This window comes from Paramesorhizobium leguminum (assembly GCF_003217235.1).
GTDB classification, from domain to species: domain Bacteria; phylum Pseudomonadota; class Alphaproteobacteria; order Rhizobiales; family Rhizobiaceae; genus Paramesorhizobium; species Paramesorhizobium leguminum.
In genome coordinates, this window is record NZ_QJTF01000011.1 from 55,244 (window position 1) to 112,914 (window position 57,671).

Sequence of the window (57,671 nt, forward strand, 5' to 3'; positions counted from 1 at the left end):
GATACTCGTCCATCCACCCGCACGATATCAAGCTTGACCATGCTTACCGCGTCGATAAGCCTATCCAGCTTGCCGTCGATCTTATCAAACTTCGTCTCAAGTGCGGCTACGCGAGCTTCCATGCCATCTCCAGAAGGCGGCTCCCCACCTCGTCTCTTCTGGTAAGTATAGGTGATGCCGGCCGAACTGTCGATTGGTTTGCGATTATCCTTAGCCACCATTGCCCCCCGGCTTTCCCCATAATGCCGGGCACTATCGCACTACTTCCTCACGACTGTAAATGCGAAGCATCCGGCATCTCGATAATGCCGAGCGACAGAGCTGTGGCCACCGCCGAAGTGCGGTTGGAGCAGCCGAGCTTTATCTTGGCGTTTTGCAGATAGGTCACCACCGTCCAGCGGGCGATGTGGAGGATTTCCGCGATTTCACCATCCGTCTTGCCGGCAGCCGCCCAGCGCAGGCAATCGATCTCGCGCCGGGTAAGAAGGTTCGCAGCTGCCGCCCCGCCTTCCCTGCTACCATAGAGCGAGTTATGAATCTGGCTCGATGCGCCCAGAAGCTTTGGGCGCAATTTCTCGATGAACTTGTCCTTGTCGGCATCCCCGATATCGAAGGTAAAGAGCGTAGAGCCGGGAAACCCATGCGCGTTTGCCGCCCCGACCGCGATGAAGAGATTACCCAACCCATGCTTTTGCCCATCCTGAATGAAGGCCTGCACGTCCGGATTGCTCTGGGCATCCTCCTCGAGATTGCGAAGCTTTCCGGCGGCATCGCTGCGTAGGAGCGGCGAGTCGTCCTGCATCATGGGATCGACGCTGAAGTAATTCTTGGCCGAATAGCGCAATATCCAGCTGGTGGGATAGGTCATGACGACCGACAGGTCCGACGGATTGCTCTTGACGGTCTCGTCCAGCCTGGTGCGCGAAACATGCGCGATATGCTGGCAGCCAAGATCATCGCGAACACGGCAAAATAGTTCCAATGCGCCATTCTTGGAAGAAGAACCAAAAAAGCTCTTCTTGAAATTTGGAAAATGCACAAGATCAAGGCTCATTGTATATCCTTAGCCGCCAGCCCACAGGAAATGAATGGTCGTCTTCGCAAGCCGTCCATAAACGGCATCACGCCTTTAAGCGAGTCGAATATTCGACTTGGCTACAAGACGTGAAACTGGCACAAAAAGGAACTGGTATCCCAAACGGATTCAACAACTTCCGCAAACTTATGCACAAAATAGACGGAATTTGTCACGTGCCTGACGCCCAGCAACTATTCCTGGTTGCATAGGCTCTAAAATCCTCATTTTGCTTGAGATTTTTAATTTTCGCGCCGTCTCGGCGCATAGCCGGCGAAAAAGAGATCGACCGCTGAGATGACGGTTCTCCGTATCTGTTCGGCATCGGGCTCTTCGGCCATCGCTCCGAACAATCGCTCCCGATAGATGCCGGCCAGAAACATGCCGCCCAGTTGATGGCCCGCAAGCTCGGTATCTTCTATGTCGAGGTGTCCGTCGGCGACCTGCTTGTCCAGAAATTTCTTGAGCAGAGCCTTTCCGCGCTTCGGCCCCTGTTCATAAAAACGCGCGCCGATTTCCGGCATCCGGTCGGCGACGCCAATCACGATCCGCTGGGCGCGAATGACCGGTTCCGATGTAATCAGCGTACCAAGCGAAATGCCGAACTTGATAAGAGCCTCGCGCCCGGAAAGTCCCTTTTCGATGTCGGCCATGAGATCGGCGAACATCGCCGCGCGATATTCGTCGCATAGCGCCTCGAACAACTCTTCCTTGCCGGTGAAATAGACATAGATCGTGCCTTTGGAGACCCCCGCCTCGCGCGTTATGTCATTGATGCTGGCGGCATCGAAGCCCATGCGGAGGAAAACACGGCGCGCGCCATCCAATATCTGGCTGCGCTTGGCCGGATCCTGCCCCGCGCCAAGCCTTGGCTGACGCGAAAACCCTGCTTCGCCGCGCTCCTCGCATTTGTCCGCGAGGATTTCTCCAGCTTTGCCTTCGCCAGTCATTTTCTTGAACACTCTTCAACGCTCGTTACATTTTTTCGAACCAAACGGTTCGATTGCCCTTGATATGGCGCTTGTCCTGATCTAAGTCAACCGTCGAACCGATCGGTTCGTTCGCCGACGAGATTTTGTAGAAAGTCATCTTTCCCATGTCTACATCCGTATCCGCTTCCAAGCCCGCTGAAAGCGGCGTCAATGAAACCGGTAAGGTCCGCCCCTTTCCTGTGATGAGGCAGGATGTAGAAGGCCCCGCTCCGCTTGATCCTCGCGCCGAACAACCGGCGCCGCATTCGCCTGCCGCAAGCCCCAAGATCGGGGCCGGCGATGGCAAGGCTGCCGAGGGCAGGAAGAAAAAAGGCATCGGCCGGCGGGTCGTGCTCCCGGTTCTGCTTGCCGGCGGCATCGTCGGCGCGGGCTGGTACGGCTATGATTACTGGACGAACGGCCGCTTTCTGGTGACGACCGATGACGCCTATGTTCAGGGCGACATCGCCGACATTTCGCCGAAGGTAACAGGCTATATCGAAAAGGTGCCCGTCGCCGCGAACCAGTTCGTCAAGGCGGGCGATGTCATCTTCCAGCTCGATGACGGCGATTACCGCATCGCGCTTGAAGAGGCCGAAGCCAAAATCGCCACGCAAGCGCAGACGCTTTCCCGCATCATCGCCCAGATCAAGGCGGCCCAGGCCTCGCTGCAGCAGGCGCAGGCGACGAAACTCGCCACCAGCGCGATTGCGACCAATGCCAAGGCGACGATGGAGCGGTCCCAGCAATTGCACAACACGCGCTTTGTATCCCAGTCCGATCTGGACAGCGCCACATCCGCCCTCAATCAGGCGGACGCCAATGTGGCGGGAGCGGACGCGCAGATTGCAGCGGCCGAGGCCAATGTCGGCGTGCTCCAGGCACAATACAAGGAAGCCGAAAGCGGCATGAAGTCGCTCGAGCTCGCGCGCGACAAGGCGGAACGCGATCTTTCCTTCGCCACCATCCGCGCCCCCTTCGACGGCGCGATCGGCAATCTCTCCGGCAAGCTTGGCGACCTTGTCAGCGCCGGCCAGAGGATCGCGGCGCTCGTGCCGGTCGATCATCTCTATATCGACGCAAATTTCAAGGAAACGCAGCTAGCCGAAATCAAGCCCGGCGAGAAGGTTGAAATCTCCGTCGATGCGCTCGATGGCGAAACCTTCGAAGGCACTGTGGCTTCCGTCGCGCCTGCCTCTGGCGCGGTCTTCTCGCTGCTGCCGCCGGAAAACGCCACGGGCAATTTCACCAAGGTCGTCCAGCGCGTTCCAGTCCGCATCTCCATCCCACAGGATGCACTTGCCACCGGCAAGTTCCGCGCAGGGCTCAGCGCCATCGTCAGCATCGATACACGCACGGCGCCGGCGGAAAACACCGTCGCGGCGGTGGTGAAGTAAGAGCGCCCTCCTTCCCCCATGCGGGGATTGAGGAGCGTTCGGCCGTAGGGCCGAGGAAAAGCCAACGATTTGGCTTTTCCAGCGACGAACCCCGCGGAGCGGGCGGATGGGGGTGGCGACGTTTGCGCTACGATCTTCAGCAGAGGCGCAAACGTCACCACCCCCACCCGACCCTTCGGGCCACCCTCCCCGCAAGGGGGAGGGAAAGAATCGCCGCAACGCTACGCGTTAGCTAAGAAAGTAAAATCCATGGCCGCCACCACAGCCGACATGCCGGCATCGCTGTCTCCCGCCGACGACCGCATCGATCCGAAAAAGGCCATCGCCTTCCTTGCGATGGTCTTCGGCATGTTCATGGCTATCCTGGATATCCAGATCGTCTCGGCCTCGCTGGCGGAAATTCAGGCGGGGTTGAGCGCCAGTTCGGATGAGATATCCTGGGTGCAGACCTCGTACCTGATCGCGGAAGTCATCATGATCCCGCTTTCCGGCTTCCTTGGACGCCTGCTCTCGACGCGCGTGCTGTTCACCGTCGCGGCAGCTGGTTTCACCCTCGCCAGCATTCTGTGCGCAACCGCCACCAATATCGACCAGATGATCATCTACCGCGCCATACAGGGCTTCATCGGCGGCGGCATGATCCCCAGCGTGTTTGCAGCGGCATTCACGATCTTCCCGCCATCGAAGCGCGCCATCGTCTCGCCGATGATCGGCCTTGTCGCCACCCTTGCCCCCACCATCGGCCCAACGGTCGGCGGCTATCTGAGCGACGCCTTCTCCTGGCACTGGCTGTTCCTCGTCAATGTCTTTCCCGGCATACTGGTGAGCCTCGCGGCATGGAACCTCATCGATTTCGACGAGGGCGACAGCTCGCTTTTGAGCAAGTTCGACTGGTGGGGCCTCGCCGGCATGGCTGCTTTTCTGGGGTCGCTCGAATATGTCCTTGAAGAAGGGCCGCGCAACGACTGGCTTCAGGATGAGGCTATCTTCATTCTCAGCATCGTTCTTGTCATCGGCGCGGTCGTCTTTTTCTACCGCGCATTCACGGCGGAAGAGCCGATTGCCGATCTGCGCGCTTTCACTAATGTCAACTTCGCCTTCGGCTCGCTGTTCTCTTTCGTCATGGGCATCGGCCTCTATGGGCTGACCTATCTCTATCCGCTCTATCTCGGCCAGATCCGCGGCTATGACGCGCTGATGATAGGCGAAACGCTGTTTATCAGCGGCCTTGCCATGTTCATGACCGCGCCGATCGCAGGCTTCCTGTCGAACAAGATGGACCCGCGCCTGATGATGATGCTCGGCTTCCTCGGCTTCGCTGCCGGCACATGGACCATGACGGGCCTGACCGCGGATTGGGATTTCCATGAACTGCTGCTGCCGCAAATCCTGCGCGGCTGTTCGCTGATGCTCTGCATGGTGCCGATCAACAATATCGCGCTCGGCACCCTGCCGCCCGCGCGCATGAAAAATGCCTCCGGCCTCTTCAACCTGACGCGAAATCTGGGCGGCGCCGTCGGTCTTGCCGTCATCAACACAATCCTGACCGATCGCGCCGACATGCACTATGAGCGCTTGGCGGAGCACATCAATTGGGGCAACCGCGCCGCGACGGATATGCTCGCCAATCTGACGGCAAAATTCAACGCCAGCGGCCTTGATGGCAGCACGGTCGCCCTCTCCCGGCTCGCCGGCATGGCCCGCCAGCAGGCGACGCTGATGTCCTTCATCGATGTCTTCTTCCTTCTGACCATGCTGTTCGCCTCGCTGGCACTCCTCGCCATTCTTGTGCGCAAGCCCGGCAAGGCGGCAGGCGGCGGTGGGGGCCATTAAGGCGCAATGAGGAATAAACTCAGGATCACATTTTCTTATCCCAAAAAGTCGGGAGACGATTTTTGTAAGAAAATTTACATTCATACGCCTCCCGCGAATATTCTCCCCCGTCATGGAAATGTAGTATTTCTGCAATATTGAATCGCTCCCCCCGCTGATTTCCCAAAAGGATCAATTGCTAAGCCCCATAAAAAATGTTTCACTTCTCGCCGTACGACGTTGAAGATCCTGCGGCGGCTGTCATCCAAATGTCATTCGAGGGGACTATCGGGATGGCGCGGATGCTGGATCAAGCCAAAGGCGTTCGCCGTTCCAACCAGGGGAGTTTTTACATGCTTGGGTATTCAGCACGCTTGCTGTGTCTTTCGACCGCTCTCGCCATTCTCGGCACATCCGTCGCCGCCGCGGAGCCTTCCGCCGAACTTATCGCCGCCGCCAAGGCAGAGGGTCAGCTGACGACCATCGCGCTGCCCCACAGCTGGTGCGGATATGGCGACCTGCTCGCCGGCTTCACGAAGAAATACGGCATCACGATCAACGAGCTGAACCCGGATGCAGGTTCGGGCGACGAAATCGAGGCCATCAAGGCCAATAAGGACAACAAGGGCCCGCAGGCGCCTGATGTCATCGATGTCGGCTTCTCCTTCGGTCCATCCGCCAAGAAAGACGGCCTGATCCAGCCCTACAAGGTTTCGACCTGGGATTCGATCCCTGATAGCGCCAAGGATGCCGATGGCGCCTGGTACGGCGATTATTATGGCGTTCTCTCGTTCGAAGTGAACAAGGACATCATCAAGGACGCGCCGCAAGACTGGTCCGACCTGCTCAAGGACGAGTACAAGAATTCGGTCGCGCTCGCCGGTGATCCGCGCGCGTCCAACCAGGCGATCCTCGGCGTTTATGCCGCCGGTCTTTCCACCGGCGCCGCTGCCGGCGCGAAGGCGGGCGAAGCCGGTCTCGACTTTTTCAAGCAGCTGAATGCCAAGGGAAATTTCGTGCCCGTCATCGGCAAGGCCGCGTCCGTGGCCCAAGGCTCGACGCCCATCCTCGTGCGCTGGGATTATAACGGCCTCGCCGATCGCGACACGCTCAATGGCAACCCCAATGTGGAAGTCGTCGTGCCGAAGTCCGGCGTCGTCGCCGGCGTCTATGTCCAGGCGATCAGCGCCTATGCGCCGCATCCCAACGCCGCCAAGCTCTGGATGGAATATCTCTATTCCGACGAAGGCCAGCTCGGCTATCTGAAGGGCTATTGCCACCCGATCCGCTTCAACGATCTCGCCAAGAACGGCAAGATCCCAGCCGATCTGCTGGCCAAGCTGCCGCCCGCGGCTGCCTATGAGAAGGCCGTCTTCCCGACGCTTGCCGACCAGGAAGCGGGCAAGGCCGCGATTACCAAGTCCTGGGATAGCGTCGTCGGCGCGAACGTCCAGTAAATAGCTTTTTCGCCGGGCGGCCATATTGTCGCCCGGCGAAAAGCATAGGGGCGGGCCGCTATGAGCAATATTCCGGACACGACAACGACCGTAAAGCCATCGCTTGCGCGGCGCCTGCCGCTCGAATGGCTAGGCGTCGCACCGTTTTTCCTTTTCGCCATCCTGTTTCTCATCTGGCCGACGCTGTTTCTCATTGTCGGCGCGTTCAAGGATCAGGCCGGTAATTTCACCTTCCAGAACATTGCCGATCTCTTCCAGCCGACGATCCTGAGCGCGTACTGGATTTCGATCCGCATCAGCCTTGCCTCGGCTCTCGGCGGCGCGATCATCGGTTTCTTCCTCGCTTGGGCGATCGTACTTGGCGGCCTGCCCGCATGGCTGCGCCCGACGGTGCTGACCTTTTCCGGGGTCGCGTCCAACTTCGCCGGCGTCCCCCTCGCCTTCGCCTTTCTCGCCACGCTTGGCCGCACCGGCCTCGTCACGGTTTTGCTCAACGAGTGGTTCGGCTTCAACCTCTATTCGACCGGCTTCAATCTCCTGAGCTTCTCCGGCCTGACGCTCACCTACATGTTCTTCCAGATACCGTTGATGGTGTTGATCCTGACCCCTGCCCTCGACGGCTTGAAGAAGGAATGGCGCGAAGCCTCCTCCATCCTGGGCGCGACGACGGTGCAATACTGGCGCATGGTGGTCTTTCCCATTTTGTGGCCAAGCCTGCTCGGCACCAGCCTGCTCCTCTTCGCAAACGCCTTCGGCGCCATCGCCACCGCCTATGCGCTGACGGGCTCATCGCTCAACATCGTGCCCATCCTGCTTTATGCGCAGATCCGCGGCGACGTGCTGCATAATGAGAACCTCGGCTATGCGCTGGCGCTCGGCATGATCCTCATCACCGGCGCGTCCAATGTGCTCTACATCTGGCTGCGGATGCGCGCCGAAAGGTGGCAGAAATGAAGGCGCAACGCATCGGCGCATGGGTCGCCTTCGCCATCGGCGCGATCTATTTCCTCGTGCCGCTGATCGGCACGTTCGAATTCTCGCTGCGCATGCGGCGCGGCGAATATTCCTTCGACGCCTACCGCGTCGTCTTCTCCGACCCGGCCTTCCAGGCGACCTTCGCCTATTCTACCGTCATGGGCCTGCTGACTATCGTCTTCGGCACCCTCCTCGTGGTGCCGACCGCCTACTGGATCAGGCTGCGCCTGCCGCAACTCCGCCCCATCGTCGAGTTCATTACGCTCATGCCGCTGGTGATCCCGGCCATCGTCATCGTCTTCGGCTATCTGCGGATCTACAATTCCTCGTCCATCCTACCGTTCACCGACTCGCGCCGGATGACGGACCTGCTGCTGATGTTCGGCTACGTGACGCTGTCGCTGCCCTATATGTACCGCGCCGTCGATACCGCCATGCGCTCCATCGACGTACGCACCCTGACGGAGGCCGCCGAAAGCCTCGGCGCCGGCTGGCCGACGATCCTGTTCAAAGTCATCTTCCCGAATGTCATGTCGGGTGTGCTCTCCGGCGCGTTCATCACATTCGCCATCGTCATCGGCGAATTCACGCTCGCCTCGCTCCTCAACCGGCCTGCCTTCGGCCCCTATCTCCAGCTCGTCGGCGCCAACCGCGCCTATGAGCCGTCCGCCCTCGCGGTCATCTCCTTCGCCGTGACATGGCTCAGCATCGCGCTGATCCAGCTCGTGTCGCGTTTCAGTAAATTCAAAGCGCCTGGAGCATGATCCCGAAAAGTTGCAGACTTTTCGGATAAGATGATGCGGCGTGTCACTCAGAGCTTAAGATCGGTTCCCATGAGTTTCCTCGATATCTCCCATTTGCAGAAGAGCTTCGGAACCAACACGGTGGTCAAGGACTTCACCTTGGGCATCGAGAAGGGCGAGTTCGTCTCCTTTCTGGGCCCCAGCGGCTGCGGCAAGACCACGGTCTTACGCATGGTGGCGGGCTTCGAGACGCCCACATCCGGCACCATCCGCATCGGCGGCAAGGATGTCATCAATCTGAAGCCGAACCAGCGCAATATCGGCATGGTGTTCCAGGCCTATGCGCTGTTCCCCAACATGACGGTGGCGCAGAACGTCGCCTTCGGCCTTCGCATCGCCGGCAAGCCCAAGGCGGAGATCGACGCGACGGTCAAGGAAATGCTGAGCCTCATCCATTTGAGCAATCTCGGCGACCGCTATCCCTACCAGCTCTCCGGCGGCCAGCAGCAGCGCGTCGCGCTCGCCCGCGCGCTCGCCACCAAGCCGCAGGTGCTGCTCCTCGACGAGCCGCTCTCCGCGCTCGACGCGAAGATCCGCGTGTCGCTACGCGATGAGATACGCTCGATCCAGCAAAAGCTCGGCATCACCACCATCTTCGTGACGCACGATCAGGAAGAGGCGCTGTCCATCTCCGACCGCGTCGTCGTCATGCATGAGGGCCGCGCCGATCAGGTCGGCACGCCCTTCGACATCTACAACCGCCCGGCCTCCCGCTTCGTCGCCTCCTTCGTCGGCACGCTCAATGTGCTGGAAGGCAAGGTCGATGATGCGGCAAAGGGCGTCGTCGATCTCGACGGTATTAGGATAACCCTGGCGGAACCCATCACCGGCCATAAGAACGGCGATACGCTGGCGCTGGCGCTGCGTCCCGAAGCCGTGACCATCGGCCAGCAGAACGGCCACGACACGGCAATCGAGGGCACGATCCACGACGTGCATTTCCTGGGTTCCGTTATCCGCACCCGCGTCTCGCTGGGCAAGAACAAGGTCTCTCTGGACATGTTCAACAACCCCGCCTCCCCCCCGCCCGCCCGCGGCGATAAGGTGAAAATCGGTTTTGCAGCACGGGATTTGCTGGTGCTGGGGGAGTAAGCGAGTGCGCGGCCCTTGCGCAACCACCAAAGACGTAATACGTATAAGGTATTATAGCGAGGTAACGAACCATGCACCGTAAAATGACGATTACTCTGGACGAAGCCGTGTATGAGGGTCTCTACCGGACTGTCGGCAAACGCCGAATGAGCCAATTCATTGAGGATTTACTGCGCCCGCATGTGCTGGATACGGCGCTTGATGAAGGCTACCGGGCCATGGCCGCCGACGAAGAACGCGAGGCTGAAGCACTGGAATGGTCCAACGCCCTGATCGGTGATGTTTCCGATGCGGCGCGGTGACATCTGGTGGGTAAATTTTGATCCATCTGTTGGCAGCGAGATTCGCAAGCTACGCCCGGCAATTATCATCAGCAACGACTCTGCGAACCGACATCTGGCCCGTGTGGTCGTCGTGCCCCTGACGAGCAACGCAGGGCGAGTTTATCCGGGAGAAGCCATAGTATCGGTCGGCGGAAAGCGCAGCAAAGCCATGGCCGACCAGATCACGACGGCAGACAAAGCGCGCCTCAAAAACCAACTGGGAACACTTTCGAAAACTGATCTTGCGACCGTGGAGGATGCGATCAAGGTCCATTTGGCCCTTCCTCTTTAATGCATCCTCGATTAGCGCCGCATCGCCGCCCCAAGGGCGGCGATGCAAGCATCTAAAGTCTCACGCCTGAAAATCCACGTCCGACCATGGCCCGTGGAAATCCCCTTCCCGATCCAGCCGCTGGAAGCCGTGTGCGCCGAAGAAATCGCGCTGCGCCTGGATGAGGTTGGCGGTGCCGCGCGCCTGGCGGTAGCTGTCGAAATAGCTGAGCGCGGCGCCGAGCGCCGGGGTGGGCAATCCGGCAAGCGCGGCGGTGGAAACCACATTGCGCAACGGCTTCGATGCTTTGGTCATCCGCTCGACAAAGGCCGGGGCCAGCAGCAGATTATCCGGGTTCCCCTGCTCGAACGCATCGGCGATCACGTCGAGGAACTGCGAGCGGATGATGCAGCCGGCGCGCCAGATGCGGGCGATGGTTGCCAGCGGCAAATTCCAGTCATGCTCCCTGGAAGCGCCCGCCATCACGGCGAAGCCCTGCGCATAGGCCGCGATCTTGCCGGCGTAGAGCCCCTGCTCCAGATCGTCGATGAACCGCGCGCGATCCTGCGGCGAAAGCGCGGCTTCGCCCGGATAAGCCTTCGCCGCCGTCTCCCGCTGCTTTTTCAGCGCCGAAAGCGAACGCGCCGCGACGGCGGCCTCGATTGCCGTATCGGGAACGCCCAGCATCTGCGCCTCGATCGCCGCCCAGCGGCCCGTTCCCTTCTGCCCGGCTGAATCGAGAATGATGTCCACCACAGCCTTGCCCGTATCGGGATCGACGGCATTGAGCACCTTGGCGGTGATTTCGATCAGATAGGAATTAAGTGGACCATCGTTCCATTTGGCGAAGACGCCGGCGATGGCGGGCGCGGAGAGGCCCAGGCCATCGCGCAAGATGCCATAGATCTCGGCGATCATCTGCATGTCGGCATATTCGATGCCATTGTGAATGGTCTTGACGAAATGCCCCGCGCCGTCGGGCCCCAGAAGCGCGACGCAAGGCTGACCGTCATATTTGGCCGCGATGGCGTTCAGGATCGGCGCGATGCGGTCATAGGCTTCCTGCGTGCCGCCGACCATGATCGAAGGCCCGTGCCGCGCCCCTTCCTCACCGCCGGAAACGCCCATGCCCATGAAGGTGGGATCGTTCGGTCCCATGGTGGCGAGCCGGCGCACCGTATCGTGGAAATTGGCGTTGCCGGCATCGATGACGATGTCTTCATGCGTCAGGAACGGCAACAGCGCCTTGGTCTCGTTATCCACCGGCTCGCCGGCCTTGATCATGAGGATGATCGGCCGCGGCGCGCGGATGTTGTTGGCGAGCTCCTCCAGCGTATCGCAGGGAATGAGCCGATCCTTCAACTCCCCCGCATCCTCATAGAACTCATGGGTCCTGTCAGGCGTGCGATTATAAACGGCGACGCGATAGCCTTTTTCGGCGATGTTGAGCGCGAGATTGGAGCCCATGACCCCGAGGCCGACCAGTCCGATATCCGCTTTTTCCATGGGATGTTCCTTGTCTGGGAGATTTGCGGCACGGGCGTGCCGGAATCAGAATGCGTTGATTGCCGTAATCTAGCTATTTTGTCATCGCTGACAAAGCCCGGCATGATCCCTAGCACAGCCCAATCAATTCATTTTGACAAAACCCGCCGATAGGTATCTGATTTTCGCGCAACAGAAGAACGATATCGACCATCCGGGAGAATTTTCAAGGAGCGTTTTATACCGCCGGAGCGGCGGACGCATGCACTGAAAGTCAACAAGTCAAAAATTGACAGGGGAACCAAAATGGCAAGTGCAGACAAGAAAATCATTGGAACCGTCGCGTATGAAACGCGCGACAAGAGTTATTTCGAAAACCGGCAGCTCATACGCCACGCCAATGCATGGCATCTTTGGGCGCTCGGCGTCGGCGCGGTGATATCTGGCCATTTTTCCGGCTGGAATGGCGGCCTGCTCCAGGGCGGATGGGGCGGCATGTTCATCGCCACCGTCATCATCGCCATCATGTATCTGGGGCTGACCTTCGCCATCGCGGAAATGTCCCCCGCCCTGCCCCATACGGGCGCCGCCTATTCCTTCGCCCGCACATCCATGGGCCCGTGGGGCGGCTTCCTCACCGGGCTGGCGGAAAATGTCGAATATGTGCTGACGCCCGCCGTCATCGTCTTCTTCATCGGCTCCTATCTCACCGGCATTTTCGGCACCGCGCCGGAATTCCAGCCGGTGTGGTGGGTCGTCGCCTATATCGTCTTCCTCGGGCTCAATATCTGGGGCGTGGCGCTCTCCTTCCGCGTGACGCTTGTAGTCACGATCCTGGCGCTGCTCTGCCTCGTCGTGTTCTGGATATCGGCCCTCGGCCACATGGATTTCTCGCGCTGGGCGCTCAATATTGGCCCCGGCGGCGTTGAACTGCCTGATGGCAATGGACCGTTCCTGCCCAATGGCATCGGCGGCGCGCTCGCAGCCCTGCCCTTCGCCGTCTGGCTGTTCCTCGCCATCGAGCAATTGCCGTTGGCGGCGGAAGAGTCCATCGACCCGAAACGCGACATGCCGCGCGGCATCATCCTCGGCATGTTGACGCTGATCGTGTCAGCCTTCGCCATTGTAACGCTCAATCCGTCGGTAGTCGGCATCGGCTCCTTCGCGCTCGGTTCGTCAGGCGAGCCGCTGCTCGACGGCTTCAAGGCGATCTATGGCTCGGGGCTGGCCAAGGGGCTGGCGCTTGTCGCGGTGCTGGGCCTCATCGCCTCGTTCCACACCATCATCTTTGCGCAAGGCAGGCAGATCTATTCGCTGAGCCGCGCCGGCTATTTTCCGACCTTCCTGTCGGTCACGCACGGCACACGCAAGACCCCGCATGTCGCCATGATCGGCGGCGCGCTGCTCGGCCTCGCCGTTATCCTCGCCCTCTGGTTCCTGCTTGGGGCGGAACGCGGCGGCGCAGCCATCGGCTTCACGCTACTCAACATGGCGGTGTTCGGCGCGATGCTGAGCTATATCATGCAGGCGGTGTCATTCATCCTGTTGCGCAGGAACCAGCCCAACATGGAGCGCCCGTTCCGCAATCCGTTCGGCATACCGAGTGCAGTGCTCACCATAACAATCGCGCTCGTCACGCTCTACTTCCAGCTGAATGACCCCGTCTACCGCCAGGGCATTCTCGGCGTCGCCATCTGGTTCGCGGTGTTCATCGCCTATTTCGCGCTGGTCGGGCGGCATAAGCTGATCCTGTCGCCGGAGGAGGAATTTGCGTTGGAACATGCGGAAGGCGCCAAGGCTGCGGCGGCAAGTGCGATGGCCGCGCCGTAAGCACAACGCCCTCCTTCCCCCCTGCGGGGAAGGTGCCCGCGTTAGCGGGCGGATGGGGGTGGTAAAGGCAGCGTGCTGTGATTGCTCGTTGGAGCGCAACCGTCACCACCCCCACCCGTCCCTACGGGCCACCCTCCCCGCAAGGGGGAGGGAGACACGGCCCTAAACATTCCCATCCGGCGGAGCCAATCATGTCTGGAAATCTCACCTTCACTGATCTCAAACAACAAATCGCCGACGGCGCCATCGATACCGTTCTCGCCTGCTTCGTCGACATGCAGGGCCGGCTGATCGGCAAGCGGTTCCATGGCAGCTATTTCGTCGAATCCGCCCATGATGAAACCCATGGCTGCGATTATCTGCTCGCCAACGATATCGATATGGAACCGGTGCCCGGCTACAAGGCGGCAAGCTGGAAGAAAGGCTATGGCGATTTCGTCATCAAGCCGGATCTTTCCACCATCCGCCGCATTCCATGGCTCGAAAAGACTGCGCTGGTGCTGTCGGATGTTCTCGATCATCACCACCATGAGGACCTGCCGCATTCGCCGCGCGGCATCTTGAAGCGCCAGCTGGCGCGGCTGAAGGAGCGCGGCTACCTCGCCTATTTCGCCTCCGAGCTCGAATTCTATCTCTTCGACGAGACCTATGAGAGCGCCCGCGCCAAGCATTGGAAGAACATGGCGACCGCCTCGCCCTACATCCAGGATTACGTGATCCAGATGACGAGCAAGGAAGACGCGGTCATGCGCGCCATCCGCAACGGTCTTTTCGGCGCCGGGATTCCGGTCGAAAACTCCAAGGGGGAATGGGGACCGGGCCAGGAGGAGATCAACGTCCGCTATGCAGAGGCGCTCGAGATGGCCGACCGCCATGTGGTGATGAAGAATGGCTGCAAGGAGATCGCCACGCAGATGGGCAAGGCCATCACCTTCATGGCGAAATATGATTATTCGCACGCCGGAAGCTCCAGCCACGTCCACAATTCGCTATGGAGCGCCGATGGCAAGACGTCGCTCTTCCATGATCCAGAAGCCGAATACGGCATGTCGGCCCTCATGCGCTCCTGGGTGGCGGGACAGTTGAAATATGCTGGCGACATCACCCTGCTGCTCGCGCCCTACATCAACTCCTACAAGCGCTTCCAGGCCGGCACCTTCGCGCCAACCAAGATCGTCTGGAGCCGGGACAACCGGACGGCAGGCTTCCGCCTTTGCGGCGAGAACTCGAAGGCGATCCGCATCGAATGCCGCATAGGCGGCGCGGACCTGAACCCCTACCTCGCCTTCGCCGGCCTTATTGCCGCCGGGCTTGCCGGTATCGATGAGAAGCTCGAACTGGAGAAGCCCTTCGAAGGCGACGCCTATGGAGCGGAGCTTCTCGAAATTCCCAAGACGCTGCGCGAAGCAACCGATATGTTCGCAGGATCGAAGTTGCTGAAATCGGCCTTGGGCGAAGAGGTGATCGAACACTATGTCCACACCGCCCGCTGGGAACAGTTTGAATACGACCGCCGGGTGACAGATTGGGAACTGCATCGGGGGTTTGAGCGGTATTGAGTAATGAGGCTTTGAAGGAAGCGCGAGACATACCCCCCTCTGCCCTGCCGGGCATCTCCCCCTCAGGTGGGGAGATTGGCCTTCATGGATGTTTGCACCAATCGCAGATGTTGCAGAAGGAATGCTGAGAGGAATGTCAGCTAATCTCCCCCCTTGAGGGGGAGATGCCCGGCAGGGCAGAGGGGGGTGAAGTGCCCCACCAGCGTTCAATCTAAATAAAAACAAAATACCCTAAAAGGAAAAAACAAAATGACCGAAACGGTGAAGATCGTCTCACCCATCGATGGTTCCATCTATGCGGAACGCCCGGTCGCCAGCGACAAGGCCCTCGACGCTGCAATCGAAACCGCGCGCGCCGCGCAAGTCCAGTGGGCCGAAACGCCGATTGCCGAGCGCGGCCGCTATTGCCTCGCCGCCCTCGAAGCGCTTCTCGCCATGAATGACGAGATCGTGCCGGAACTTGCCTGGCAGATGGGCCGCCCGGTGCGCTATGGCGGAGAGATGGGCGGCGTCGCGGAGCGCACGCGCTATATGGTCGATATCGCCGAAGAGGCGCTCAAATCCGTCGTCGCCAATGACAGGCCCGGCTTCCGCCGCTATGTCAGGCACGTGCCGCTCGGCATCGTCATGGTCATCGCACCGTGGAACTATCCTTATCTCACCGCCGTCAATACCATCATGCCCGCATTGATCGCCGGCAATACGGTGCTGTTGAAACATGCCGCCCAGACGCTTTTGGCGGGCGAGCGCTTCCAGCAGGCCTTCGACAAGGCGGGCCTGCCGAAGGGCGTATTCCAGAACATCGTGCTCAGCCACGCCCAGACGGAGAAACTGCTCGCCTCCGGCCGTATCGACCATGTGAATTTCACCGGCTCGGTCGGCGGCGGCAAGGCCATCGAAAAAGCCGCGGCGGGCACCTTCATGACGCTGGGGCTGGAACTTGGCGGCAAGGACCCCGCCTATGTGCTGCCCGACGTCAACCTCGACCACGCCATCGCCAATCTCGTCGACGGCGCATTCTTCAACACCGGCCAATGCTGCTGCGGCATCGAGCGCATCTATGTGCATGAAAATGTCTATGACAAATTCGTCGATGGCTTCATCGACCTGACGAAGCAATATATCGTCGGCAACCCGCTCGATCAGGCCACCACCATGGGTCCCATGGCGCAGAGCCGCTTCGCCGACCTGATCCGCGAGCAGAAGGCGGAAGCGCTGCGCAAGGGCGCCAAGGCCCATATCGGCATGGAATTGGCGGAGGACAGGCCCGGCTCGCCCTATCTGGCGCCGGAAGTGCTGACCAATGTCGATCACCAGATGAGCGTCATGCGCGAGGAAAGCTTCGGCCCCATCGTCGGCATCATGAAGGTTCGCAACGACGAGGAAGCGCTGGCGCTGATGAACGACAGCCCCTACGGCCTCACCGCCTCGCTATGGACCGCCGATACCGACCATGCCGCCGCGCTTGGCGACCGTATAGAGACCGGCACGGTGTTCATGAATCGCTGCGACTATCTCGACCCCGCGCTGGTCTGGACCGGCGTCAAGGATACCGGCAAGGGCGCCGCCCTGTCGGCCATCGGGTTCGCCAATTTAACGCGGCCAAAATCCTATCATCTGCGTGAAACGATCTGAAAGACACACCCGGCATGACCCAATTCTTCTCCAAATGGAACTATCCCACAACAGTGCTTTTCGGCGAAGGGCGCATCCAGGAATTGCCCCATGTGCTCGCCAGCGCGGGCATCGCCAACCCGCTGTTCGTCACCGATCCCGGCCTTGCCCGGCTGCCGATTGTCGCCGGAGCGCTCAAAATTCTCGACGATGCCGGCCTTTCCTACGGCGTATTCTCCGACGTGAAGCCCAATCCGGTGGAATCCAATCTCGATGCCGGAGTAGAAGTCTTCCGCAAAGGCGGCCATGACGGCGTCATCGCCTTTGGCGGCGGATCGGCGCTGGATCTGGGCAAGCTCATCGCTTTCATGAGCGGACAGACCCGCCCGGTCTGGGATTTCGAGGATGTCGATGATTGGTGGACGCGGGCGGGCGCCAGCGCCATCGCGCCGATCATCGCTGTGCCGACAACGGCGGGCACCGGATCGGAAGTGGGCCGCGCGGGCGTCATCACCAACGAGGCGACGCATACGAAGAAGGTCATCTTCCATCCGAAGATGCTGCCGGTCACGGTGATCGCCGATCCCGAACTCTCCATGGGGATGCCGCCCTTCATCACCGCTGGAACCGGCATGGACGCCCTCGCCCATTGCCTGGAGGCCTATTGCGCGCCGGGCTACCATCCCATGGCCGACGGCATCGCGGTGGAGGGTATCCGCCTCGTCTTCGAAAACCTGCCCAAAGCCTATGAAAACGGGAGCGACCTGACGGCCCGCGCGAACATGATGAGCGCCGCCGCCATGGGCGCCGCCGCGTTCCAGAAAGGGCTCGGCGCGATTCACTCGCTGTCGCACCCCATCGGCGCGCTTTACGACACGCATCACGGCATGACCAATGCGGTGTTCATGCCCTATGTGCTAGCCTTCAACCGCGAAATTATCGAGGAGCGCATCGCCCGCCTGTCGCGCTATCTGGGCATCGAGGGCGGATTTGATGGCTTTGCGGGCGCCGTTCTGGACTTGCGCCGGGAACTGAACGTCCCGCACACGCTGTCGGAATTTATTGAGGGCCTGGAAATGGACGATGAGCGGAAGGCCCTGATCGCCGACATGGCTGTGGCCGATCCGACGGCTGGTGGCAATCCGGTGAAGCTGACGAAGGAGAATGTGCTGGAGTTGCTGGAGGCGTCGATGGAGGGGAGGGTTTGAGCCATCGCCGGCAACGCTGGCGCGGTGATACCCCCCTCTGGCTTGCCAGCCATCTCCCCCTCAAGGGGGGAGATTATGCCTTCATCAATGTTCGGTGCCAATCGCAGACGTAGAAGAGTATGAGCCGTGAGTAATGCCAGCCAATCTCCCCCCTTGAGGGGGAGATGCCCGGGAGGGCAGAGGGGGGTATCACCGCACCAGCGTTGCCGGCACTATGCCGTCATCCGCAGCGCCTGCCGTTCACTCGTCACACGCCGCCCCGACGCAGCCAGAATCCCCCGCACCCCATCAAGGTGACCGCTTTTCAGCTCCAGCGCCAGAAACCGCCGCCGTTCCACCGGCCCCGGCATGGCAAGCGCCGCGACCTTGTCGCCGGAAAACCCGAAACGCGCATAATACTCAGGATCGCCAACCAGCAAAATCGCGCCGGCCCCAAGCCGCGCGGCCTCCGCGATGGCGTGACGCATCAGCGCAGAGCCGATTCCCTGCCCTTCGGCGGATGCATCGACCGCCAGCGGCCCGAGCAGCAGCGCCGGAACGCCGGCGCCCGATGCGCCACGTCCCGCGCGGATATCCCACAGCCGCACCGTGCCGATGAGCGTGCCATCTTCGCTGCGCGCCACGAAGGCAAGCCCGGCGGACGGAACCCGCCCGCGCCGCAGCTTCTCCGACGATTTGCGATGACGCCCCTCGCCCATGGCGCGGTCGAGCAACGCCTCGCGCGCGGGAGCGTCGTGCGCCGCCTCGTGGAGAATGGTGAAGGTCCGGTTCCAGCTTTCCTGGATCTCAGAAACTGTCGCGTTCATTGTCGTGAACCAATCTTCGATTGGATGATACGGATCATGTTTGATGGATATCGCCAAGCGCCCTCGTCCTTCGAGGCTCCGCTTCGCTCCGCACCTCAGGATGAGGGCTACTGAGGCCCGCCCGCTCCTTCACCCTCATGGTGAGGTGCGAGCGTAGCGAGCCTCGAACCACGAGGGTGAAGGAGCGGATAGCTCAGATCACATAAGATCGGAGCGGCTCGAAGCCGTTGAACGCGACCGACGCGTAGGTGGTGGTGTAAGCGCCGGTTCCCTCGATCAGCAGCTCGTCGCCGATGGTCAGCGAAACGGGCAGCGGATAAGGCGTCTTCTCATACATCACATCGGCGGAGTCGCAGGTCGGCCCGGCAAGAACGCAAGGCTCGGTGCGCTCACCATCGTGCGGCGTGACGATCTGGTAGCGGATCGCCTCGTCCATGGTTTCGGCGAGGCCGCCGAACTTGCCGATGTCGAGATAGACCCAGCGCACATTGTCGTTGTCCGCCTTCTTCGAGATCAGCACCACTTCCGTCTTGATCACGCCGGCATTGCCGACCATGCCGCGGCCCGGCTCGATGATCGTCTCCGGGATGCGGTTGCCGAAATGCTTGCGCAGCGCGTCGAAGATGGCCTGGCCATAGGCCTTCGCCGCCGGCACATCCTTCAGATAGCGCGTCGGGAAACCGCCGCCCATATTGACCATCTTCAGCATGATGCCTTCTTCAGCCAGCGCCGCGAAGACGCCCTTGGCATCGCCGAGCGCGCGATCCCATGCGGAAAGGTCCGTCTGCTGCGAGCCGACATGGAAGGATACGCCATAGGCGTTGAGGCCCAGCGTTTTGGCCCGGCGCAGCACGTCCACGGCCATGGCGGGCACGCAGCCGAACTTGCGCGACAGCGGCCATTCGGCCCCTGCCCCGTCGGTCAGCACGCGGCAGAACACGCGGGCGCCGGGCGCGGCGCGGGCAACCTTCTCCACTTCCTCGACGCTATCGACGGCGAAGAGACGGATACCAAGCTCGAAGGCGCGCGCAACGTCGCGCTCCTTCTTGATGGTGTTGCCATAGGAGATGCGATCAGCCGGAGCACCGGCATCCAGCGCCATCTCGATCTCGGTGACCGAGGCGGTATCGAAGGACGAGCCGAGCGAGGCCAGGAGACGCAGGATCTCCGGCGCGGGATTGGCCTTCACCGCGTAGAAGATGCGCGAATCCGGCAGCGCCTTTTCGAAGGCGGCAAAATTTTCGCGCACGACATCGAGGTCCACCACGAGGCAGGGACCGTTCGGACGGCGGGTATTGAGGAAATCGATAATGCGCTGCGTTGCCATGACGTTCTCCAGTCCGGCGGCCAAGGCCGCCTTCGCGAAAGGCTGCGGCTTGCCGGCTGCCCGCCGGGATAGTGCCGCATAGGGACAAAGTGCATGACGCAGCCCGCTGCATAGCCAGCCTTTGGAGATGCTGGAAACGCGCGAACGCTCATACGGCGATGGAGCAACGCTGAAACGCGCGTTGTTCCGCTTTGTCTGCCTTGGCTTGGAATTGGGAGAACCGCATCCGCACTGCCGGCAATGAAGGTGTGCCTCTTCAGTAATTTCGGCATTTGGACAGCCGAAAGACACCAGAAAGGCCCGCACCGTCGTTGCTTCAAGGTGTCCTCGATCCGGCGGTTGGCCGTCAGACCGGACTGGAGGGTTTAGCTCCAGGTACCTTACCGTCTATCCTCACCATTCGAGGAGACAGCGGACACCCACAGGCACGTGCGACTTTGGGCAAGCGCGATATAAGGTGAAACTTGTGTCCATTCAATGACAAATCGGCCCTGCATCGAAATATTTTTTCGGGCCGCCCTCCCGTAAATAGCGGTCGAAAAAGCTTAACCAGCCAGCCCAGCCGCTTCTCTTGCTAGCGCGGTGATCTTTTCCCATTCGCCGGCCTCGACCAGTTCCTTCGGCGCGACCCACGATCCGCCGATGCAAACGACATTGGGCAGCGACAGATAGGTCTTCGCATTGGCGAGGCTGATACCCCCGGTGGGGCAGAAAACAGTTCCGGCGAGCGGCGAGGAAAGTGCCTTGAGAAACGCGGCGCCGCCGGCCTGCTCGGCGGGGAAGAATTTGAGAAGCTTGTAGCCGTCTTCACGCGCAGCCATGATCTCGCTGGGCGTGACGCTACCCGGCAGAAGCGGCACATCGCTGTTCTCCGCCGCATCGCGGATTTGCTTTGTCGCGCCGGGGCTGACGATGAAGCGCGAGCCGGCTTTTGCCGCCTCTTCATACTGCCGCGCATTGAGAATGGTCCCGGCGCCGACGATCGCCTCCGGCACATCACTCGCCACCGCGCGGATAGCGTCGAGCGCGGCGGCGGTGCGTAGCGTGATTTCGATTGCCGGCAGGCCACCCGCCGCCAGTGCGCGAGCCAGCGGCACCGCGTCCGTCACCTTGTCGATAAGCAGAACCGGAATGACCGGCTGGCCCTTCATGATCGGAAGCAGGAGGTCGGTTTTCTGGGCCATGGGGCATATCTCCAATTTTGTGCGTATGGACGGATTTAGAGTGGCGCCCGCGTTTTGTCTATCAGGCGATGAGCAATTGCGCTGCGGGGACCCTGTCCAGGCAAAAGCCGGTCACGCCATTTCTCCCAGGCCGCGGCCATTTTCCTGTCATAAGCGTATTTGCGATAGAGCGGGCCATTATAGCGGTAGGCGAATGTATCCCAGTCATGCGCATTAAGCGGCTCCACCAGGCCGGATTTCTCGATGAAGCGCAGCATCAGGCGGACCTGCCCCGCGACAGAGCCGCGCGCCTCGGTGACGAGCGCCTCGACGCTTTCAAAGCCAAGCCATTCCCAGTGCGCGCCCATCACCTGACCGAGGCCCCAGGAGACCGATCCGAGCGCCGCATCGCGGTCGATTTCAATGGCTCGCGCAAGCAATCGCCAGCGCGCGGCTTGCGTCACCGGATTTTTGACGGCGCCGGCCTTTGCCGCGGCTAACCCTTGCCGCCGGGCTTCCGCAAGCTTCTTGCCCCTGAGGCGCAGATTAAAATAATGGCCTTCGAAGCGAATCAACGGTTCATCCCTGCTTTCAATCCGCGCCGTGGCGCGTCCTCCGCTTTCCACCTCCGCCACCGCCAGAAGCGCGGCGGGCTCGACACCCGCTTGCGCGGCTGCGATCATGATTTCTTCGATAGTCACTCTCTTAAACATCGCGTCCCCCAAAATTCCACAAAAAGCATCATCAAAATAATTGTCGCCCGGACACGCATCTGTTGGACAAATCTTGCAATTTTTCCCTATTGGGATTAGTTCGATCAGCCATGACCAATCCCTCTTTTACCGTCGCCGCTCTTTACCGTTTCGCGCGCCTTCCGCAGTATGTGACGCTGCGCGAGCCGCTGGCGCAGCTCTGCTGCAGTCATGGCATCAAGGGAACGCTGCTTCTTGCAGCCGAAGGCATAAACGGGACGGTGGCGGGTAGCGCCGAGGCGATCGCCAAGCTGATCGCGCGGATTGAAGCGGAGCCGGAACTGGCGGGATTGGAACTCAAATATTCCTACGCCGGCGCGATGCCGTTTCACCGGATGAAAGTGAGGATCAAGCAGGAGATCGTCACCATGGGCGTGCCTGAGATCGATCCCCTGGAAAGCGCCGGCACCTATGTTGCGCCTGCGGAGTGGAACAGCCTCATCGCCAACCCGGATACGGTGGTGATCGATACGCGCAACGATTACGAAGTGGCGATCGGCACGTTTCGCGGCGCGGTCGATCCACATACAAAGACGTTCCGCGAGTTTCCGGAATGGGTCCAGCAGAATCGCGAAAAGCTGGAAGGCAAGAAGATCGCCATGTTCTGCACCGGCGGCATTCGTTGTGAAAAGGCTACAGCTTACGTCAAGGGTTTGGGTTTCGACGAGGTTTATCACCTGAAAGGCGGCATTCTCAAATATCTGGAGGACGTGCCGCCGGAGGATAGCCGCTGGGACGGCGAGTGCTTTGTCTTCGATGAGCGGGTTTCGGTCGGTCACGGCTTGAAGGAAGGCGAGACGGAACTTTGCCGCGCCTGCCGCCAGCCGATCACGCGTGAGGAGCGGCTGTCGCAGTTTTATCAGGAAGGCATCTCGTGCTCGCATTGCTATGATGAACGGACCGATGAGGACCGGGCACGCTATGCGGAGCGCCAGCGGCAGGTGCTGCTCGCCCAACAGCGCGGCCAGGGGCGGCACATCGGGCATTGAGCCAAATGAAAAGGCGCCTGCTCCCTCTGTTATTCGCATTCAGTCTCGGCATGAGCGTGGGTGCACAGGCGGCGGAAAAGGTGCTTGTCTTCGCCGCCGCCAGCATGAAGGATGTGGTCGAGGAAGCAGCCAGGCAGTTCAAGGCCAAAAACGGCGTAGAGATAACTGTTTCATTCGCCGCCTCTTCGGTGCTCGCCAAGCAGATCGAGGCGGGCGCGCCCGCATCCATCTTCATTTCCGCCGACAATGACTGGATGGACTATCTGCAACAGCGCAAGCTGATATCCGCGCCGTCGCGCCGGATCATCGCCGGTAATGCGCTCGTCATCGCCGCGGCTGCGGGCAATGGGGGCAGCGGGCTGGGCCTTCTCGAGGCCGGGCGATTCGCCATGGGCGATCCTTCCAACGTGCCGGCGGGGAAATATGGCAAGGCGGCGCTGGAAAAACTTGGCGTTTGGGAAAATGTCGAAAAAAATGCGGTCTTTACGGAAAACGTTCGAGTGGCGTTGCAATATGTCAATCGCGGCGAGGTGAATGCGGCAATCGTTTATGCCTCAGATCTCGCCGCCGCGCCGGACCTGGCTGAGGCCTATCGCTTTCCTGCATCCAGCCACAACGCGATTGTTTATCCAGCGGCACTGGTGAGCGACGGGACGGCTGAGGGACGAGCCTTTCTCGAGTTTTTATCGAGCGACAAGGGGCAGACGATCATGAAGGCCAAGGGGTTTGTGGCGGCGGCGGAAATGGCCAAGTGATGGTTTTCAAACGCTGGCGGGACAGTAGTACCCCCCTCTGTCCTGCCGGACATCTCCCCCTCAAGGGGGGAGATTGGCTGACACGGGCCTCTGCGCCCATTCTGCAGTGTTTGCGATTGGTGCCGGACATCGATGAAAGCGTAATCTCCCCCCTTGAGGGGGAGATGTCCGGCAGGACAGAGGGGGGTATCTGGCGATTCCATCAGTCTCGCTCATGCTGACCCCGGCCGACTGGACTATCATCCTTTTGTCGCTCAAGGTCGCGCTCGTCGCGGTCGTTTTCGCCCTGCCGCCAGCTTTTGCCATCGCCTGGATGCTGGCGCGGCACTCCTTTCCCGGCAAGAGCCTGTTGCAGGCCGTCGTTACCATGCCGCTGGTGCTGCCGCCGGTGGTTACGGGCTATCTGCTTCTCCTCTGGTTCGGCGCGCGCGGTCCGCTCGGAGGTCCGCTCCACGAATGGCTGGGCGTCAGCTTCGCCTTTCGCTGGACGGGCGCGGCGCTTGCCGCCGGTATCATGGCCTTTCCGCTTCTAGTCCGCCCGATACGCCTTTCGATCGAACATCTCGACCGCGATCATGAAGAAGTGGCGTGGACCCTCGGCGCCAGCCGCGTTGCGGCATTCCTGAGAGTGACTTTGCCTCAACTCATGCCCGGCATCATCGCCGGTATCGTGCTGGGCTTCGCCAAGGCGCTGGGCGAGTTCGGCGCGACGATCACCTTCGTCTCCAATATTCCGGGCGAGACGCAGACGCTCTCGCTCGCCATCTATTCGCTCTTGCAAACGCCATCGGGCGATAGCGCGGCACTGAAACTTATCCTCGTTTCCGCCTTTATCTCGGTCGTTGCCGTCATTCTTTCCGAGTGGCTGCAACACCGGCTTTACACCAAATGGCCAAGATGATCTCTTGAAGATCGGAGGAAGCTATGACCGATTTGAAAAACTGGACGGCGCGACCGCTGCCTGAACGAAAAGCTCTCGAAGGGACCTATGTCCGCCTAGAACCGCTCGATGCGACAAGGCATGGCGATGGGCTCTTCGCGGCCTCTTCGGTGCCGGATGCGGATCAGCGCTTCACGTGGCTGGGCAACCTTTATCCTCCCAAGAGCCGATCCGAGTACCAGCGTTGGCTGGAGGAAGCGGCAGCTAGCCAAGATCCGTTTTTCTTCACGCTCATCGACCGGGCGGGCGGCGCCGTCGGTGGCTATCAGGCTCTCATGCGCCCCGACCCGGCGAATGGGGTCATCGAGATCGGCTATATCTACTGGGGTCCGCTCATCGCGCGAACGCGCCTTGCCACGGAAGCATTCTACCTCTTCGCCCGTTACATATTCGATGAGCTCGGCTATCGTCGCTATGAATGGAAGTGCCATAACGAAAACGAGCCGTCGAAACGGGCGGCGCAGCGCTTCGGCTTCCAGTTCGAGGGCATTTTCCGCCAGCACATGGTCGCCAAGGGCAAGAACCGCGATACGGCGTGGTTCTCGATCCTTGACACCGAATGGCCGGCGCTTCGCCGGGCTTATGAGGCATGGCTGGCACCGGATAATTTCGATGCCGACGGCAAGCAGAAGAAGCGGCTGGAGGAGTTGCGCTAGGCAATGGCAAAGCCCCCGCATGATCATCGCAGCCACGGCAGGGATAACGGGCACGATCATGCCGACTACGGCAAACTCGACAAGCGACGGGTGCTCGCTGCCGCCATTCTGACGGCGGGCTTCATGGTGGTGGAGGCTATGGGAGGCATTTTCGCCGGGTCGCTGGCGCTTCTCGCCGATGCCGGGCACATGCTGACGGATGCCGTCGCGCTGCTGCTTGCCTGGTATGCCTTCCATCTGGAAGGACGCCCCGCGACGAGCGGCTTGAGCTATGGCTTCGCCCGGGTGAAAACGCTGGTCGCCTATACCAACGGCCTCGCCATATTCGTTGTGGGCGGCTGGATCGTTTACGAAGCTTTCGAGCGGTTCGAGCGGCCCTCCACCGTATTGGGCGGCCCGATGCTCGCGGTCGGCGTCGCCGGGCTGGCGGTCAATATCGCCGCCTATCTCATCCTGCATGGCGGTGATCGCGAGAACCTCAATATGCGCGGCGCTATCCTGCATGTGATGGGAGATCTGCTCGGATCGCTCGCGGCGATCGTTGCGGCTGCCGTAATCCTTCTCACCGGCTGGTATCCGATCGATCCGATCCTTTCAGCGTTCGTGGCAATCATGCTTTTCGCGAGCGCTTGGCGGCTGACGCACGATGCGGGACGGCTGCTGCTCGAAGGCACGCCCGGTCATCTTAATCCCGACGATATCGCCAACGATCTCGAAAACACCATGCCCGGCGTGGAGAATGTCCACCATCTGCATGTCTGGTCGCTTGATGGCAAAACCAATCTGGCGACGCTGCATGTGGAAATTGCCGGGAAGGCGGATGCAATGGGAATCGTCCGCGCGGTCAAGCAAAGGCTTGCTTCGGCGCATGGAATCGCTCATGCGACCGTGGAAGTCGATGCCGAGCCGGGCGCCGCCGGGCATGCGGATCATCATCATGATGGGGCGATCAAGCCCGTAAGCCGCCGATCACGCGCGAAGGGACAAGGCAGTGCAGGACCCGAAAACACGTAACGCGGCGATTGCCGCCGCGATCATCGTTCTGGGGTTCGGTGCTCTCTGGTTGCTGATGCCGCGCATCATGCTATGGATCGGCGCTGAATCGCCGGCATGGGCCGGTGTGTTCGCCGTGCTGTTCGTGCTCGCCTTCTTTGGCGTATTCTGGCTACGCGCCCGCTATCAGCAACGCAGGGACCAGTCGTCAAACCGATAAAGCAGCGGTGAAAAGCAATAAGCCGGTCAGGACGATGAAAAGGGCGGCGGCGATTTCAATGATGGCCTGAAGCCTCTGCGACATGGCGCGACTGCCCGCAAGCTTGAGCGCGGCGTTCTTTGCCGTCACCGCGAGGGTTGCGAGCACCGCGACGGTGATGAAGGTGCCTAGCGCCATCGCGAAGACCGAGAGCATCCCGCCCACGACGAGGCCGTTCAAAAGCGCGAAAGTCAGGACGATCAGCGCGCCGGAGCACGGGCGAAGGCCCACGGCAAAAATGGCGGACCACGCCGTTTTCCAGTCGAAATCGCCGGAAAGTTTTGACGGATCGGCTATGTGAATGTTGCCGCAGACGTCGCAGGCATCACCCGTTCCGACAAAGCCATGATCGAAGGTTGCGCGCCCGGCTTGCGAAGAATCGTAGTTGAGCCGGACAGGACGGCCCGGCATCGTGCGGACAGCTTGCGAAACCGATCCCTCCCAAGCTGAACCCGCGGGCTTCGCCGCCGCGAAAGCAAGATTCGCCGTCGCAAATTCCGGCTCGCCCTTCACCGCTTGTCGCGTAAAAAGTAGCGGCAGCTTGCGTCGCAACAGCCACAGGCCGAAGAGAATGATGAGCGCGTAACTCGCCAGTTCCATAGTGCGCGCCGTGTCATCCATCGAGATGCTTGTACCCCGCAGTACCAGCCAGGCGAGACCGACCACAAGGATTGCGGAGATCGCCTGCAGGATGGAAGAAATGAAGGATAGGAAAATGCCGCGCTTCAGCGTCGTCTCATTGGCGATCATATAAGAGGAAATAACGGCCTTGCCATGGCCAGGGCCGGCGGCATGGAAGACACCATAGACGAACGAAAGTCCGACAAGGAGAGCTGCCTGCCAAGGGTCTTCGCGCATCGCCTTGAGGGCGCCGGTCATGGCGAGGTAAAAGTTGCGCTGCTCCGTCGCCAGCCACTGAATGATGTGGGCAAACGGGCCGGTGGGTTTCATGCCCACCTCATTGGCGCCGATGCCGAGCGAGGATTGCGCCAGAGCATGGCCGGCGAACATCAGGCCAGTGGCGATGCTTGCGATAAATATGCCCCTCCTCATGATCCAATCACCCGTTGTCACACGTAATTTCCAACCGGGTCGCAAATATCTTCGACATGTCGGTGCCGGTCGGATCGGTGAAGAAAGCTTCGGTCAGCGTCGCCTGATTGGCGGCGATTGCCTCATCGGGATCGGGGCGCACGACCTTGGGCGAGCAGTTCTTTGGTGTGCCGGTGATGCGCATGTCGGCGTCATTGGCATAGTCGATAGCAGTGTAAAAAGTTGGATCATAGACACCGAAGCTCACCTTATGATCGAGCTTCAGCGGCTTTTCCGGTCTGGATTCGAAAATGATCAGAAGCTGGTTATTGGGAAAATCGGCGACGAGATGCGCCGGCTTCACCATCGGCACCTCTTTGCCATCGGAAAGGACGGTCTGGAAATATTTATACTCGGCGATCGAATCATTGATCGTCTTGCTCAGCGCATCCATCTCGCTTTGGTCGAGCTTCAGATCGCCGTTCTTGTCGAACTCCATCAGCACGGTTGAGGAAAACACATCGTCGAAGCGCCAGACATGGGCGAGTTTCTCCACCGTTCCGTCCGGCGCAACGGCAACCTCAAGACTCGCTTCGGCGAAGACATGCGGATGGGCATCCGCCGCCGACGGCAATGAAGCCGCTGCGGCGGCAAACGCCATCGCGGCCATTTGCCCTGATCGGCGTTTGGTCAAAAGGCCCCAGTCTCGCGGCATGAATCACCCCTCTTGGTCGCACCCAGACGAATCGATGAACCGGGCAAAACTAGGACCGGTTACGAATACTCACAAATTTTCGCGATCCATATTTTCCCGCTCCTTGAACCATTTTGCGAGATAATCCACGAAGATGCGTACCTTGGTTGGAAGGTGCCTGCGATGGGGATAGACGGCATAGATGCCGCCGTCCTTGACGGTGAACTCATCCAGTCCCGTCACAAGCCTGCCGCTGGCCAGTTCCGCTTCGGCTACGAAGCGCGGAAGAATGCAAAAGCCCAGCCCCTTCACTGCCGCGGCCATGGTCACCAGCGGGCTGTTGACTTCGATCGGGCCGCTGACGGGAACGGTGAGCAACGAGCCGTCCGTATTGCGGAAATGCCAGTTGCCGCGGGAGCGATTGTTGGTATCGACGATGCAGGGGCGTTCATGCAGGCCTTCCGGCCTTTCAGGCATCCCGAACTTTGCGATAAGTTCGGGCGAGGCGCACAATATGAGGTGAAGCGCGGTCAGACGCCTGGCGATGAGCGAAGAATCCTGAAGCCAGGTGATGCGGATCGCCACGTCGAACCCCTCCTCCACCAGATCGACGAATCGGTCGTCAAGCCGGATATCGAGGACGATTTCGGGGTGTTCGGCGCAGAAATCGATGAGAGATTGGCCGATCGGTGCATCGGCGAAGGTGCGTGGAGCGGAAAGCTTGATGCGCCCGCGCGCGTCACCGCTGGTCTCGCTCATCGAATCTTTCAGGCTATCGATATCGCGAATGATCTCCGAGGCGCGCTGATAATAGACGTGCCCCGCCTCGGTCATGGAAAATTGCCGAGTCGTGCGATTGAGCAGCAGAACACCCAGTTCGTCCTCCAGCTCGCGCACATATTTGGAAAGAAGCGCCTTGGAGCGGCCGATCTTGCGCGCCGCCGCGGAAAACCCCTCCGCTTCCACCACATCAATGAAGGCCCGCATCCGGGTAAGGGTGTCCAATGCCCCTAATTCGTCTTTGAAAACTTGGCGATGGACAGGAATGTCACAGCTTTTCCCGAAAACCTGTTGGCATTGTCCGAAGGCAGGCTCGGCTGGAAGCCGGCGGTGTAGACCGTTGTCGGCGCCGTGCGAAGGGCATCGTTGCGCAGCGCCATGCCCTTGACCGGCACAGCCCGCGAAACCGGCGTGCTGGAGGTTGCCATGCGCGGCATCGGCACGCCCGCGGGCTTGACGATCGCTTCCGGCTCCCTGCCCTGACCGGAATGCGGCTTGGAGCCTTTCGCCGTGGTTCGTACGCCCGTATTCACAGCACTGATCGCTTGCCCGCGAGCGGGCGCCTCACGCTGCGCTGTACGCGTCGAAGCTGGATTCGCGGGTGTCACGGAGGCGACAGGCTGAGCAGCCTCCTCTTCCAGTTCGTCCGGCTCATCAGGCACCGCGATCATTTCCAGCGCCTCATGCTTCGCAGGCCTTGGTTCCGGCGCGGCAAATGCCATTTGCTGGGGTCGCGCCGGTGCGCTTTGCGGTAGCGGGAATGCAGGCATGTCCGTATGCGCCGCCACCATCTGCGCAATCTCATCACGCTTTGAAGTATCCGGCACACCGGCGGTCGTTTCATTGGCGACGGCGACGGGAGCGCTCTCTGGCATAGGCTCGGGCCGGGGCGCAGGAACAACGGCGGCAGCGAGCATCATCGCCGGATCGTCATGCCTTGGCTTTTTCATCGGCACCGGCACAAAACCGTTCAACAAGGGATTTGTTTCAGCGGCAGCGGCAACTTGGCTAGCTTCGGCCTCGGCGGCCAACGCCGCGCTAGGTACATAGCCGACGCTGCCCGGAGGGGGCGGCACGAGTGTATTTGGCGGCGGCGGAGCGACCATGGCAAGCGCCGTCTGCGGCTTGCTTCCGGGCACGGGCACGGCGAAGGCGAGCGCCGCTTGCTCCTCGGGCGTCGCATCCGCAACGCTGGCGGCAGGGCGCGGTGCGTCGAGCGGACGGGGAAGGTCGCGCGGCGGCAGCGCTGCCAGGACGGTCTGCTGCGGCTGAGGTTCTGGCGAGGGGAGCGGCGCAGGGGCGCGGGCCGGAGCAACCGGCGCGGGCGCCTCTTCTTCCTCGGCGACCGGAGCCCGCGGCGTTGCGCGCGACGGCCTGGCAGCGGAAGCCACCGCGATCTCTCCGCCGGATTCGCTTGTATCTTCTTCTTCGTCCGCCCCTCCGCCGAAGAGCATGCCGAACAGGCTCTTGCTCTTGCGCGGCGCGCTTGCAACCATGATCGAACCGCCATTGGCCTTGCGGGCCTCATAGGCGGCGAGTGCCTGTTCGTAACCAGGCAATGGCCTGCCGTCGGTCGGCATATGCAGCGTTTTACCGTCCGGGAAGAGCGCCAGCAATTCGCGGCGGCTCATGCGCGGCCAACTGCGGACATTGCCGACATCCATATGCACGAAGGGCGAGCCCGAAGTCGGATAATAGCCGACACCGCCGGACTGATAGCGCATGCCCAGAGCGCGCAATTTCTTGAGCGGCACGTCGGGAATATAGAAATCCATCGCCTTGCCGAGCATGTGCTGGCTCTTCTTGGCAACCCCGCGTGAACGCGAGCGCAACAGCGAGTTGGTTGCGGGCGAGCGATAGGCCGAAACGACATGAATATATTCGCGAGAGCCGCTGGCCTTGTAGACCTGCCAGACAAGATCGAACAGGCGGGGATCCATCTTGGTCGGCTCGTTGCGGCGCCAGTCGCGCAGGAACCGGTTGAGCTGGTTCAGCCCACCCGACAGATAGCGCCCGTTCTTCTTGAAGGTGATCTCCGCCCGCTCCTTGGTGTGGACGAAGTAAACCTTCAGCGTCCGCGTCTCCGCTGATGCCAGAGAAGGCATGAGAAAAACGGAAAGGAAGGCGATCCAAAGCAAACGGCGCGCAAGCACCGTCGCGAAAATCCCCCTGAGCGCTGAAATATGGTCCGTCAATTGCGTAGCCTTGCCATTCTAGCAGTCCCCGAAGGCTGACTATCGGAATAATGGTTAATGGACATTTATTGAAGACCGAATACGTTTATAGAATGGCAAAAAAGGCACAGCAGAGCATGTCATTTATGTTATGGTGAATGGCTTATTAACAAACTATCAAATCTGCTAATTTCCTGATTTCTAATCAATAAGTTTCGCCATCAGTCTCCGCCTCTCCGCCTGCGTCGATGCCGTAGTCCTTCAGCTTGCGATAAAGCGTCGAGCGGCCGATTCCGAGCCGTCGCGCCACCTCGCTCATCTGGCCGCCGTAATGGGTGATGGCGAGGCGAATCATCGCCTCCTCGATTTCGGCAAGCGGTCGCGCATGCCCCTGTCCGTCAATGCCTTGCAATTGCCCGAACCGATCCGACATCAGCGGACTTTCGATGGCCTCCTCATGTGCGAGGCCGGAGCGATGCGCCTGCGCACCGCTTATCCGCGCATGGCCATTAACCTGAGCCTGAATTTGCGGAAAATCATCCACCGTCAGTTCCATGCCTTCGCACAACACCACGGCGCGGAACACCGCGTTCTCCAATTGCCTGATATTGCCCGGCCAGTCATACGCTCCGAGCAGCGCAAGCGCGGAAGGTGCGATGCCCCTGATTTGCGTACGCCCCTCTTCGGCGGCGAACCGCGTCAGAAAATGGCGCGCCAGCATGACAACATCCTCGCGCCTGTTACGCAAGGCTGGCAGGGAAATCGGGAACACATGCAGCCTGTAAAACAGATCTTCACGGAATTGCCCGGCCTTTACCAGGTCAAGCAAGCTGCGGCTGGTGGCCGATATAAGCCGAACGTCGGTCTTGACCGGTTCCCCCCCAATCGGATTGACCTCGTCTTTCTGCACGGCGCGCAGAAGCTTTATCTGCATTTCCGGTGGCAGATTGCCGACCGCGTCCAGAAACAATGTTCCACCATCCGCCTCCACAAATTTGCCGATGTCTTTCTCCTTGTCGCTGGTGAAGGAGCCCTCCTCATTGCCGAAAAGAATAGTTTCCACCTGGTCGTCGGGGATAGCCCCGCAATTGACGGTGATGAACGGCTTCCCGCACCGCTCGCCGGAACCATGGATCGCCCGCGCCAGCATCTCCTTGCCGGCGCCGGATTCCCCCTCGATGAGAACTGGAAGGTTCGACGCTGCCGCCTTCTGCGCGAGCCTGATAACGCGCTCCATCCCCTCGCTGCGCGCCACCAGATCACGTAACGTCAGACGCCCTTCCGCCCAATGCCGGATGCGCTTGATCTCGCCCTCCAGCGCCCCAAGCTTCAATGCATTGGTGACCGCCACTTGCAGACGCTCCGGCGAAACCGGCTTGACCACGAAATCGGATGCGCCGAGCCGCATCGCCGTGGTCACCGTGTCGAGCCCGCTCTGCCCTGTCTCCACGATGACGGGAACGAACAACCCCGCCTCGCGCATCCGCCGCAGGATGGTAAAACCATCCATATCGGGCATGACGAGATCAAGAATGACGAGCGAGATTTCCTTGCGATTGCGCAACAGCGACAGCGCCGCCTGCCCGCCATCCGCCAGAATTGTCCTGTAGCCCATCCGCATGATAGCTACTTCCAGCAGGCGGCGCTGGCCTGGATCGTCGTCAACGATGAGAATGGGACCGGCCATGGAATATGTTTTCATCTGAGATAAAACTAAGCTGGATCAACATGGCTTAGGAATCTAAATAAAAGTACGTCAGTCAAAGATCGCATTTGAGTAAAATGCAATCGCGTTCGCTGATCGCGGGTAGAACCATATGGGGAGCAATTATAATATGAAACATGGATTTAAGGAACCTCTCATGAATAGCTCCCCCGAAATAGCCCGCCAATCCGCCCGGGAAGGCGCAAACAGCCCACGGTCTGAACAGCAAAATTTGGGCATCCTGCCGGAGTGGAATCTGGCCGACCTCTATCCGGCAATCGATTCACCCGAGCTTGCGGCAGACATGGCCAAGGCTGCCCGCGACGCCGTCGCCTTTGAGGGGCGCTGGAAAGGCAAGCTCGCGGAGGAAGCCGCGAAGCCCAATGGCGGCGAGTTTGCCCACGCCATCATCGCCTATGAGGCGCTGGAAGAGCTGATGGGCCGCATCTATTCCTATGCCGGCCTCGTCTATGCCGGCGATACGTCCGATCCCAAGCACGCCAAGCTTTATGGCGATGTGCAGGGAAAGATGACGGATGCCAGTACCCATCTGATCTTTTTCGGCCTCGAACTGAACCATATCGACGACGCCGTGATCGAAGCGGCGATGAACGCCAATCCAGCCATCGGCCATTATCGCCCATGGCTCACCGATTTGCGCAAGGACAAGCCCTATCAACTGGAAGACCGCATCGAGCAGCTTTTCCACGAGAAGTCCGTGACCGGGTATGGCGCCTGGAATCGCCTGTTCGACGAAACGATGACCGCGCTGCGCTTCACCGTAGATGGCGAAGAAATGCCCATCGAGCCGACGCTCAATCTCCTGCAGGATGCCGACGGCGCGGTGCGCAAGAAGGCCTCGCAAGCGCTCGCCGAAACCTTCAAGGCGAACTTGCGCACCTTCACGCTCATCACCAACACGCTGGCCAAGGACAAGGAAATCTCCGACCGCTGGCGCGGCTTTAACGATATCGCCGATTCCCGCCATCTGGCGAACCGCGTCGAGCCCGAGGTGGTCGATGCACTGGTGAAATCCGTACGGGACGCCTATCCGCGCCTGTCGCACCGCTATTATGCGATGAAGGCCAAATGGCTGGGCCTCCCCGTCCTCGAGAATTGGGACCGCAACGCGCCGTTGCCCGAGACGCCGCAGACGGTGATCCCGTGGAGCGAGGCGAAGGACACGGTGCTTTCAGCCTATGCCGGCTTCGCCCCTGAAATGGCGGATATCGCGGGCGATTTCTTCGACCGCAACTGGATCGACGCACCGACCCGTCCCGGCAAGGCCCCGGGCGCATTCGCCCATCCGACCGTCCCCTCCGCGCATCCTTACGTGCTGCTCAACTACATGGGCAAGCCGCGCGATGTGATGACACTAGCGCATGAGCTTGGCCACGGCGTCCATCAGGTGCTGGCGGGTCGCCAGGGCGCGCTGATGGCTTCGACGCCGCTGACGCTGGCCGAAACCGCTTCGGTCTTCGGCGAGATGCTGACCTTCCGTTCCCTGCTCGATGCTACCCGCGACAAGCGCGAGCGCAAGGCGATGCTGGCGCAGAAGGCCGAGGACATGATCAACACGGTCGTGCGCCAGATCGCCTTCTACGAGTTCGAGCGGCGCATCCACACCGAACGGCGCGGCGGCGAGCTTACGGCCGAGCGCATCGGCGAAATCTGGCTCGACGTGCAGAAGGAAAGTCTCGGCTCAGCCGTCCGGCTAAACCCCGGCTACGAGAACTTCTGGACCTATATCCCGCACTTCATTCACTCGCCGTTCTATGTCTACGCCTATGCCTTCGGCGATTGCCTGGTGAACTCGCTCTACGCGGTCTACCAAAACAGCGAAAAAGGCTTTCAGGACAAGTATTTCGAGATGCTGAAAGCAGGCGGCACCAAGCATCACAAGGAGTTGCTGGCGCCGTTTGGGCTCGATGCCACGGATCCCGGCTTCTGGAAAAAGGGGCTTTCGGTGATCGAGGGGATTATCGATGAGTTGGAAGCGATGGAAGGGTGATCTTTTAACCGGAGGCGCTTGTGCCTGAACCCACCCCCCTCTGCCCTACCGGGCATCTCCCCCTCAAGGGGGGAGATCACGCCTTCATAGACGCGCGGCCTCAATCATCTACGTTGCAGAACGAGCGGCGAGGCTCATCTCAGCCAATCTCCCCCCTTGAGGGGGAGATGCCCGGCAGGGCAGAGGGGGGTAACTCCAGAAGCCACACCGTCCAACGCAATACCCCCCACATCCTCTTCCGCGACGACAAGGCTGAGCGCGAACTCCTCTTCGCCGAGCCATCCGAAATCATCCTCGCAGAAAACCCCGCCGATTTCGAACCCGCCTTCGCCGCCCTCCAGAATGCCCACGATCAGGGAAAATGGCTCGCCGGCTATCTCTCCTACGAAGCCGGCTATCTGCTGGAGCCCAAGCTCAAACCTCGCCTCCCCGCAAACCGCCGCGCGCCGCTTCTCTGTTTCGGCGTTTTCGACGGCCCGTCTGACCTCTCGCTGCCTCCGCTAGGACCTCAAAGTGAGCCTTTCCTCACCCACCCTCGCGCCACCTGGAGCTTCGAGCACTATCAAAAACGCTTCACCCGCCTCCACCGCCACCTGCGCGAGGGCGATTGCTACCAGGGCAACCTGACCTTCCCCGTCCACGCACGCTGGTCGGGCGACCCGATGGCCGCCTTCGATGTGCTGACGACACGTCAGCCCGTGCGCTATGGCGCGTTCTCCAACCTCGGCGGCCCCATCATCCTGTCGCGCTCGCCGGAACTGTTCTTCGATGTGAATGCGGAAGGCTGGATCGAGACCCACCCCATGAAGGGCACCACACCGCGCGGGAAAACGCCGGAAGAGGACGACCGGCTCAGGAATTTCCTGATCAACGATCCGAAAAGCCAGGCGGAAAACCGCATGATCGTCGATCTCCTGCGCAACGACATTTCGCTTATCAGCGACCCCGCAACCCTCCATGTGCCGGAGCTCTTCAAGGTCGAGCGCTACCCGACCGTGCACCAGATGGTCTCCAGAGTGCGCGCCCGCCTCAATCGCGGCCTCACCCTTCGCGAGATTTTCGCGGCCCTCTTCCCCTGCGGCTCGGTGACGGGCGCGCCAAAGATCCGCGCCATGGAAATACTGTCCGAGCTTGAAGATCAGCCGCGCGAGGTATATTGCGGTGCGATCGGCTGGATTGCGCCGCAGGGCCGGATGCGTTTCAACGTCGCCATCAGGACTGTTTCGCTCTATCCTGATGGCCAGGCCACTTTCAACATCGGCGGCGGTATCGTTTTCGATTCCACCGCGGAGGCGGAGTACGAGGAATGTCTTCTGAAAGCCCGGTTCGCAACGGGAATGGCCTCGATTACGAGCTGATCGAAACGTTGCGATGGGAGCCGCTTTGCGGCTTTCTGCGGATAAACCGCCATCTGGCGCGGCTGGAACTTTCAGCCCGCCAATTGGGTTTCCCCTTTGACGAGACCTCGATCCGCGCCAAGCTCGATGGGCTGGCGCGAGGTGATCAGGCCCTTCGTGTCCGCCTCGCCCTTGATCCCGATGGCAGCATCGGCGTGACTGCGCAACCCTTCACCCCGCTTTCGTCCGATACCGTCTGGCGCGTCGCCATCGCCCGCACCCGCCTCGACAAGAACGACCCGCTCCTTCACCACAAGACGACGCGACGGCAGATCTATGACGCCGCCCGGGCGGAATTCTCCCGCGACGATATCGACGAAGTGATCCTGCTCAACAATGAGGGCCGCGTCTGCGAGGGAACGATCACATCGGTCTTCGCGGATCATGGCGCCACCTGCTGCGCCACCCCTGCGCTCGATTGCGGCCTCCTGCCCGGCATCCTGCGCGAGGAACTGATTTCAGGCGGCATCGTCCATGAAGCAGAGCTGACGGAAGACGATCTCCGCAAGGCGAAGAACATCCTCGTCGGCAATTCCTTGCGCGGGCTGATCAGGGCAAAGCTCTTGTGACGCTCCCGGTCGTCATCCTCGCCCTTGTGGCGAGGATCTGCCGACGCCACCGGCACAAGATCGAGCGACGCGCCGGCATAGCTTTAAAATTGCACAGGCAATAGATCCTCGCCACAAGGGCGAGGATGACGAAAGCACGGAAATACACCGGGAGAAATACCCCGTCATACTTTATTGTGACGGGAAACTATGATTTAGCCGGAGTCGAACCCCTTAAAAGGAACATTCTGCACGAAACATCGAACCCAGATTGGAGATACTGGAAATGGCGGAAAAGAAATGGCCGATTTACGGCGAAATCACCGGCCCTGTTGTTATGATCGGCTTCGGGTCGATCGGGCGCGGTACCCTGCCGCTGATCGAACGCCATTTCAAATTCGACAAGTCGCGCATGGTCATCATCGACCCAAGCGACGAGAACAAGAAGATCGCAGACGAAAAAGGCATCCGCTTCATCCAGGAAGCGGTCACGCCTGACAATTACAAATCCCTCCTCGCGCCATTGCTTAACGCGGGCGGTGGTCAGGGTTTCTGCGTCAACCTCTCGGTCGATACATCTTCCGTCGATCTCATGAAGCTCTGCCGCGAGCAGGGCGCGCTTTATATCGATACCGTCGTGGAGCCATGGCTTGGCTTCTATTTCGATGAAACCGCCGACAACGCCGCGCGCACCAATTATGCGCTGCGCGAGACCGCGCGCACCGAGAAGAAGAAGAACCCCGGCGGCACGACCGCCGTCTCCTGCTGCGGCGCCAACCCCGGCATGGTTTCCTGGTTCGTCAAGCAGGCGCTTGTCGATCTCGCCACCGAACTGAAGCTCGACTTCACCGAACCCGCGCCCGACGATCGCGAGGGCTGGGCGAAGCTCATGAAGAAAGCCGGCGTCAAGGGCATCCACATCGCCGAGCGCGACACGCAGCGCGCCAAGACGCCGAAACCGCTCAATGTCTTCTGGAACACCTGGTCCGTGGAGGGTTTCATTTCGGAAGGCCTGCAGCCGGCTGAACTTGGCTGGGGCACGCATGAGAAATGGATGCCGAAGAACGCCCACGAGCAGAAGAAGGGCAACAAGGCCGCCATCTTCCTGGAGCAGCCCGGCGCCAACACCCGCGTGCGCACCTGGTGCCCAACGCCCGGCCCGCAATATGGCTTCCTCGTCACCCACAACGAGGCGATCTCGATTGCCGATTACTTCACCGTGCGCGACAAGAAGGACGACGTCACCTACCGTCCCACCTGCCATTACGCCTATCACCCCTCGAACGATGCCATGCTCTCGCTCGACGAGATGTTCGGCGCCGCTGGAAAACCGCAGCCGGTCCAGCATGTGCTCGAAGAGAACGAGCTGCTCGACGGCATCGATGAGCTTGGCGTGCTCCTCTACGGCCACGACCGCAACGCCTATTGGTACGGCTCGCAGCTTTCGCTGGAGGAAGCCCGCAACCTCGCGCCATACCAGAACGCGACCGGCCTGCAGGTGAGCTCCGCCGTGCTGGCGGGCATGGTCTGGGCATTGGAGAACCCGAACGCCGGCATCGTCGAGACGGACGAGATGGACTACCGCCGCTGCCTCGAAGTGCAACTGCCATATCTCGGGCCGGTGAAGGGATACTACACCGACTGGACGCCGCTTGAAGGCCGCCCCGGCTTTTTCAAGGAAGATTTGGATACCAGCGATCCTTGGCAGTTCCGGAATATTCTGGTGCGATGAGGGTAGGCGCCCTCCTTCCCCCCTGCGGGGAGTGAGGAGCGATCGGCTGTAGGCCGAGGAAAAGCCAACGATTTGGCTTTTCCAGCGACGAACGCGCGAAGCCATAGCGGAGCGCTGCCCGCGGAGCGGGCGGATGGGGATGGCGACGGCTATGCTCAATACTGGACTCCCCACCCGGCCCTTCGGGCCACCCTCCCCGCAAGGGGGGAGGGAAGCCAGGGCCCCAACCTGTGCCCAAAAAGCCACACCCCTTTCCCCTCCCCCTCACCGGACTTGTTTTGTTCAAGATTTGGGTACATCAGAAGATAAAGCCCAATTTGAACGGAAGAGCCAGATTATGAAACGCTTACGCGCAGCGGCAGCCCTTGCCTTGATTTCCGTAACGCTCGCGGCCTGTCAGTCCGCCGGCCCCATCGGCAATGCACCCACCGTCATCGGCACCGGCGGCATCGAGGGCAATTGGGTCGATCCCAACGGCATCACCTCCAGCTTCAATTCCGGCGTGTTCGTTACGCGGACGACCGACACGAACGAGAAGCTTGCCGAGGGCAGCTATCGCTACGAGACACCGCAGCTCGTCTCCATCGATATGCGTTCGCTCGTCCGCGGCACCACCTCGCGCGTCAATTGCGCCGTGGTTTCGCCTTCCCAGCTCAACTGCACCTCCTCCGCCGGATCGCAGTTCACGCTGACGCGCAAGGCTGCCGGCTAGGCTCCTTGTCTTGTCGCCATTCGAAGTCCTCGGGTTAAACTCAAGGACTTCGAGAAACTGTTTCAAGCTCGTTCTGACAAATTATTAATTTTTCTTTAAAGACTAGCTGCAGAAGTTACTTTCTGGCTTGCATCCTGCCCAGCAAAATATAAGCATTTAAAAACTCGGTGGGGGCCGAGTTCTTAGCGGGCGTGTCCAATGGAGCAAGTAGTAATGTCTATATCCTGCATCCGCGTATTATTCTGTACTTCGGTTCTTGCGATGTCGGCCGATGCCGCCCTCGCGGACTACACGCTCAACATACTGCACAACAACGACTGGCACAGCCGGATCGAATCCATCAACAAACATGACTCCACCTGCTCCTCCGCGGAGGAACAGAAGAACGAGTGCTTTGGCGGCGCTGCCCGGCTGAAAGCAGCTATCGATGCCCGTAGAAAGGCGCTTGACGGCAAGAACGTTCTGGCTCTCAACGCGGGCGACAATTTCCAGGGATCGCTCTTCTACAATACCTATAAGGGCGCTGCAGAAGCCGAGTTCATGAACCTCATGAAATTCGACGCCATGACCATCGGCAATCATGAATTCGACGATGGCGAGGACGGACTTGGAGCATTCATCGGCAAGGTTGATTTCCCGATTGTCAGCGCCAATGTGCGGCCCGATATAAAATCGGCACTGAACGGCAAGATCAAGCCCTACCTCATCAAGGAAGTCGGCGGGCAGAAGATCGCCATCGTCGGCGCCGTGGCGAATGATACGGCGGAACTCGCTTCACCCGGTCAAAAAGTTACGATTGCGGAGGATGTGGCAACTATTGCCGCCGCTGTCGAGGAAGTGACGAAGCAGGGCGTCAACAAGGTGATCGCGCTCACCCATGTCGGATATCCGCGCGACATGGCGGCAATAGCCAAGATCCCCAATGTGGACGTCGTCGTCGGCGGTCATTCCCACACTTTTTTGTCGAACAGCGACCCGAAAGCGGAAGGTCCTTACCCAACGCTCGTCGATAACCCCGGCGGCTATCATGTGCCCGTCGTCCAGGCCAAGTCATACGGCAAGTATCTGGGCGAATTCACCGTCACCTTCGATGACACGGGCAAGCCCCTGTCGGCCAAGGGCGACCCGATCCTTCTCGATTCTTCAATCAAGGCAGACGAGGTGGTGCTGGCCCGCGTCAAGGAACTGGCCAAGCCTATCGAGGAATTGAAAAACAAGGTCATCGCCAGCTCCGTCGGTCCGATTGAAGGATCGCGCGAAATCTGCCGGGTCGCCGAATGCACGATGGGCAATCTCGTTGCCGATGCCATGCTCGACCGGGTGAAGGGTCAGGGCACCACCATCGCCATCATGAATGGCGGCGGCTTGCGCGCATCCATCGATGCGGGCGACGTGACCATGGGCGAAGTGCTGACCGTGCTGCCCTTCCAGAACACACTTTCCACCTTCCAGTTAAAAGGCGCGGATGTGAAGGCTGCGCTTGAACACGGCGTCAGCCAGGTCGACGAAGGCGGGGGCCGCTTCCCGCAAGTGGCTGGGCTGAAATACAGTTTCGACAAATCGAAACCGGCGGGTCAGCGTATCAATTCCGTTGAAGTCGGCAGCGGCAACGCCTGGAAGCCGCTCGACCCGGCAGCCACCTATGGCGTCGTCGCCAACAACTTCACCCGTGGCGGCGGCGACGGCTACAAGGTTTTCGCGACCAACGCGATCAATGCCTATGATTACGGCCCGAGCCTCGAACAGGTCGTCATCGATTATCTGGCGAAGAACCAGCCATACAAGCCCTATACCGATGGCCGCATCAAGGCCGTCGCCATGCCGGCCGTAACGAAGGCGCCCGAGGCACAGGCGCTAGATCCCGCAGTGACTGGCACAGCCAAGCCGGCGGAGCCGGCGCAAGCGGCCAAACCGGCGGCTCCCGTCAAGCCTGCCGAAACCGCCAAGACCGCTGAAGTAGCCAAGCCTGCTGCGCCTATGCAGGCGACCAAGCCAGTTGCGCAAGCCAAACCGGCAAAGCCTGTGCAAGCGGCCAAACCTGCTACGCCTGCCAAGCCTGACGAAAAAGCCAAAACTGCGGAGGTAGCCAAACCCGCAAAGCCTATGCAGACGACCAAGCCAGTTGCACAAGCCAAACCGGCAAAGCCTGTGCAGGCGGCCAAACCTGCTGCGCCTGCCAAGCCTGACGAAAAAGCCAAAACGGCAGAGGTAGCCAAGACTGCCAAGGTAGCCAAGCCCGCAAAGCCTATGCAGGCGACCAAAGCAGTTGCGCCTGCCAAATCGGTAAAGCCTATGCAAGCGACCAAACCTGCTGCGGCCAAGCCCGTAAAGCCTATGCAGCCTGCCAAGTCAATTGCAACGACCAAGCCGACGACGCCTATCAAGCCGGTAAAGCCTATGCAGGCAGCCAAGCCCACGGCTCCAGCCAAACCGGCAAAGGCGGCCAAGCCAGTCGCTCCTGTCAAGATGACCCAAAAGACCAAGCCTGCCGTGGCGGAAGTCCATATCATCAAGGCGGGTGATACTTACTGGGATCTTGCGGCGCGCTTCTACGGCAACCCGACCGAATGGCGTAAACTACGCGCCGCCAACAAGTACCATCCCCGCCGTCTGCCTATCGGCGGGACAATAACCGTACCGGCCAGAACCGTTCCGGCCAAATAAACACGAAGCGCGCGGACACCCTATGGTGTCTGCGCGCTTTCGCTCAATTGTAATCTTAACCCGAGGACTCTACGTCTTGGCCGCTTTGGTGGTATGGCAACCATAAGCACGCGGACCAAGGAGAAGCGATATGAGCGAAGCGGGGCAGACAGCGGTTACAAAGGAAACGATGTCGAAGGTCGGCGTGCTCCTGGTCAATCTCGGCACCCCTGACGGCACCGATTACACCTCCATGCGCCGTTATCTCAAGGAGTTTCTCTCCGACAAGCGCGTCATCGAATGGCCGCGTGCCATCTGGTATCCGATCCTGCATGGCATCGTTCTCAATACGCGCCCGAAAAAATCCGGCAAACTGTACGACCGGATCTGGAACCGCGATAAAAACGAGTCGCCGCTGCGCACCTTCACCCGCGCCCAAGGCGAAAGACTGGCTAAAGCACTCGCCGATTATCCTAACGTCGTCGTAGGCTGGGCCATGCGCTACGGCCAGCCCTCCATCGAAACCGTGCTGACGCGCCTCACCGAACAAGGCTGCCGGCGCATCGTCATGTTCCCGCTCTATCCGCAATATTCCGCGACGACGACGGCGACCGTAAACGACAAGTTCTTCGAAGCGCTGATGAACACGCGCTTCATGCCCGCCGTGCGCACTGTCCCATCGTACGAAGACGAACCCGCTTATATCGAAGCCCTCGCCCGCTCCATCGAAAACCATCTGGCAAAGCTCGACTTCGAGCCGGAGGTTGTAATCGCCTCCTATCATGGCATTCCACAGAGCTATGCCGAACGCGGCGACCCCTACCCCGCCCATTGCATGACCACATCGCGCCTGTTGCGCGAGCGGCTCGGCTGGGGGGAAAAGAAGCTCCTCACCTGCTTCCAGTCCCGCTTCGGTCCGGAAGAATGGCTCCAGCCCTATACCGACAAGACCATCGAGCAGCTTGCCAGGGATGGCGTGAAATCCATCGCCGTCTTCAATCCCGGCTTCGTCTCCGATTGCCTGGAAACACTGGACGAGATCGGCAACGAGGCAGCCCATAGCTTCCGCGAACACGGCGGCGTCAATTTCAGCCACATCCCCTGTCTCAACGATTCCGATGAAGGGATGGCGGTGATCGAAACGCTGGTCCGCCGCGAACTGCAAGGCTGGGTTGAAGGAAAGGGAATAAGGGAGTAGGGCAATAGGGGAGTAGGTTTTTCGGCATATTCCCCTACTCCCTTAAGGTGCTCCGATGACCGGTTTCGATATTACGCTGCTTATTCTGGCCGCACTGGTTCTGGCGACGCTGTTCGCCGGCATCAAGACCGTGCCGCAGGGCTTCAACTACACCGTCGAGCGGTTTGGCCGCTATACGCGCACGCTCAATCCCGGCCTGAGCCTGATCGTTCCGTTTTTCGATCGCATAGGCGCGCGCCTCAACATGATGGAGCAGGTGCTGGATGTGCCGACGCAGGCGGTCATCACCCGCGACAACGCCATCGTTGGCGTGGACGGCGTGGCCTTCTATCAGGTCCTGAACGCCGCACAGGCCGCGTATCAGGTCGCACAGCTGCAATATGCGATCCTCAACCTGACCGTCACCAACATCCGCACGGTCATGGGCTCCATGGATCTCGATGAGCTGCTGTCGAACCGTGACGCCATCAACGAGCGCCTGCTGCGCGTTGTCGATGAAGCCGCCCATCCGTGGGGCATCAAGATGATCCGCGTGGAGATCAAGGACATCAACCCGCCGGAAGACATCGTCGCCTCGATGGCCCGTCAGATGAAAGCCGAGCGCGACAAGCGCGCGCAGGTGCTGGAAGCCGAGGGCGACCGTAACGCACAGATCTTGCGCGCCGAAGGCCAGAAACAGTCGCAAATTCTGGAAGCCGAAGGCAAGCTGGAGGCGGCCAAGCGCGAGGCGGAAGCCCGCGAGCGGCTTGCGGAAGCGGAAGCCAAGGCGACGACGATGGTTTCCGAAGCAGTCGCCAACGGCAATGTGCAGGCGCTCAACTATTTCGTGGCACAGAAATACACCGAAGCCCTCAGCAATATCGCCAGCGCCAAGAACCAGAAGATCGTGCTGATGCCGCTGGAGGCAAGCGCGCTGATCGGCTCGCTTGGCGGCATCGGCGCGATTGCCAAAGAGGTCTTCGGCGGAAGCGCGCCGGTGGAGCCGGAGCCGCAATCGCCCGGCCCCTCACGCCCGCGCAGCGTTCCGCCTGCGGGCCGCGGTTAAAAAGCGAAGGGCGCCATGATTATCGATTTGCTGTCCGGTCTTGGCATTTGGAACTGGCTGGTTTTCGGGCTGGCGCTTCTCATTCTGGAAATTCTGGCGCCCGGAATGTTTTTCATCTGGTTCGGGCTTGCCGCGCTGGTGACCGGCGCGCTGGCGTTTCTCTTGTCCCACATGGCTGGCTTCGGCTGGCAAGCCCAGACTGTCGTTTTTCTGGTCCTGTCCGTCATCTTCGTGCTGATGGGCCGCCACTTCCTTGGCTCGCCAAGCGACGACGCGGACGAATCCTTGCTCAATCGTCGCGGCGATCAGCTCATCGGCCAGCGCGCCACGCTGACCGAGCCGATTATCAACGGCCGCGGACGCCTCCGCTTCAACGATACGCTGTGGCGCGTCAAAGGCCCCGACCTTCCCGCCGGAACGGAAGTCCGGATCGTCGGTTTCGATCCGGTTTCGCTGGAGATCGAGGTTAGGGCAGTAGGGCAGTAGGGCAGTAGGGCAGTAGGGCAGTAGGGCAGTAGGGCAGTAGGGCAGTAGGGCAGTAGGGCAGTAGGGAAAAGATTATTGCGCTGGCAGGCGATGGCAATAGCCAAACATATTGCCTTACTGCCCTACTGCCTTATTGCCCTCCCCCTTAGGCTACCCCGATCCGCAACAAATCATGGAAATGCACCAGCCCCACCGGGCGGTTATCCTCCGTGACCATCAGCACGCTGATATTGTACTGGTTGAGCAGGCTCATCGCCGCGCCGACCAGCATCTGCGGCGCCACCACTTTCGGCCCGCGCGTCATGATGTCGTCGACCTTCAACTCGCCGAGATTGCGGTGAAGATTGCGCGCCAGATCGCCGTCGGTGACGATCCCGACGAGCCGCCCGTCTTCATCCAGCACACCGACGCAGCCAAAGCGTTTGTGAGAGTGAACCTGCATCGCCTCGGGCATCGATGTTCCCGAGGGCACCAGTGGCAGTTCGTCGCCGCGGTGCATGATATCGCGCACATGTGTGAGGCTCGCGCCCAGCGAGCCGCCTGGGTGGAACGTCCTGAAATCGCCGGGGGTAAAGCCGCGCGCTTCGAGCAGCGCAACGGCGAGTGCATCGCCCACGGCAAGCTGCATGAGCGTCGATGTGGTGGGCGCAAGGCCATGGGGGCAGGCCTCATCCGCCTTGGGCAGAAGCAGCACGATATCCGCCTCGCGCCCCAGCGTGGAATTCTCCCGCGAGGTCAGCGCAATCAGCGGAATGCGGAAACGCCGGGAATAGCTGACGATGCCTTTCAGCTCCGCCGTTTCGCCCGACCATGAAATGGCGAGGATAATGTCATCGCCGCTGACCATGCCGAGATCGCCATGATTGGCCTCCGCCGAATGCACGAAAAAGGCTGGAGTGCCCGTGGAAGCGAACGTGGCGGCGATCTTGGAACCGATATGGCCGCTCTTGCCCACTCCCGTCACGATAAGACGCCCGGTGCGCAGCGCGATCCGTTCGACTGCTTGCGCGAATGGTCCGGCAAGGCCGTTTTGCAGCGCCGCTTCCAGCGCGATCAAGCCTGCCTTTTCGGTTCCGATCGTGCGCAAGGCGGACTCAATTGCCGCTTGGCGCTCAACGTTTTTATCTTTGACGTCCTGCATGGAGGCAAGCGTTAGCGCTTTGCAGCATATCTGTCCAATTTTTGTTGGCGGAAAGGCATCAAGCTCCCTCAACAAAGCGTTAAAGAAACCATGCATTAACCATGTGGATTTACGGTCCGGGAACCACATTGCAACCGGGCTTCATTCCTCATTATGCGTCAAGCCGTGCCATCCTCTGGCAACCATTCGCTCATCGCCAGCAAGCGCCGGATGACCGCGCTGCTTCTGACGGGCGTTGCCTTGGGTGCATGGGGTCTCCCCAGCCATGCGCAGGAACCGGCGCTGCGCGGCGCGCTGCCGGAAAACGCTTCCACGCCCCGCCCCTATCAGCCAACGAGTGCCGGCGCGCTGCCAGACGAAAATGATGATGGCGTCGATGCGGCCAGCGTCAACGACGACACGCTGCAGGGCTTGCCCATAGCGCCTGAAGGGCTGCAAACGCCGCCAGTTCCGGCCGAAAATCCGAACCGGCGCGTCGTCCCTGCCAACGCCGATACCGGCCAATCAACATCTGCGGACTACCTCCGCGCGAGCACGGTGGATAGCGAAGAAGCTGATGACACCGCCCGCGTTGCACCCGACAACCAGCGGGAGCAGCCGATCGACTCGCGCCCGCGCCCGCGTGCCGAGCCGGATCCCTTCGCGCCGGTCGGCCTGCGCGTGGGCTCATTCATCCTGCGCCCTTCCATCGAACAGGGCATCCGCGCCACCAGCAACGCCGACAATAGTTCCAGCGGATCGAGCGCTACGCTGTCCGAAACAACGCTGCGGCTGGGTGCCCGCTCGGACTGGTCACGCCATCAGGCTACCCTCGATGCCTCGGGCACCATTGCCAAGACGATTTCCGGGCAGGAGGTATCGGAGCCGCGCATCGACATCGAAAGCGGCCTACGGCTGGATTTGACCGACGGGACGGTGCTCAACGCGGGCGCCGGCTATCATCTGCGTCGCGAAAGCGCCTCCAACCCTTCCGGGATTGTAGACGCCCTGAAACGTCCAATCGTGCAGACGCTGAACGGCTCTCTCGGTGTAGAACGCGATATGGGGATTTTCTTCGGCGGCGTGACGGGCCGCGCCGAGCGCTCCATTTATGGCGATGCGGAACTTCCCGGTGGCGGCAAGGTCAGCCAGAAGGACCGAAACACCAATTTTGTGAGCCTGACGCTGCGCGGCGGCTATGAAATCTCGGAGGCGATAAAGCCCTTCGCCGAAATCGAGGCGGGCAGGCTCATCTATGACGAAAAACGCGACGGTGACGGATATGAACGCGACGCCACGCGCCTTGGCCTGCGCGTCGGCTCCATCGTCGATATGGGTGAGAAGCTGAACGGTGAATTCTCGGTCGGCTATCTGCGCGAGAACATCGAGGATGAACGGCTGAAGGACATCGGCGGCCTGTCGGTGAACGCGGCGATGAACTGGTCGCCCGAGCGCGGGACGGATGTGCGGCTGACGGCGCAAACAACAGTGGAAGGCGCCACCGCTCCCGGCGAGAGCGGCGACATTCTCTATCTCGCCAGCGCCGACGTGAAGCGCCTGATCCGCGCAAACCTGACGCTTGATGCGCGGCTGGACCTGACCTTCCGCGACAACCGCGACGGCACGGGCCTCGACCGCGGCCTGGGCGCTCAAATCGGCGCCACCTACTGGTTCAACCGCTTCGTCGGCCTCAACGGCAGCCTGCGCCATGAACGCATGAAAAGCGACGTGGCCGACCGTGAGTATACGGCGAATAGTGTGTATGTCGGGGTGAAGATGCAACGTTAAGGCAGTGGGGCAATAAGGCAGTAGGGCGGTATGCTTTATCGCCACATACTTCCCTACTGCCCTACTACCTTATTGCCCTAACTCCCCACCTTGATCTCCCGCAACAACTCCCCGATCGAATGCTCGACATTCGGGCGGATATCGCTGCGCCACAGCGCGAAGGCCACGTTGGCCTCGATGAACCCTTCCTTGGACCCGCAGTCGAAGGTGCGCCCCGTATAATGATAGCCGTAGAACGGCTGTTCCTTGGCGAGCTTCAGCATTCCGTCAGTCAGCTGGATTTCGCCGCCCGAGCCCTTTTCCTGGCTGGCAAGGATATCGAAGATTTCCGGCTGGAGGATGTAGCGCCCGTTGATGTAGAGGTTCGATGGCGCGGTGCCCTTGGCGGGCTTTTCCACCATGCCGGTCACCTGGAAACCGTTGCCGACAGGCTCGCCGCGTCCGACGATGCCATATTTATGCGTTTCCGCGGGGTCGCACTCCTGAACGGCGATGACGTTGCCGCCGCTCTGTTCGTAAAGTTCCACCATCTCTGCCAGGCAGCCTTTCTTCGACTGCATCACCATGTCGGGCAGAAGCAGAGCGAAAGGCTCGTCGCCAACCAGCTCCCGCGCGCACCACACCGCATGGCCAAGCCCAAGCGGCACCTGCTGACGGGTAAAGCTCGCCGTTCCCGGCTGCGGCTGGATGCTCTGGAGGTGGTCGAGAATTTCATTCTTGCCGCGCTCGGCGAGCGTCGAATAAAGCTCGACCTGAGCGTCGAAATAATCCTCGATGACAGCCTTGTTGCGACCGGTGACGAAAATCAGATGCTCGATCCCCGCCTCGCGCGCCTCATCCACCACATATTGGATGACGGGCTTATCCACCACGGGAAGCATCTCTTTCGGGATGGATTTGGTGGCCGGCAGAAAGCGGGTTCCAAGGCCTGCCACGGGGAAGATCGCCTTGCGGATCTTTTTCTTCGAACTCATTCCTCGTTCCAACTCTACAAAAAACTAAATTGCATCCTGCAGTAGCCGAATAAAGATGAACGCCAGCCGAATGCAAGACGATAACCGGTCACGTTGCATATCGAAATAAAACGTCGATTGAGGCCAGCCTTGGCTAACTCTAAACCGATGGTAAACCAATTGCTAACCTGGGACGCGTATTTTTCTGATCTTCAGGAAGGGACTGCCTGGATTCAAGGAGAAAAGCATGATTGGGACGCGCCCAGCTTCGATCGGGCGGATCGGGAAAACGCTCGCGCACATAGCTGTCACCGCGACATTGCTATCCATATTCACGCCAACAGGCGCGCTTGCCGATGCGGGGTTCAAGCGCTGGGTTGCCAGTTTCCGCCCCGTGGCGCTGAGCAGCGGCATCACCCCCACGACCTTTAACCGCGCATTCGCCGGCGTCACCGCGCACGATCCGGTGGTGCTGGAGAAGGCGCGTTACCAGCCGGAATTCACCGCACCCGTATGGGATTATATCGACAATCGCGTCAACGAAAATTCGATTTCAGTGGGACAGGCGCAGGCGCGCCAATGGAGCCCATGGCTTGCGCGAATCGAGAAACGATTCGGCGTTCCCCGCGGCATCCTTCTCGCCATCTGGTCGATGGAAAGCAATTACGGTGAGATCCTCAAGCGCGACGAGGTCATGCGCGACGCCATCCGCTCACTGGCGACCCTCGCCTATGCCGACAAGGCTCGCGCCAAATATGCCCGCACCCAGCTTATCGCCGCGATGAAAATTCTCCAGACCGGCGATATCGACCGCGGCCATCTGACCGGCTCCTGGGCCGGTGCGCTGGGTCACACCCAGTTCATCCCGACCAGCTATCAAGCCTATGCGGTCGATATCGACGCCGACGGCAAGCGCGATATCTGGACATCCGTCCCCGATGCGCTGGCGACGGCGGCCAATCTGCTCCACAAGAATGGCTGGGAGCCGGGCCAGACCTGGGGCTACGAGGTCGTCCTCCCCGCCGGGCGCAAAATACCCGCGGGCTCGCGGACACTGGCCGAATGGCAATCGCTGGGCGTCGTGCGCGCCAACGGCAAGCCATTCCCGCGCGGCTCCCAAAAGGCGACGCTGAAAACGCCCGATGGCCGTGGCGGACCTGCCTTTCTTTTGACCAAGAACTTCTTCGTCATCAAGCGCTATAACAATGCCGATAAATATGCGCTCGGTGTAGGACTTCTCGCCGACCGTATCTCCGGCTATCCTGGGCTCGTGCAGGACTGGAACCGCCCCTTCACGCCGATTTCCATGAAGGAACGCGAAGAACTGCAGCAGCATCTGCAAACGTTGGGCTATTATGACGGCAATATCGATGGCAAGATCGGCGAAACCTCGCGCAAGGCCATCGAAGCCTTCCAGCAGCGCAATGGTATTTCGCCTGACGGTCATCCAAGCAAGGAAGTACTGTCGGTTCTTCGGCGGCGGTAAAATAGTTTCTGCCCTCCCGAGCATCCCAGGGAGGGCAGAACGGGGTATTCCAACGTGAAACAGGCAAACGCTTCCGTCACATCATGCCTAAAGCTGCTCACGGCGCTCTTGACCGTTGCCGCCATAACCATCCTTGCCTTCACTCCGGACGCTTCCGCGCAAGAGCGCAGAACCCTGTTCGAGACGATTTTTGGCAAGCGAGAGGTGCGGCAAAACGATCAATATCGTCCGCAATACCGCGAACGACGGCGCGTGACGCGCCGGACGAAGCCTTCCGCTGCCAAGCGTCGCCCCTCCCCTGAACGCTCAATGCGTATACGCACGCCAGCCGTTGCCGATACTCCGATCGCCCGCCCCGGAACAGCCCAACCCGCTGTCGAGAAAGCTCCCGATGCCAAGGCCGTTCTGGTCGTAGGCGATTTCATCGGCGGCGGCCTCGCGGAAGGACTGGTAGAGGCTTTCGCCGAAACGCCGGATATCCGCATCACAAGCCGGATCAACGGCTCATCCGGTTTTGTCCGCACCGATCATTACGACTGGGATGCGAATATCAAAGCTGTTCTCGATGAGGAAAAACCGGCGGCCGTCGTGGTCATGATCGGCGCGAACGACCGCCAGTCGATGACGGCGAACGGCGTATCTTACGCCCCGCGCACGCCGCAATGGACGGCGGAATATGCCAAGCGCGTCGATAGTTTTATCAGCACGATCAAAAGCGCGGGTTATCCGCTCGTCTGGGTCGGGCAGCCGCCATTCAAACCGCGCGGCATGTCGCATGATATCCTCGCCCTGAACGAGATTTACCGCACCGCCACCGAGAAGGCCGGCGGAAGTTTCATCGATGTATGGGATGGCTTTGTCGATGAAGCCGGCAATTTCACCCTCACCGGCTTTGACATCAACGGTCGGACGGCCCGCCTGCGCGCCAATGACGGCATTAACGTCACCGGCGCCGGAAAGCGCAAGCTCGCCTTCTATGCGGAAAAGCCTTTGCGGCAATTGCTGGGAAGCGCAATCCCGGCGGTCGTATCAGGGGTTGCCAGCCAGCCGCGGATGCCTCAAGGCCCCCAGCTACCCGCGCGGATCGACCGCGTCGCGCCGGTCAGCCTGAGGGAACTCGACCTGCAGGGCAGCAATGAACTCATGGGCGCGAATCTGGGGCAATCTCCGGCACCGGCCAAGCCCGCGAGCAGCGAGACCGGCAAGCCCCAGCCCGGACGCGCCGACGATTTCGCCTGGCCGCGCAAGCCTGAACCCGGCCCTACGCCGGGTTCTCCAGATTGAACTGCCGCGCCTCCTCGTCATAGCCGAAGAGTTCCGCATACCGGCCCCATGAAATGATGGCGCGCATCGTGTCCTCGGCATCCTCTTCGGACATGTAATCCTCGACCTCCTCGCTAAAGCGCATGAACGGCGCGCGATGGCTCGGACGCTCGTCCAGCACCCGCCGGATGAGCGCGGCGAGCGGCACGTAAGCGACGAGATGTTCCGCGAAGAGCCGCTTGCGGCCATCGATCTCCAGATCGACGAAATGCCGTCCGGCATCGGTGAGCTGGGCGTCGCCTTCGGCCATTTCGGCAAATCGCAGCAGCTGGAGCGTTTCCATGATCGGAAACAATTCGTCGGCGGGCATCTGCAGCGTCGCCGCCAGATCGGGCAGGTCGGCCTTGCCGTGATAGGGCGCCGCGGCGAGCGCCTCCATCAGGCCGGACAGGCTGTTGGTGGAAACATGCGGCAACAGCATGCCGATACCGGCTCCCGCGAAACTGGCACCGCCGGGCTTTTCCGGCGCGCGCTGCGTGATGCGGGAATAGATATCGTCCACGATCTGCCGGAACACCGGGTCGAGCCGGTTGCGCGGATGGGGCAGATCAACCTTGATCTCAGCCATGATCCGCCCCGGCGTGGACGAGATGATGAGAATCCGGTCGCACATCAGCACCGCTTCCTCGATATTGTGCGTGACCATCAGGATCGACTCGATGGGCAACCGCCCCTCGCTCCATAGATCGATCAAATCGGTGCGCAGCGTTTCAGCAGTCAGCACGTCGAGGGATGAGAAAGGCTCGTCCATCAGCAACAGGCGCGGATGAACGACCAGCGCCCGCGCGAAGCCGACCCGCTGCCGCATGCCGCCCGAGAGTTCCTTCGGATACGCGCTCTCGAAACCGTCGAGGCCGATGAGGTCGATTGCCTCGATCGCGCGGCGGCGGCGCTCCGCCGCTGGGACGCCGAGGGCTTCAAGGCCGATCTCGACATTTTCGAGCACTGTGAGCCACGGAAACAGGGCGAAGCTCTGAAACACCATGGCGATGCCTTCGCAAGGGCCGGTCACAGGCTTGCCGCACCAGCGCACGGTTCCCGCGGTGGCAGGCAGGAGACCAGCGATGATGCGCAAAAGCGTCGACTTGCCGGAGCCGGAGCGGCCGAGCAGCCCGACGATCTCGCCCCCGGCAATGGTGAGCGAGACATTGTCGAGCACGACGAGATCGGACCCGTCGCTTTTGCGGTAGACCTGACGGACGCCGGAGAGATCGACGAGCGGCGCTGTCGGCTCACCGGAACGATGGAATTTGGCGGATTCGACGATGTTCATGGCGAAACCCTTTCTAATCCAGGCGCATCCGGCGGCTGGCGAAGGCATAGAGCGGACGCCAGAGCAGGCGGTTGAACAAAACGACGAGCAGTGACATCACCGCGATGCCGAGCACGAGGCGCGGGTAATCGCCTGCGTCGGTCGCCTGGGTGATATAGGCACCGAGCCCATGGGCAACGAGCGTCGTCTGCCCCCAGTTCGCAATCTCCGCCACGATCGAGGTATTCCACGCCGCTCCGCTGGCGGTGATGGCGCCGGTGACGTAATAGGGGAATATCCCCGGCAGCATCACCTTCCACCACCAGTCCCATCCATGGATGCGGAAGGTGGCGGCAGCTTCCTTCAAATCGTTCGGGAAGGTGCTCGCCCCCGCGATGACATTGAACAGGATATACCATTGCGTGCCGAGCATCATGAGCGGGGTGAGCCAGATATCCGGGCTCGCATTCAGCCGCACGATTGCCACCACGGCAAAGGGGAAGATGAGATTTGCCGGAAAGGCCGCAAGGAATTGCGCCAAAGGCTGAACCCGTTCGGCCACGCGCGGCCTGAGGCCAATCCAGACCCCGATGGGCACCCAGATGATCGTGGAGAGCAGCACCGTGACGATCACGCGCAGCGTGGTGAGAAGGCCCAGCGATGTGACATCAGCCACATCGCGCCATGCCAGCTCCGTGGCGACGAAACTTGCGATCAGCCACAGAGCATATGCCGAGGCGATGATGACCAGTGTCAGCCAGGCGCGATCCATCCAGACGCTCCCCCATGCCTCGCTCCATGTCTTGCGAGCGCGGGGAGACAGCAAGGCTGGAACCCGCAGCGGCTGCCGGGACGCGCTCATGAGAGCAGCGCCGGCGGGTGCCAGAATGGTCTGGGAAAGCCGCGTGCGATGGATGGCGTCGAGCAGCCAGGAGCGAGGCTCGGTTCCGCCGGCTGTCAGCTCGACCCGGAACTTGTCTCCCCATGCAACGAGCGGGCGGAAGAGCAGTTGATCGTAGATGAGGATGGTGGCGAGCATGGCCAGCACCGCCCAGCCGATGGCGGCAAGGTTGCGCTGATCCAGCGCAAGCGCGACATAGGAGCCGATGCCCGGCAGGGTGATGGTCGTATTGCCGACCGTGATCGCCTCCGACGCCACCAGGAAGAACCAGCTTCCCGACATGGACATCATCGTATTCCAGATGAGGCCGGGCATGGCGAACGGCACCTCGAGGCGCCAGAAGCGCTGCCAGGCGGAGAGACGGAACGCGCGGGCGGCCTCGTCGAGATCGGCGGGCACGGTCTTCAGCGATTGATAGAAGCTGAAGGTCATGTTCCACACCTGCGCGGTGAAAATCGCAAAGATCACCGCCAGCTCGGCGCCGAGGACCCGGCCCGGAAACAGCGCCATGAACCCCACCACCGTGAAGGAGAGAAAGCCCAGCACCGGCACGGATTGCAGGATGTCGAGAAGCGGGATGATCACCATCTCCGCGCGCCGGCTCTTGGCCGCGAGCGCGCCGACGGCGAAGGTGAAGATGAGCGAGAAGACCGCCGCCTCCAGCATCCGCAAGGTGGTGCGCAGCGCATATTCCGGCAGCATCGCCGGATCGAGCGAAATCGGCGAGGTATCGAGCGTACCGAGCGGAACCAGCGTCTCGCGCCCGCCGTGAACGATGAGAATGAGGCTGCCGAAAAGCAGGATGAACGCGAAGACATCCCACAGATTGGGCACATAGCGGCCCCGCCGGCCGGTTTCCATGGCTGGATGATGCATCGTCATTTCGAACCACCCTTTGCGTTGGTGGGCGGGCTGACAAATGCGGAAACGAAGCATCCGCACCGGTCACCTCTCGTCCGAGCCTGCCAGCCGGGACGGGGTAAACCGGGCCTCAAAAGGTCAGGTCTGCCGTATCGATACGGGCAGGCTCCTAGTAGATCGATAATGGTCCATCTAAGGAGCTATTCCTGCTAATGTCGGCATCTTGCCGGGGCGCGAAATATCGCGCCCCGCCACGGCATAGTCAAGGAATTTCTATTATATGGTGAATTTGGTTGTCGCCGCTGCCCTTTTTTGGCGAACGTCGTGCGTTTTGTATTGCAGACGCTGGTGAGGCGATACCCCCCTCTGCCCTGCCGGGCATCTCCCCCTCAAGGGGGGAGATTACGCTGTCATTACCGCTTCCGCAAATCGCCAACGTTTTCAGAATAAGTGCCGCATCGATGCAGGCCCAATCTCCCCCCTTGAGGGGGAGATGCCTGGCAAGGCAGAGGGGGGTATGCCTCGCGCTTTCATTAAAGGGACACCCCCTCACCAAAGTGCCCCCCTCACCGAGGCAGCACACTCGCCCCCATCAAAAACTCATCCACCGCGCGCGCCGCCTGGCGGCCTTCGCGGATGGCCCAGACCACCAGCGATTGCCCGCGCCGCACATCGCCCGCCGCGAACATCTTGTCGATGCTTGTACGATAATCCTGCTCGTTCGCGTCCACCGCGCGGTTGCCGCGCCGGTCGCTGGAGATCTTCAGTTCGCCGCTCAATTCCTTGACGAGACCATCCTCCAGCGGGCCGGAAAAGCCGATGGCGATGAAGGCGAGGTCGGCCTTGATGAAGAACTCCGTGCCTTCGATCGGCTTGCGGCGCTCGTCCACTTCGCAGCACCGCACATGGGTGAGCCTGCCCTCTTCGCCGATGAATTCGAGCGTCGCCACCTGAAACTCACGATCCGCGCCTTCGGCCTGCGAGGAGGAAACACGCATCTTCGTCGCCCAATAGGGCCAGACGGTGAGCTTGTCTTCCTTCACTGGCGGCTCTGGGCGAATGTCGAGCTGCGTCACCTTCACCGCCCCCTGCCGGAACGCGGTTCCCACGCAGTCCGACGCCGTGTCGCCGCCGCCAACCACCACCACATGCTTGCCGCCGGCGAGGATCGGAGCAGACGGCCATGCGACCGAGTCGATATTCTCGCGCCCGATGCGGCGGTTCTGCTGGACGAGATAGTCCATCGCGTTATGCACGCCCTCGAGGTCCGCGCCGGGAATGCCCGCCGGGCGCGGCGTCTCCGAGCCGCCGCAATAGAGCACGGCGTCATATTCCTCGATGAGTTCCTTCACCGGCTTGTCGACGCCGACATTGACGCCGCAGAAGAAGGTGACGCCCTCGCCCTGCATCTGCGTCACGCGCCGGTCGATGAAGTGCTTTTCCATCTTGAAGTCGGGAATGCCGTAGCGCAGCAGCCCGCCGGGCCGGCTCTCGCGCTCATAGACATGCACCTCATGGCCCGCGCGGCCCAGCTGCTGCGCCGCCGCCATGCCCGCCGGGCCGGAACCGATGACAGCCACCTTCTTGCCCGTCTGGACGGCGGCAGGCTGCGGCACGACATAGCCCGTCTCATAGGCCTTGTCGGCAATCGCCTGTTCGACGGTCTTAATGGCGACCGGCACGTCTTCCAGATTGAGCGTGCAGGCCTCCTCACAGGGCGCCGGGCAGATACGACCGGTGAACTCCGGGAAGTTGTTGGTCGAGTGAAGGTTGCGGATCGCCTCATCCCAATTGTTGTTGTAGACGAGATCGTTCCAATCCGGGATCTGGTTATGCACCGGGCAGCCTGTCGGCCCGTGGCAATAGGGAATGCCGCAATCCATGCAGCGCGCCGCCTGCTTCTGCACCTCGCCATCCGTCATCGGAATGGTGAATTCGCGAAAATGCCGGATGCGGTCGGAGGCCGGCTGATACTTCGCCACCTGCCGGTCGATCTCAAGAAAACCTGTTACCTTGCCCATGAACTTTCTCTCCCCTCGTTAGAGGTCGATCTTTGTGCGGAAACCGGAGCGTTTTGTTTTTAGACGGAAATGTCGGCGGGGCAGTACCCCCCTCTGTCCTGCCGGACATCTCCCCCTCAAGGGGGGAGATCAGGCCTTCATCGACGTTCGGCGCCAATCGCTGACGTTGCAGGATGAAAGCCGAGCCTCGTGCCAGCCAATCTCCCCCCTTGAGGGGGAGATGTCCGGCAGGACAGAGGGGGGTATGCCGCGCAATTCCATCAAAACATTTGCTGGTCTCTCAGCACCCTTGGTTGACGATTATTCCGCAGCAATACCAATCCGCATGCGCTCCATTTCTTCGAGCGCGCGTCGATATTCCACCGGCATGACTTTCACGAATTTCGGGCGATAGGCTTCCCAATTGTCGAGAATGTCCTTGGCCCGCGCCGAACCCGTGTAGTGCAAATGGTTCGAGATCAGCTGGACCAGACGCTCCTCGTCATGATGCGTCATGTTGGCGGAGACGTCGACCCGGCCCTTGTGCATCAGGTCGCCGCCATGGTGGTGCAGCTTTTCGAGGATGTCGTCCTCTTCCGGCACCGGCTCCAGCTCCACCATCGCCATGTTGCAGCGCTGCGCGAAATCGCCCGCTTCATCCAGCACATAGGCGACGCCGCCGGACATGCCCGCCGCGAAGTTGCGGCCCGTCTGGCCGATGACGACCACCACGCCGCCGGTCATGTACTCGCAGCCATGGTCGCCCACGCCCTCGACGACAGCCACCGCGCCGGAATTGCGCACCGCGAACCGCTCGCCGACGACGCCGCTGAAATAGGCCTCGCCCTGCACCGCGCCGTAAAGCGCGGTGTTGCCGGCGATGATCGACTCCGCCGCAACGATTTTCGCGTCCTCTGATGGTCTAATGGTGATGATGCCGCCCGACAGCCCCTTGCCGACATAATCATTGCCGTCGCCGATGAGGTCTATCGAGATGCCGTGCGCCAGGAACGCCGCGAAGGACTGCCCCGCCGTGCCGCGAAGGGTGATGGCGATGGTATCCTCCGGCAGCCCCTTGTGGCGATAGCGCTTTGCCACCTCGCCCGAAAGCATCGCGCCCACCGAACGGTCGACACTCTTGATCGGCAGCTCGATCTTGACAGGAATCCTGCTTTCCAGCGCCGGCTTGGCCAGTTCGATCAGCTTGCGGTCCAGCACATCCTCGATCGGGTGATGCTGCCGCTCGGTCCAGTAAGTCTTCTCCTTCGGCGCCTCAGGCTTATGGAAGATGCGGCTGAAATCGAGGCCGCGCGCCTTC

The 57,671-nt window shown here is 60.8% G+C and carries 49 protein-coding genes (2 of these 49 running past the window's edge); 30 read left to right on the forward strand and 19 right to left on the reverse strand.

The genetic code is table 11. The features are described 5' to 3' along the window. The 3 genes from C7477_RS10720 to C7477_RS10730 form a co-directional block, all read right to left on the reverse strand. Positions 1 to 221: the 5' end (the start) of a hypothetical protein gene (locus C7477_RS10720; RefSeq protein WP_181418395.1), read on the reverse strand. It extends 325 nt beyond the left edge of the window; the window shows 221 of its 546 coding nt (coding positions 1–221); the start codon lies at positions 219 to 221; the stop codon falls past the left edge of the window. A gap of 47 nt (positions 222 to 268) precedes the next feature. After that, positions 269 to 1,054, reverse strand: coding sequence for a helix-turn-helix transcriptional regulator (locus tag C7477_RS10725; RefSeq protein ID WP_110751920.1), 786 nt, complete (start codon positions 1,052 to 1,054; stop codon positions 269 to 271). 263 nt (positions 1,055 to 1,317) lie between these two features. Next, a complete protein-coding gene (locus tag C7477_RS10730; protein WP_110751922.1) occupies positions 1,318 to 2,025 on the reverse strand; it encodes a TetR/AcrR family transcriptional regulator in 708 nt (235 codons plus the stop codon). Between the two features lie 146 nt (positions 2,026 to 2,171). Between C7477_RS10730 and C7477_RS10735 the strand changes: the two genes are divergently transcribed. From C7477_RS10735 to C7477_RS10770, 8 genes are all read left to right on the forward strand, one after another. After that, positions 2,172 to 3,443: an HlyD family secretion protein gene (locus C7477_RS10735; RefSeq protein ID WP_245411806.1), complete on the forward strand. Its 1,272-nt coding sequence runs from the start codon at positions 2,172 to 2,174 to the stop codon at positions 3,441 to 3,443. A gap of 249 nt (positions 3,444 to 3,692) precedes the next feature. Beyond that, the gene (locus C7477_RS10740; RefSeq protein ID WP_110751926.1) at positions 3,693 to 5,276 is read left to right on the forward strand and encodes a DHA2 family efflux MFS transporter permease subunit; all 1,584 of its coding nucleotides are present in this window, start codon (positions 3,693 to 3,695) and stop codon (positions 5,274 to 5,276) included. 332 nt (positions 5,277 to 5,608) lie between these two features. Then, positions 5,609 to 6,712: an ABC transporter substrate-binding protein gene (locus tag C7477_RS10745; protein ID WP_110752029.1), complete on the forward strand. Its 1,104-nt coding sequence runs from the start codon at positions 5,609 to 5,611 to the stop codon at positions 6,710 to 6,712. A 60-nt stretch (positions 6,713 to 6,772) separates the two neighbouring features. Then, positions 6,773 to 7,666, forward strand: a complete 894-nt coding sequence (locus C7477_RS10750; RefSeq protein WP_110751928.1) for an ABC transporter permease — start codon at positions 6,773 to 6,775, stop codon at positions 7,664 to 7,666. Then, positions 7,663 to 8,451, forward strand: a complete 789-nt coding sequence (locus C7477_RS10755) for an ABC transporter permease (RefSeq protein ID WP_110751930.1) — start codon at positions 7,663 to 7,665, stop codon at positions 8,449 to 8,451. The genes C7477_RS10750 and C7477_RS10755 overlap by 4 nt, the downstream gene beginning before the upstream one ends. Positions 8,452 to 8,520: 69 nt before the next feature. Continuing rightward, positions 8,521 to 9,582 carry an ABC transporter ATP-binding protein gene (locus tag C7477_RS10760; RefSeq protein WP_110751932.1) on the forward strand — a complete coding sequence of 354 codons (1,062 nt, stop codon included), beginning with the start codon at positions 8,521 to 8,523 and terminating at the stop codon, positions 9,580 to 9,582. Between the two features lie 83 nt (positions 9,583 to 9,665). Beyond that, positions 9,666 to 9,884: a hypothetical protein gene (locus C7477_RS10765; RefSeq protein WP_210206142.1), complete on the forward strand. Its 219-nt coding sequence runs from the start codon at positions 9,666 to 9,668 to the stop codon at positions 9,882 to 9,884. Next, a complete protein-coding gene (locus tag C7477_RS10770; RefSeq protein ID WP_110751936.1) occupies positions 9,871 to 10,197 on the forward strand; it encodes a type II toxin-antitoxin system PemK/MazF family toxin in 327 nt (108 codons plus the stop codon). Before C7477_RS10765 ends, C7477_RS10770 begins: the two co-directional genes overlap by 14 nt. Before the next feature lie 60 nt (positions 10,198 to 10,257). Here C7477_RS10770 and gndA read toward each other — a convergent pair whose 3' ends face one another. Further along, positions 10,258 to 11,682: an NADP-dependent phosphogluconate dehydrogenase gene (gene gndA / locus C7477_RS10775; RefSeq protein WP_110751938.1), complete on the reverse strand. Its 1,425-nt coding sequence runs from the start codon at positions 11,680 to 11,682 to the stop codon at positions 10,258 to 10,260. 285 nt (positions 11,683 to 11,967) lie between these two features. Here gndA and C7477_RS10780 point away from each other — a divergent pair, with 285 nt between their 5' ends. The 4 genes from C7477_RS10780 (at position 11,968) to C7477_RS10800 (ending at position 17,872) form a co-directional block, all read left to right on the forward strand. Further along, complete coding sequence (locus C7477_RS10780) at positions 11,968 to 13,491, forward strand: amino acid permease (RefSeq protein WP_110751940.1); 1,524 nt, start codon at positions 11,968 to 11,970, stop codon at positions 13,489 to 13,491. A 191-nt stretch (positions 13,492 to 13,682) separates the two neighbouring features. Beyond that, positions 13,683 to 15,050, forward strand: a complete 1,368-nt coding sequence (locus tag C7477_RS10785) for a glutamine synthetase family protein (protein WP_110751942.1) — start codon at positions 13,683 to 13,685, stop codon at positions 15,048 to 15,050. Positions 15,051 to 15,299: 249 nt separating this feature from the next. Then, positions 15,300 to 16,685, forward strand: coding sequence for an aldehyde dehydrogenase family protein (locus tag C7477_RS10795; RefSeq protein ID WP_110751944.1), 1,386 nt, complete (start codon positions 15,300 to 15,302; stop codon positions 16,683 to 16,685). Between the two features lie 14 nt (positions 16,686 to 16,699). Next, positions 16,700 to 17,872, forward strand: a complete 1,173-nt coding sequence (locus tag C7477_RS10800) for an iron-containing alcohol dehydrogenase (protein WP_110751946.1) — start codon at positions 16,700 to 16,702, stop codon at positions 17,870 to 17,872. A 212-nt stretch (positions 17,873 to 18,084) separates the two neighbouring features. On the opposite strand, the gene C7477_RS10810 is transcribed toward C7477_RS10800, so the two are convergent. The 4 genes from C7477_RS10810 to C7477_RS10825 form a co-directional block, all read right to left on the reverse strand. Next, on the reverse strand, positions 18,085 to 18,678 hold the full coding sequence (locus C7477_RS10810) for a GNAT family N-acetyltransferase (RefSeq protein ID WP_110752031.1): 594 nt from the start codon (positions 18,676 to 18,678) through the stop codon (positions 18,085 to 18,087). 193 nt (positions 18,679 to 18,871) lie between these two features. After that, a complete protein-coding gene (gene odc2 / locus C7477_RS10815; RefSeq protein WP_110751948.1) occupies positions 18,872 to 20,005 on the reverse strand; it encodes an ornithine/lysine decarboxylase in 1,134 nt (377 codons plus the stop codon). 545 nt (positions 20,006 to 20,550) lie between these two features. Next, positions 20,551 to 21,189, reverse strand: coding sequence for a 2-dehydro-3-deoxy-phosphogluconate aldolase (locus C7477_RS10820; protein ID WP_110751950.1), 639 nt, complete (start codon positions 21,187 to 21,189; stop codon positions 20,551 to 20,553). A 35-nt stretch (positions 21,190 to 21,224) separates the two neighbouring features. Next, complete coding sequence (locus tag C7477_RS10825) at positions 21,225 to 21,881, reverse strand: N-acetylmuramidase family protein (RefSeq protein WP_110751952.1); 657 nt, start codon at positions 21,879 to 21,881, stop codon at positions 21,225 to 21,227. Positions 21,882 to 21,991: 110 nt separating this feature from the next. Between C7477_RS10825 and trhO the strand changes: the two genes are divergently transcribed. From trhO to C7477_RS10860, 6 genes are all read left to right on the forward strand, one after another. Continuing rightward, on the forward strand, positions 21,992 to 22,909 hold the full coding sequence (gene trhO, locus C7477_RS10830; protein WP_110751954.1) for an oxygen-dependent tRNA uridine(34) hydroxylase TrhO: 918 nt from the start codon (positions 21,992 to 21,994) through the stop codon (positions 22,907 to 22,909). Positions 22,910 to 22,914: 5 nt separating this feature from the next. Further along, positions 22,915 to 23,664, forward strand: coding sequence for a molybdate ABC transporter substrate-binding protein (gene modA / locus C7477_RS10835; RefSeq protein ID WP_110751956.1), 750 nt, complete (start codon positions 22,915 to 22,917; stop codon positions 23,662 to 23,664). A 214-nt stretch (positions 23,665 to 23,878) separates the two neighbouring features. Next, entirely contained in the window at positions 23,879 to 24,565 is a 687-nt protein-coding gene (gene modB, locus C7477_RS10845; RefSeq protein WP_110751958.1) for a molybdate ABC transporter permease subunit, read from the forward strand. Between the two features lie 23 nt (positions 24,566 to 24,588). Further along, positions 24,589 to 25,260 carry a GNAT family N-acetyltransferase gene (locus C7477_RS10850; protein WP_110751960.1) on the forward strand — a complete coding sequence of 224 codons (672 nt, stop codon included), beginning with the start codon at positions 24,589 to 24,591 and terminating at the stop codon, positions 25,258 to 25,260. Positions 25,261 to 25,263: 3 nt separating this feature from the next. Further along, entirely contained in the window at positions 25,264 to 26,274 is a 1,011-nt protein-coding gene (locus tag C7477_RS10855) for a cation diffusion facilitator family transporter (RefSeq protein ID WP_110751962.1), read from the forward strand. Next, positions 26,252 to 26,473, forward strand: a complete 222-nt coding sequence (locus tag C7477_RS10860) for a hypothetical protein (RefSeq protein WP_110751964.1) — start codon at positions 26,252 to 26,254, stop codon at positions 26,471 to 26,473. The genes C7477_RS10855 and C7477_RS10860 overlap by 23 nt, the downstream gene beginning before the upstream one ends. Here C7477_RS10860 and C7477_RS10865 read toward each other — a convergent pair. From C7477_RS10865 to C7477_RS10885, 5 genes are all read right to left on the reverse strand, one after another. After that, positions 26,462 to 27,565 (reverse strand): nickel/cobalt transporter, encoded by a 1,104-nt coding sequence (locus tag C7477_RS10865; RefSeq protein ID WP_110751966.1) that lies wholly within the window; start codon positions 27,563 to 27,565, stop codon positions 26,462 to 26,464. The two genes, C7477_RS10860 and C7477_RS10865, sit on opposite strands and share 12 nt — an antisense overlap. 7 nt (positions 27,566 to 27,572) lie before the next feature. Further along, complete coding sequence (locus C7477_RS10870) at positions 27,573 to 28,259, reverse strand: DUF1007 family protein (RefSeq protein ID WP_425373556.1); 687 nt, start codon at positions 28,257 to 28,259, stop codon at positions 27,573 to 27,575. 69 nt (positions 28,260 to 28,328) lie between these two features. Next, complete coding sequence (locus C7477_RS10875; protein WP_110751970.1) at positions 28,329 to 29,243, reverse strand: LysR family transcriptional regulator; 915 nt, start codon at positions 29,241 to 29,243, stop codon at positions 28,329 to 28,331. Between the two features lie 5 nt (positions 29,244 to 29,248). Beyond that, positions 29,249 to 31,123 (reverse strand): peptidoglycan L,D-endopeptidase MepK, encoded by a 1,875-nt coding sequence (locus C7477_RS10880; RefSeq protein WP_110752033.1) that lies wholly within the window; start codon positions 31,121 to 31,123, stop codon positions 29,249 to 29,251. 274 nt (positions 31,124 to 31,397) lie between these two features. Beyond that, positions 31,398 to 32,879: a sigma-54-dependent transcriptional regulator gene (locus tag C7477_RS10885; protein WP_110751972.1), complete on the reverse strand. Its 1,482-nt coding sequence runs from the start codon at positions 32,877 to 32,879 to the stop codon at positions 31,398 to 31,400. A 175-nt stretch (positions 32,880 to 33,054) separates the two neighbouring features. On the opposite strand from C7477_RS10885, the gene C7477_RS10890 reads away from it, so the two are divergent. The 9 genes from C7477_RS10890 (at position 33,055) to C7477_RS10940 (ending at position 44,669) form a co-directional block, all read left to right on the forward strand. Then, positions 33,055 to 34,908 carry a M3 family oligoendopeptidase gene (locus C7477_RS10890; RefSeq protein ID WP_110751974.1) on the forward strand — a complete coding sequence of 618 codons (1,854 nt, stop codon included), beginning with the start codon at positions 33,055 to 33,057 and terminating at the stop codon, positions 34,906 to 34,908. Between the two features lie 167 nt (positions 34,909 to 35,075). Next, positions 35,076 to 36,266 carry an aminodeoxychorismate synthase component I gene (locus C7477_RS10900; protein WP_110752035.1) on the forward strand — a complete coding sequence of 397 codons (1,191 nt, stop codon included), beginning with the start codon at positions 35,076 to 35,078 and terminating at the stop codon, positions 36,264 to 36,266. Next, positions 36,215 to 36,874: an aminotransferase class IV family protein gene (locus C7477_RS10905; RefSeq protein ID WP_110751976.1), complete on the forward strand. Its 660-nt coding sequence runs from the start codon at positions 36,215 to 36,217 to the stop codon at positions 36,872 to 36,874. Before C7477_RS10900 ends, C7477_RS10905 begins: the two co-directional genes overlap by 52 nt. Positions 36,875 to 37,139: 265 nt before the next feature. Then, positions 37,140 to 38,585 (forward strand): homospermidine synthase, encoded by a 1,446-nt coding sequence (locus C7477_RS10910; protein ID WP_110751978.1) that lies wholly within the window; start codon positions 37,140 to 37,142, stop codon positions 38,583 to 38,585. Positions 38,586 to 38,922: 337 nt separating this feature from the next. Then, the gene (gene omp10 / locus C7477_RS10920) at positions 38,923 to 39,297 is read left to right on the forward strand and encodes an outer membrane lipoprotein Omp10 (protein ID WP_110751980.1); all 375 of its coding nucleotides are present in this window, start codon (positions 38,923 to 38,925) and stop codon (positions 39,295 to 39,297) included. Between the two features lie 213 nt (positions 39,298 to 39,510). Beyond that, on the forward strand, positions 39,511 to 41,961 hold the full coding sequence (locus C7477_RS10925; protein ID WP_245411808.1) for a bifunctional metallophosphatase/5'-nucleotidase: 2,451 nt from the start codon (positions 39,511 to 39,513) through the stop codon (positions 41,959 to 41,961). Between the two features lie 130 nt (positions 41,962 to 42,091). Next, positions 42,092 to 43,138: a ferrochelatase gene (gene hemH, locus C7477_RS10930; RefSeq protein ID WP_110751982.1), complete on the forward strand. Its 1,047-nt coding sequence runs from the start codon at positions 42,092 to 42,094 to the stop codon at positions 43,136 to 43,138. 55 nt (positions 43,139 to 43,193) lie between these two features. After that, positions 43,194 to 44,183: an SPFH domain-containing protein gene (locus C7477_RS10935; protein WP_110751983.1), complete on the forward strand. Its 990-nt coding sequence runs from the start codon at positions 43,194 to 43,196 to the stop codon at positions 44,181 to 44,183. A 15-nt stretch (positions 44,184 to 44,198) separates the two neighbouring features. Then, on the forward strand, positions 44,199 to 44,669 hold the full coding sequence (locus C7477_RS10940; RefSeq protein ID WP_110751985.1) for an NfeD family protein: 471 nt from the start codon (positions 44,199 to 44,201) through the stop codon (positions 44,667 to 44,669). 145 nt (positions 44,670 to 44,814) lie between these two features. On the opposite strand, the gene C7477_RS10945 is transcribed toward C7477_RS10940, so the two are convergent. Continuing rightward, on the reverse strand, positions 44,815 to 45,810 hold the full coding sequence (locus C7477_RS10945; protein WP_110751987.1) for a KpsF/GutQ family sugar-phosphate isomerase: 996 nt from the start codon (positions 45,808 to 45,810) through the stop codon (positions 44,815 to 44,817). 153 nt (positions 45,811 to 45,963) lie between these two features. Here C7477_RS10945 and C7477_RS10950 point away from each other — a divergent pair, with 153 nt between their 5' ends. Further along, positions 45,964 to 47,577 (forward strand): outer membrane beta-barrel protein, encoded by a 1,614-nt coding sequence (locus C7477_RS10950; RefSeq protein WP_110751989.1) that lies wholly within the window; start codon positions 45,964 to 45,966, stop codon positions 47,575 to 47,577. Between the two features lie 77 nt (positions 47,578 to 47,654). Here C7477_RS10950 and galU read toward each other — a convergent pair whose 3' ends face one another. Then, positions 47,655 to 48,551, reverse strand: a complete 897-nt coding sequence (gene galU / locus C7477_RS10955) for a UTP--glucose-1-phosphate uridylyltransferase GalU (protein WP_110751991.1) — start codon at positions 48,549 to 48,551, stop codon at positions 47,655 to 47,657. A 226-nt stretch (positions 48,552 to 48,777) separates the two neighbouring features. Here galU and C7477_RS10960 point away from each other — a divergent pair, with 226 nt between their 5' ends. Together C7477_RS10960 and C7477_RS10965 are read left to right on the forward strand one after the other, a co-directional pair. Next, positions 48,778 to 50,016: a lytic murein transglycosylase gene (locus C7477_RS10960; RefSeq protein ID WP_110751993.1), complete on the forward strand. Its 1,239-nt coding sequence runs from the start codon at positions 48,778 to 48,780 to the stop codon at positions 50,014 to 50,016. Between the two features lie 54 nt (positions 50,017 to 50,070). Continuing rightward, the gene (locus C7477_RS10965) at positions 50,071 to 51,300 is read left to right on the forward strand and encodes an SGNH/GDSL hydrolase family protein (RefSeq protein WP_110751995.1); all 1,230 of its coding nucleotides are present in this window, start codon (positions 50,071 to 50,073) and stop codon (positions 51,298 to 51,300) included. Here the strand turns inward: C7477_RS10965 and C7477_RS10970 are convergent. The 4 genes from C7477_RS10970 to gltB all read right to left on the reverse strand — a co-directional run. Further along, positions 51,278 to 52,612, reverse strand: a complete 1,335-nt coding sequence (locus tag C7477_RS10970; RefSeq protein ID WP_110751997.1) for an ABC transporter ATP-binding protein — start codon at positions 52,610 to 52,612, stop codon at positions 51,278 to 51,280. The two genes, C7477_RS10965 and C7477_RS10970, sit on opposite strands and share 23 nt — an antisense overlap. Positions 52,613 to 52,625: 13 nt before the next feature. After that, positions 52,626 to 54,374 (reverse strand): ABC transporter permease, encoded by a 1,749-nt coding sequence (locus tag C7477_RS10975; protein ID WP_110751999.1) that lies wholly within the window; start codon positions 54,372 to 54,374, stop codon positions 52,626 to 52,628. Positions 54,375 to 54,919: 545 nt separating this feature from the next. Further along, entirely contained in the window at positions 54,920 to 56,374 is a 1,455-nt protein-coding gene (locus tag C7477_RS10985; RefSeq protein WP_110752001.1) for a glutamate synthase subunit beta, read from the reverse strand. A 300-nt stretch (positions 56,375 to 56,674) separates the two neighbouring features. Beyond that, on the reverse strand, positions 56,675 to 57,671 hold the 3' end of the coding sequence (gene gltB / locus C7477_RS10995) for a glutamate synthase large subunit (protein WP_110752003.1). 3,749 nt of this gene lie beyond the right edge of the window; the window shows 997 of its 4,746 coding nt (coding positions 3,750–4,746); its start codon lies off the right edge, out of view — the gene reads right to left on this strand; its stop codon occupies positions 56,675 to 56,677.

What these genes read in the sequence shown, in the direction of transcription:
- C7477_RS10885 (WP_110751972.1), bottom strand. Translation starts at nt 32,879, where the DNA reads ATGGCCGGTCCCATTCTCATCGTTGACGACGATCCAGGCCAGCGCCGC.
- C7477_RS10945 (WP_110751987.1), bottom strand. Translation starts at nt 45,810, where the DNA reads ATGCAGGACGTCAAAGATAAAAACGTTGAGCGCCAAGCGGCAATTGAG.
- C7477_RS10725 (WP_110751920.1), bottom strand. Translation starts at nt 1,054, where the DNA reads ATGAGCCTTGATCTTGTGCATTTTCCAAATTTCAAGAAGAGCTTTTTT.
- C7477_RS10785 (WP_110751942.1), top strand. Translation starts at nt 13,683, where the DNA reads ATGTCTGGAAATCTCACCTTCACTGATCTCAAACAACAAATCGCCGAC.
- odc2 (WP_110751948.1), bottom strand. Translation starts at nt 20,005, where the DNA reads ATGGCAACGCAGCGCATTATCGATTTCCTCAATACCCGCCGTCCGAAC.
- C7477_RS10755 (WP_110751930.1), top strand. Translation starts at nt 7,663, where the DNA reads ATGAAGGCGCAACGCATCGGCGCATGGGTCGCCTTCGCCATCGGCGCG.
- C7477_RS10800 (WP_110751946.1), top strand. Translation starts at nt 16,700, where the DNA reads ATGACCCAATTCTTCTCCAAATGGAACTATCCCACAACAGTGCTTTTC.
- C7477_RS10870 (WP_425373556.1), bottom strand. Translation starts at nt 28,259, where the DNA reads ATGCCGCGAGACTGGGGCCTTTTGACCAAACGCCGATCAGGGCAAATG.
- C7477_RS10855 (WP_110751962.1), top strand. Translation starts at nt 25,264, where the DNA reads ATGGCAAAGCCCCCGCATGATCATCGCAGCCACGGCAGGGATAACGGG.
- modB (WP_110751958.1), top strand. Translation starts at nt 23,879, where the DNA reads ATGCTGACCCCGGCCGACTGGACTATCATCCTTTTGTCGCTCAAGGTC.
- C7477_RS10905 (WP_110751976.1), top strand. Translation starts at nt 36,215, where the DNA reads ATGTCTTCTGAAAGCCCGGTTCGCAACGGGAATGGCCTCGATTACGAG.
- C7477_RS10900 (WP_110752035.1), top strand. Translation starts at nt 35,076, where the DNA reads ATGCCCGGCAGGGCAGAGGGGGGTAACTCCAGAAGCCACACCGTCCAA.
- C7477_RS10950 (WP_110751989.1), top strand. Translation starts at nt 45,964, where the DNA reads ATGCGTCAAGCCGTGCCATCCTCTGGCAACCATTCGCTCATCGCCAGC.
- C7477_RS10940 (WP_110751985.1), top strand. Translation starts at nt 44,199, where the DNA reads ATGATTATCGATTTGCTGTCCGGTCTTGGCATTTGGAACTGGCTGGTT.
- C7477_RS10765 (WP_210206142.1), top strand. Translation starts at nt 9,666, where the DNA reads ATGACGATTACTCTGGACGAAGCCGTGTATGAGGGTCTCTACCGGACT.
- modA (WP_110751956.1), top strand. Translation starts at nt 22,915, where the DNA reads ATGAAAAGGCGCCTGCTCCCTCTGTTATTCGCATTCAGTCTCGGCATG.
- C7477_RS10750 (WP_110751928.1), top strand. Translation starts at nt 6,773, where the DNA reads ATGAGCAATATTCCGGACACGACAACGACCGTAAAGCCATCGCTTGCG.
- C7477_RS10820 (WP_110751950.1), bottom strand. Translation starts at nt 21,189, where the DNA reads ATGGCCCAGAAAACCGACCTCCTGCTTCCGATCATGAAGGGCCAGCCG.
- C7477_RS10975 (WP_110751999.1), bottom strand. Translation starts at nt 54,374, where the DNA reads ATGACGATGCATCATCCAGCCATGGAAACCGGCCGGCGGGGCCGCTAT.
- C7477_RS10780 (WP_110751940.1), top strand. Translation starts at nt 11,968, where the DNA reads ATGGCAAGTGCAGACAAGAAAATCATTGGAACCGTCGCGTATGAAACG.
- C7477_RS10985 (WP_110752001.1), bottom strand. Translation starts at nt 56,374, where the DNA reads ATGGGCAAGGTAACAGGTTTTCTTGAGATCGACCGGCAGGTGGCGAAG.
- C7477_RS10960 (WP_110751993.1), top strand. Translation starts at nt 48,778, where the DNA reads ATGATTGGGACGCGCCCAGCTTCGATCGGGCGGATCGGGAAAACGCTC.
- C7477_RS10880 (WP_110752033.1), bottom strand. Translation starts at nt 31,123, where the DNA reads ATGCCTTCTCTGGCATCAGCGGAGACGCGGACGCTGAAGGTTTACTTC.
- C7477_RS10795 (WP_110751944.1), top strand. Translation starts at nt 15,300, where the DNA reads ATGACCGAAACGGTGAAGATCGTCTCACCCATCGATGGTTCCATCTAT.
- C7477_RS10850 (WP_110751960.1), top strand. Translation starts at nt 24,589, where the DNA reads ATGACCGATTTGAAAAACTGGACGGCGCGACCGCTGCCTGAACGAAAA.
- C7477_RS10770 (WP_110751936.1), top strand. Translation starts at nt 9,871, where the DNA reads ATGCGGCGCGGTGACATCTGGTGGGTAAATTTTGATCCATCTGTTGGC.
- C7477_RS10730 (WP_110751922.1), bottom strand. Translation starts at nt 2,025, where the DNA reads ATGACTGGCGAAGGCAAAGCTGGAGAAATCCTCGCGGACAAATGCGAG.
- C7477_RS10740 (WP_110751926.1), top strand. Translation starts at nt 3,693, where the DNA reads ATGGCCGCCACCACAGCCGACATGCCGGCATCGCTGTCTCCCGCCGAC.
- omp10 (WP_110751980.1), top strand. Translation starts at nt 38,923, where the DNA reads ATGAAACGCTTACGCGCAGCGGCAGCCCTTGCCTTGATTTCCGTAACG.
- C7477_RS10910 (WP_110751978.1), top strand. Translation starts at nt 37,140, where the DNA reads ATGGCGGAAAAGAAATGGCCGATTTACGGCGAAATCACCGGCCCTGTT.
- C7477_RS10970 (WP_110751997.1), bottom strand. Translation starts at nt 52,612, where the DNA reads ATGAACATCGTCGAATCCGCCAAATTCCATCGTTCCGGTGAGCCGACA.
- C7477_RS10825 (WP_110751952.1), bottom strand. Translation starts at nt 21,881, where the DNA reads ATGTTTAAGAGAGTGACTATCGAAGAAATCATGATCGCAGCCGCGCAA.
- C7477_RS10935 (WP_110751983.1), top strand. Translation starts at nt 43,194, where the DNA reads ATGACCGGTTTCGATATTACGCTGCTTATTCTGGCCGCACTGGTTCTG.
- C7477_RS10890 (WP_110751974.1), top strand. Translation starts at nt 33,055, where the DNA reads ATGAATAGCTCCCCCGAAATAGCCCGCCAATCCGCCCGGGAAGGCGCA.
- C7477_RS10925 (WP_245411808.1), top strand. Translation starts at nt 39,511, where the DNA reads ATGTCTATATCCTGCATCCGCGTATTATTCTGTACTTCGGTTCTTGCG.
- gndA (WP_110751938.1), bottom strand. Translation starts at nt 11,682, where the DNA reads ATGGAAAAAGCGGATATCGGACTGGTCGGCCTCGGGGTCATGGGCTCC.
- hemH (WP_110751982.1), top strand. Translation starts at nt 42,092, where the DNA reads ATGAGCGAAGCGGGGCAGACAGCGGTTACAAAGGAAACGATGTCGAAG.
- trhO (WP_110751954.1), top strand. Translation starts at nt 21,992, where the DNA reads ATGACCAATCCCTCTTTTACCGTCGCCGCTCTTTACCGTTTCGCGCGC.
- C7477_RS10760 (WP_110751932.1), top strand. Translation starts at nt 8,521, where the DNA reads ATGAGTTTCCTCGATATCTCCCATTTGCAGAAGAGCTTCGGAACCAAC.
- C7477_RS10810 (WP_110752031.1), bottom strand. Translation starts at nt 18,678, where the DNA reads ATGAACGCGACAGTTTCTGAGATCCAGGAAAGCTGGAACCGGACCTTC.
- C7477_RS10865 (WP_110751966.1), bottom strand. Translation starts at nt 27,565, where the DNA reads ATGAGGAGGGGCATATTTATCGCAAGCATCGCCACTGGCCTGATGTTC.
- C7477_RS10735 (WP_245411806.1), top strand. Translation starts at nt 2,172, where the DNA reads ATGTCTACATCCGTATCCGCTTCCAAGCCCGCTGAAAGCGGCGTCAAT.
- galU (WP_110751991.1), bottom strand. Translation starts at nt 48,551, where the DNA reads ATGAGTTCGAAGAAAAAGATCCGCAAGGCGATCTTCCCCGTGGCAGGC.
- C7477_RS10745 (WP_110752029.1), top strand. Translation starts at nt 5,609, where the DNA reads ATGCTTGGGTATTCAGCACGCTTGCTGTGTCTTTCGACCGCTCTCGCC.